General features: G+C 63.3%; 58 protein-coding genes (1 of these 58 running past the window's edge). 29 read left to right on the top strand and 29 right to left on the bottom strand.

Annotation, left to right across the window (positions count from 1 at the left end):
* Positions 1–175 precede the first annotated feature (175 nt).
* The 3 genes from carB to FJ988_RS26050 all read left to right on the top strand — a co-directional run bounded on the left by carB (position 176) and on the right by FJ988_RS26050 (position 5689).
* Positions 176–3667, top strand: a complete 3492-nt coding sequence (gene carB, locus FJ988_RS26040) for a carbamoyl-phosphate synthase large subunit (RefSeq protein ID WP_140821379.1) — start codon at positions 176–178, stop codon at positions 3665–3667.
* 184 nt (positions 3668–3851) lie between these two features.
* Complete coding sequence (locus tag FJ988_RS26045) at positions 3852–5210, top strand: DUF3696 domain-containing protein (RefSeq protein WP_140821380.1); 1359 nt, start codon at positions 3852–3854, stop codon at positions 5208–5210.
* Positions 5207–5689 carry a hypothetical protein gene (locus FJ988_RS26050; RefSeq protein WP_140824960.1) on the top strand — a complete coding sequence of 161 codons (483 nt, stop codon included), beginning with the start codon at positions 5207–5209 and terminating at the stop codon, positions 5687–5689. Before FJ988_RS26045 ends, FJ988_RS26050 begins: the two co-directional genes overlap by 4 nt.
* A 45-nt stretch (positions 5690–5734) precedes the next feature.
* Here FJ988_RS26050 and FJ988_RS26055 read toward each other — a convergent pair whose 3' ends face one another.
* Both FJ988_RS26055 and FJ988_RS26060 read right to left on the bottom strand, forming a co-directional pair.
* Positions 5735–6127 carry a Rid family hydrolase gene (locus FJ988_RS26055; protein ID WP_140821382.1) on the bottom strand — a complete coding sequence of 131 codons (393 nt, stop codon included), beginning with the start codon at positions 6125–6127 and terminating at the stop codon, positions 5735–5737.
* A gap of 335 nt (positions 6128–6462) precedes the next feature.
* On the bottom strand, positions 6463–6927 hold the full coding sequence (locus FJ988_RS26060; protein ID WP_140821383.1) for a cupin domain-containing protein: 465 nt from the start codon (positions 6925–6927) through the stop codon (positions 6463–6465).
* Positions 6928–7295: 368 nt separating this feature from the next.
* Between FJ988_RS26060 and FJ988_RS26065 the strand changes: the two genes are divergently transcribed.
* Positions 7296–7628, top strand: coding sequence for a hypothetical protein (locus FJ988_RS26065; RefSeq protein ID WP_140821384.1), 333 nt, complete (start codon positions 7296–7298; stop codon positions 7626–7628).
* Positions 7629–7661: 33 nt separating this feature from the next.
* On the opposite strand, the gene FJ988_RS26070 is transcribed toward FJ988_RS26065, so the two are convergent.
* The 3 genes from FJ988_RS26070 to FJ988_RS26080 form a co-directional block, all read right to left on the bottom strand.
* Positions 7662–8189: a phage tail protein gene (locus FJ988_RS26070; protein ID WP_140821385.1), complete on the bottom strand. Its 528-nt coding sequence runs from the start codon at positions 8187–8189 to the stop codon at positions 7662–7664.
* A gap of 231 nt (positions 8190–8420) precedes the next feature.
* On the bottom strand, positions 8421–8918 hold the full coding sequence (locus FJ988_RS26075; protein ID WP_140821387.1) for an N-acetyltransferase: 498 nt from the start codon (positions 8916–8918) through the stop codon (positions 8421–8423).
* A 35-nt stretch (positions 8919–8953) separates the two neighbouring features.
* Positions 8954–9961: a lytic transglycosylase domain-containing protein gene (locus FJ988_RS26080; protein ID WP_140821389.1), complete on the bottom strand. Its 1008-nt coding sequence runs from the start codon at positions 9959–9961 to the stop codon at positions 8954–8956.
* A 166-nt stretch (positions 9962–10127) separates the two neighbouring features.
* On the opposite strand from FJ988_RS26080, the gene FJ988_RS26085 reads away from it, so the two are divergent.
* Positions 10128–10697 (top strand): methylated-DNA--[protein]-cysteine S-methyltransferase, encoded by a 570-nt coding sequence (locus tag FJ988_RS26085; protein WP_140821391.1) that lies wholly within the window; start codon positions 10128–10130, stop codon positions 10695–10697.
* A gap of 178 nt (positions 10698–10875) precedes the next feature.
* On the opposite strand, the gene FJ988_RS26090 is transcribed toward FJ988_RS26085, so the two are convergent.
* Positions 10876–11202, bottom strand: a complete 327-nt coding sequence (locus FJ988_RS26090) for a hypothetical protein (RefSeq protein WP_140821393.1) — start codon at positions 11200–11202, stop codon at positions 10876–10878.
* Positions 11203–11479: 277 nt separating this feature from the next.
* Between FJ988_RS26090 and FJ988_RS26095 the strand changes: the two genes are divergently transcribed.
* The 3 genes from FJ988_RS26095 (at position 11480) to FJ988_RS26105 (ending at position 12418) form a co-directional block, all read left to right on the top strand.
* Entirely contained in the window at positions 11480–11692 is a 213-nt protein-coding gene (locus tag FJ988_RS26095) for a cold-shock protein (protein WP_140821395.1), read from the top strand.
* 274 nt (positions 11693–11966) lie between these two features.
* Positions 11967–12167, top strand: a complete 201-nt coding sequence (locus tag FJ988_RS26100) for a hypothetical protein (protein ID WP_140821397.1) — start codon at positions 11967–11969, stop codon at positions 12165–12167.
* Entirely contained in the window at positions 12164–12418 is a 255-nt protein-coding gene (locus FJ988_RS26105; RefSeq protein ID WP_140821399.1) for a hypothetical protein, read from the top strand. The genes FJ988_RS26100 and FJ988_RS26105 overlap by 4 nt, the downstream gene beginning before the upstream one ends.
* Before the next feature lie 31 nt (positions 12419–12449).
* Here FJ988_RS26105 and FJ988_RS26110 read toward each other — a convergent pair whose 3' ends face one another.
* The 3 genes from FJ988_RS26110 to FJ988_RS26120 form a co-directional block, all read right to left on the bottom strand.
* The gene (locus tag FJ988_RS26110; RefSeq protein WP_140821401.1) at positions 12450–13058 is read right to left on the bottom strand and encodes a glutathione S-transferase family protein; all 609 of its coding nucleotides are present in this window, start codon (positions 13056–13058) and stop codon (positions 12450–12452) included.
* 121 nt (positions 13059–13179) lie between these two features.
* Positions 13180–14040, bottom strand: coding sequence for an EAL domain-containing protein (locus tag FJ988_RS26115; RefSeq protein ID WP_140821403.1), 861 nt, complete (start codon positions 14038–14040; stop codon positions 13180–13182).
* Positions 14037–14933: an EAL domain-containing protein gene (locus FJ988_RS26120; protein ID WP_140821405.1), complete on the bottom strand. Its 897-nt coding sequence runs from the start codon at positions 14931–14933 to the stop codon at positions 14037–14039. Before FJ988_RS26120 ends, FJ988_RS26115 begins: the two co-directional genes overlap by 4 nt.
* A gap of 243 nt (positions 14934–15176) precedes the next feature.
* On the opposite strand from FJ988_RS26120, the gene FJ988_RS26125 reads away from it, so the two are divergent.
* Positions 15177–16379, top strand: a complete 1203-nt coding sequence (locus FJ988_RS26125) for a pyridoxal phosphate-dependent aminotransferase (RefSeq protein ID WP_140821407.1) — start codon at positions 15177–15179, stop codon at positions 16377–16379.
* Positions 16380–16442: 63 nt separating this feature from the next.
* Here FJ988_RS26125 and FJ988_RS26130 read toward each other — a convergent pair whose 3' ends face one another.
* Entirely contained in the window at positions 16443–16838 is a 396-nt protein-coding gene (locus FJ988_RS26130) for a cupin domain-containing protein (protein ID WP_140821409.1), read from the bottom strand.
* Positions 16839–17124: 286 nt separating this feature from the next.
* Here FJ988_RS26130 and FJ988_RS26135 point away from each other — a divergent pair, with 286 nt between their 5' ends.
* The 3 genes from FJ988_RS26135 (at position 17125) to FJ988_RS26145 (ending at position 22058) form a co-directional block, all read left to right on the top strand.
* The gene (locus FJ988_RS26135) at positions 17125–18654 is read left to right on the top strand and encodes a bifunctional diguanylate cyclase/phosphodiesterase (RefSeq protein ID WP_140821411.1); all 1530 of its coding nucleotides are present in this window, start codon (positions 17125–17127) and stop codon (positions 18652–18654) included.
* Between the two features lie 187 nt (positions 18655–18841).
* Positions 18842–20893, top strand: a complete 2052-nt coding sequence (locus tag FJ988_RS26140) for an elongation factor G (protein WP_140821413.1) — start codon at positions 18842–18844, stop codon at positions 20891–20893.
* A 667-nt stretch (positions 20894–21560) separates the two neighbouring features.
* Positions 21561–22058: an isoprenylcysteine carboxylmethyltransferase family protein gene (locus FJ988_RS26145; protein WP_140821415.1), complete on the top strand. Its 498-nt coding sequence runs from the start codon at positions 21561–21563 to the stop codon at positions 22056–22058.
* A gap of 13 nt (positions 22059–22071) precedes the next feature.
* Here the strand turns inward: FJ988_RS26145 and FJ988_RS26150 are convergent, their stop codons facing one another.
* Together FJ988_RS26150 and trxB are read right to left on the bottom strand one after the other, a co-directional pair.
* A complete protein-coding gene (locus FJ988_RS26150) occupies positions 22072–22968 on the bottom strand; it encodes a LysR family transcriptional regulator (protein ID WP_140821417.1) in 897 nt (298 codons plus the stop codon).
* A 72-nt stretch (positions 22969–23040) separates the two neighbouring features.
* A complete protein-coding gene (trxB, locus tag FJ988_RS26155; RefSeq protein WP_140821419.1) occupies positions 23041–24015 on the bottom strand; it encodes a thioredoxin-disulfide reductase in 975 nt (324 codons plus the stop codon).
* Between the two features lie 237 nt (positions 24016–24252).
* Here trxB and FJ988_RS26160 point away from each other — a divergent pair, with 237 nt between their 5' ends.
* Complete coding sequence (locus FJ988_RS26160; RefSeq protein ID WP_140821421.1) at positions 24253–24729, top strand: Lrp/AsnC family transcriptional regulator; 477 nt, start codon at positions 24253–24255, stop codon at positions 24727–24729.
* Between the two features lie 68 nt (positions 24730–24797).
* Here the strand turns inward: FJ988_RS26160 and FJ988_RS26165 are convergent, their stop codons facing one another.
* The 6 genes from FJ988_RS26165 to FJ988_RS26190 form a co-directional block, all read right to left on the bottom strand.
* Positions 24798–25430 (bottom strand): HAD-IIIA family hydrolase, encoded by a 633-nt coding sequence (locus FJ988_RS26165; protein ID WP_140821423.1) that lies wholly within the window; start codon positions 25428–25430, stop codon positions 24798–24800.
* A complete protein-coding gene (locus FJ988_RS26170; RefSeq protein ID WP_140821425.1) occupies positions 25423–25995 on the bottom strand; it encodes an SIS domain-containing protein in 573 nt (190 codons plus the stop codon). Before FJ988_RS26170 ends, FJ988_RS26165 begins: the two co-directional genes overlap by 8 nt.
* Before the next feature lie 8 nt (positions 25996–26003).
* Complete coding sequence (gene rfaE1 / locus FJ988_RS26175; RefSeq protein ID WP_140821427.1) at positions 26004–27488, bottom strand: D-glycero-beta-D-manno-heptose-7-phosphate kinase; 1485 nt, start codon at positions 27486–27488, stop codon at positions 26004–26006.
* Positions 27489–27614: 126 nt separating this feature from the next.
* The gene (locus tag FJ988_RS26180) at positions 27615–28247 is read right to left on the bottom strand and encodes a LysE family translocator (RefSeq protein WP_140821429.1); all 633 of its coding nucleotides are present in this window, start codon (positions 28245–28247) and stop codon (positions 27615–27617) included.
* 78 nt (positions 28248–28325) lie between these two features.
* Positions 28326–28751, bottom strand: coding sequence for a hypothetical protein (locus FJ988_RS26185; RefSeq protein ID WP_140821431.1), 426 nt, complete (start codon positions 28749–28751; stop codon positions 28326–28328).
* A 53-nt stretch (positions 28752–28804) separates the two neighbouring features.
* Entirely contained in the window at positions 28805–29041 is a 237-nt protein-coding gene (locus FJ988_RS26190; protein ID WP_140821433.1) for a type II toxin-antitoxin system Phd/YefM family antitoxin, read from the bottom strand.
* A gap of 143 nt (positions 29042–29184) precedes the next feature.
* On the opposite strand from FJ988_RS26190, the gene rfaD reads away from it, so the two are divergent.
* The 3 genes from rfaD to waaC are packed head-to-tail and all read left to right on the top strand — an operon-like array spanning position 29185 to position 32098.
* A complete protein-coding gene (rfaD, locus tag FJ988_RS26195; RefSeq protein WP_140821435.1) occupies positions 29185–30135 on the top strand; it encodes an ADP-glyceromanno-heptose 6-epimerase in 951 nt (316 codons plus the stop codon).
* Positions 30108–31115, top strand: a complete 1008-nt coding sequence (gene waaF, locus FJ988_RS26200; RefSeq protein WP_140821437.1) for a lipopolysaccharide heptosyltransferase II — start codon at positions 30108–30110, stop codon at positions 31113–31115. The genes rfaD and waaF overlap by 28 nt, the downstream gene beginning before the upstream one ends.
* The gene (waaC, locus tag FJ988_RS26205; RefSeq protein ID WP_140821439.1) at positions 31112–32098 is read left to right on the top strand and encodes a lipopolysaccharide heptosyltransferase I; all 987 of its coding nucleotides are present in this window, start codon (positions 31112–31114) and stop codon (positions 32096–32098) included. The genes waaF and waaC overlap by 4 nt, the downstream gene beginning before the upstream one ends.
* On the opposite strand, the gene greA is transcribed toward waaC, so the two are convergent.
* A complete protein-coding gene (gene greA / locus FJ988_RS26210; protein WP_027168132.1) occupies positions 32091–32564 on the bottom strand; it encodes a transcription elongation factor GreA in 474 nt (157 codons plus the stop codon). The two genes, waaC and greA, sit on opposite strands and share 8 nt — an antisense overlap.
* 272 nt (positions 32565–32836) lie before the next feature.
* The gene (locus tag FJ988_RS26215; RefSeq protein WP_140821441.1) at positions 32837–33382 is read right to left on the bottom strand and encodes a tetratricopeptide repeat protein; all 546 of its coding nucleotides are present in this window, start codon (positions 33380–33382) and stop codon (positions 32837–32839) included.
* Positions 33383–33564: 182 nt separating this feature from the next.
* Between FJ988_RS26215 and FJ988_RS26220 the strand changes: the two genes are divergently transcribed.
* The 3 genes from FJ988_RS26220 to FJ988_RS26230 all read left to right on the top strand — a co-directional run bounded on the left by FJ988_RS26220 (position 33565) and on the right by FJ988_RS26230 (position 36073).
* Complete coding sequence (locus FJ988_RS26220) at positions 33565–33990, top strand: DUF3775 domain-containing protein (protein ID WP_140821443.1); 426 nt, start codon at positions 33565–33567, stop codon at positions 33988–33990.
* 556 nt (positions 33991–34546) lie between these two features.
* Entirely contained in the window at positions 34547–35134 is a 588-nt protein-coding gene (locus FJ988_RS31575; RefSeq protein ID WP_407067850.1) for an extensin family protein, read from the top strand.
* A gap of 129 nt (positions 35135–35263) precedes the next feature.
* The gene (locus FJ988_RS26230) at positions 35264–36073 is read left to right on the top strand and encodes an extensin family protein (protein WP_140821638.1); all 810 of its coding nucleotides are present in this window, start codon (positions 35264–35266) and stop codon (positions 36071–36073) included.
* Between the two features lie 6 nt (positions 36074–36079).
* Here FJ988_RS26230 and FJ988_RS26235 read toward each other — a convergent pair whose 3' ends face one another.
* Positions 36080–36769 carry a gamma-glutamylcyclotransferase gene (locus FJ988_RS26235; protein WP_181183673.1) on the bottom strand — a complete coding sequence of 230 codons (690 nt, stop codon included), beginning with the start codon at positions 36767–36769 and terminating at the stop codon, positions 36080–36082.
* 142 nt (positions 36770–36911) lie between these two features.
* Here FJ988_RS26235 and FJ988_RS26240 point away from each other — a divergent pair, with 142 nt between their 5' ends.
* The 3 genes from FJ988_RS26240 to FJ988_RS26250 all read left to right on the top strand — a co-directional run bounded on the left by FJ988_RS26240 (position 36912) and on the right by FJ988_RS26250 (position 40504).
* A complete protein-coding gene (locus FJ988_RS26240; protein ID WP_140821448.1) occupies positions 36912–37619 on the top strand; it encodes an LssY C-terminal domain-containing protein in 708 nt (235 codons plus the stop codon).
* A 157-nt stretch (positions 37620–37776) separates the two neighbouring features.
* A complete protein-coding gene (locus tag FJ988_RS26245) occupies positions 37777–39087 on the top strand; it encodes a hemolysin family protein (protein ID WP_140821450.1) in 1311 nt (436 codons plus the stop codon).
* A 121-nt stretch (positions 39088–39208) separates the two neighbouring features.
* On the top strand, positions 39209–40504 hold the full coding sequence (locus FJ988_RS26250; protein WP_140821452.1) for a glucoamylase family protein: 1296 nt from the start codon (positions 39209–39211) through the stop codon (positions 40502–40504).
* 60 nt (positions 40505–40564) lie between these two features.
* Here FJ988_RS26250 and FJ988_RS26255 read toward each other — a convergent pair whose 3' ends face one another.
* The 4 genes from FJ988_RS26255 to FJ988_RS26270 all read right to left on the bottom strand — a co-directional run bounded on the left by FJ988_RS26255 (position 40565) and on the right by FJ988_RS26270 (position 44554).
* Entirely contained in the window at positions 40565–42127 is a 1563-nt protein-coding gene (locus tag FJ988_RS26255) for a DHA2 family efflux MFS transporter permease subunit (protein WP_140821454.1), read from the bottom strand.
* 10 nt (positions 42128–42137) lie between these two features.
* Positions 42138–43238, bottom strand: a complete 1101-nt coding sequence (locus FJ988_RS26260; protein ID WP_140821457.1) for an HlyD family secretion protein — start codon at positions 43236–43238, stop codon at positions 42138–42140.
* On the bottom strand, positions 43235–43789 hold the full coding sequence (locus FJ988_RS26265; protein ID WP_140821459.1) for a helix-turn-helix domain-containing protein: 555 nt from the start codon (positions 43787–43789) through the stop codon (positions 43235–43237). The genes FJ988_RS26260 and FJ988_RS26265 overlap by 4 nt, the downstream gene beginning before the upstream one ends.
* A 159-nt stretch (positions 43790–43948) precedes the next feature.
* Complete coding sequence (locus FJ988_RS26270; RefSeq protein WP_140821461.1) at positions 43949–44554, bottom strand: NADPH-dependent FMN reductase; 606 nt, start codon at positions 44552–44554, stop codon at positions 43949–43951.
* A gap of 91 nt (positions 44555–44645) precedes the next feature.
* Between FJ988_RS26270 and FJ988_RS26275 the strand changes: the two genes are divergently transcribed.
* The gene (locus FJ988_RS26275; RefSeq protein ID WP_140821463.1) at positions 44646–45014 is read left to right on the top strand and encodes a helix-turn-helix domain-containing protein; all 369 of its coding nucleotides are present in this window, start codon (positions 44646–44648) and stop codon (positions 45012–45014) included.
* Between the two features lie 479 nt (positions 45015–45493).
* On the opposite strand, the gene FJ988_RS26285 is transcribed toward FJ988_RS26275, so the two are convergent.
* Positions 45494–45889 carry an acyl-CoA thioesterase gene (locus tag FJ988_RS26285; protein ID WP_140821467.1) on the bottom strand — a complete coding sequence of 132 codons (396 nt, stop codon included), beginning with the start codon at positions 45887–45889 and terminating at the stop codon, positions 45494–45496.
* A gap of 191 nt (positions 45890–46080) precedes the next feature.
* Between FJ988_RS26285 and FJ988_RS26290 the strand changes: the two genes are divergently transcribed.
* Genes FJ988_RS26290 through FJ988_RS26300 form a run of 3 tightly spaced genes read left to right on the top strand, consistent with a single transcriptional unit; the run spans position 46081 to position 49822 of the window.
* A complete protein-coding gene (locus tag FJ988_RS26290; protein WP_140821469.1) occupies positions 46081–47697 on the top strand; it encodes a GMC family oxidoreductase in 1617 nt (538 codons plus the stop codon).
* Positions 47694–48908, top strand: a complete 1215-nt coding sequence (locus FJ988_RS26295; protein WP_140821471.1) for a mandelate racemase/muconate lactonizing enzyme family protein — start codon at positions 47694–47696, stop codon at positions 48906–48908. The genes FJ988_RS26290 and FJ988_RS26295 overlap by 4 nt, the downstream gene beginning before the upstream one ends.
* Complete coding sequence (locus FJ988_RS26300; RefSeq protein WP_140821473.1) at positions 48905–49822, top strand: NAD(P)-dependent oxidoreductase; 918 nt, start codon at positions 48905–48907, stop codon at positions 49820–49822. The genes FJ988_RS26295 and FJ988_RS26300 overlap by 4 nt, the downstream gene beginning before the upstream one ends.
* 73 nt (positions 49823–49895) lie before the next feature.
* Here FJ988_RS26300 and FJ988_RS26305 read toward each other — a convergent pair whose 3' ends face one another.
* Positions 49896–50834 carry a diacylglycerol kinase family protein gene (locus tag FJ988_RS26305; protein WP_140821475.1) on the bottom strand — a complete coding sequence of 313 codons (939 nt, stop codon included), beginning with the start codon at positions 50832–50834 and terminating at the stop codon, positions 49896–49898.
* An 832-nt stretch (positions 50835–51666) separates the two neighbouring features.
* Between FJ988_RS26305 and FJ988_RS26310 the strand changes: the two genes are divergently transcribed.
* Positions 51667–52791, top strand: a complete 1125-nt coding sequence (locus FJ988_RS26310) for a hypothetical protein (protein WP_140821477.1) — start codon at positions 51667–51669, stop codon at positions 52789–52791.
* Positions 52792–52926: 135 nt separating this feature from the next.
* Positions 52927–53436, top strand: coding sequence for a hypothetical protein (locus FJ988_RS26315; RefSeq protein WP_140821479.1), 510 nt, complete (start codon positions 52927–52929; stop codon positions 53434–53436).
* A gap of 6 nt (positions 53437–53442) precedes the next feature.
* On the opposite strand, the gene FJ988_RS26320 is transcribed toward FJ988_RS26315, so the two are convergent.
* On the bottom strand, positions 53443–54069 hold the full coding sequence (locus tag FJ988_RS26320) for a hypothetical protein (protein ID WP_140821481.1): 627 nt from the start codon (positions 54067–54069) through the stop codon (positions 53443–53445).
* A 149-nt stretch (positions 54070–54218) separates the two neighbouring features.
* Here FJ988_RS26320 and FJ988_RS26325 point away from each other — a divergent pair, with 149 nt between their 5' ends.
* Positions 54219–54713 carry a YegJ family protein gene (locus FJ988_RS26325; protein WP_140821483.1) on the top strand — a complete coding sequence of 165 codons (495 nt, stop codon included), beginning with the start codon at positions 54219–54221 and terminating at the stop codon, positions 54711–54713.
* Between the two features lie 109 nt (positions 54714–54822).
* Here FJ988_RS26325 and FJ988_RS26330 read toward each other — a convergent pair whose 3' ends face one another.
* Positions 54823–55001, bottom strand: partial view of a DUF3137 domain-containing protein gene (locus tag FJ988_RS26330; protein ID WP_140821485.1) — the 3' end only. The gene runs 796 nt beyond the window's last position; only the last 179 of its 975 coding nucleotides appear in the window; its start codon lies off the right edge, out of view; its stop codon occupies positions 54823–54825.

The raw sequence follows: 55001 nt of genomic DNA on the forward strand, positions 1-55001 counted from the left end.
CCCTACTCCCCTACTCCCCTACTCCCCTACTCCCTCATTTTCGGGGTTACATCCCGCAAAACTCTTCCCTATAAGGCCCTCCTAGCCTGATACCAGAATCGCGAGCACAACCGGCCGGGTCCTCCCCCGTCCCGGTTTTTCGTGCAAGCCGCTTTGCCGAACGGATTTTTCGAATATGCCAAGACGCACCGACATCAAGTCGATCCTGATCATCGGGGCCGGCCCTATCGTCATCGGCCAGGCTTGCGAGTTCGACTATTCCGGCACCCAGGCCTGCAAGGCGCTGAAGGAAGAGGGTTTCCGCGTCATCCTGGTCAACTCCAACCCGGCCACCATCATGACCGACCCGGAGCTGGCCGACGCCACCTATATCGAGCCGATCACGCCGGAAGTGGTGGCCAAGATCATCGCCAAGGAGCGCCCCGATGCGCTGCTGCCCACCATGGGCGGCCAGACGGCGCTCAACACGGCTCTCTCGTTGCGCCGCATGGGCGTGCTTGAGCGTTACAATGTCGAGATGATCGGCGCCGACGCGCATGCCATCGACAAGGCCGAGGACCGCGCGCTGTTTCGCCAGGCGATGAGCAAGATCGGCCTGGAGACGCCGCGCTCGATGCTGGCCAACGCCACCGATGTCAAGAACGCCGACCGCAAGACGCATGAGGCCGAGCGCGCCGCGCTGAAGGCAGAGAACCCGGAAAACCTCGATGCCGCGCTCGACGCGCTGGAAACCCGCTGGAACCTCGGCGAAGGCGACCGCAAGCAGCGCTATATCAGCCACGGCATGGCGATCGCCGCCCAGGCGCTCGACCATGTCGGTCTGCCGGCAATCATCCGCCCCTCCTTCACCATGGGCGGCACCGGCGGCGGCATCGCCTATAACCGCGCCGAATTCTACGACATCGTCCAGTCCGGCCTCGACGCCTCGCCGACCACCGAGGTGCTGATCGAGGAAAGCGTGCTCGGCTGGAAGGAGTATGAGATGGAGGTCGTCCGCGACAAGGCGGACAACTGCATCATCGTCTGCTCGATCGAGAACCTCGATCCGATGGGCGTTCACACGGGCGACAGCATCACCGTCGCGCCGGCGCTGACGCTGACCGACAAAGAGTATCAGATGATGCGCAACGCCTCGATCGCGGTGCTGCGCGAGATCGGCGTTGAGACCGGCGGCTCCAACGTTCAGTTCGCCGTCAACCCGGCTGATGGCCGCCTCGTCGTCATCGAGATGAACCCGCGCGTCTCGCGCTCCTCGGCGCTGGCTTCGAAGGCCACCGGGTTCCCGATCGCCAAGGTCGCGGCCAAGCTCGCCGTCGGCTACACGCTGGACGAGCTCGAGAACGACATCACCGGCGGCGCGACGCCGGCCTCCTTCGAGCCGACCATCGATTACGTCGTGACGAAGATCCCGCGTTTTGCCTTCGAGAAATTCCCCGGCGCCGAGCCGGTGCTGACCACCGCGATGAAGTCGGTCGGCGAAGTCATGGCGATCGGCCGCACGTTCCAGGAATCGCTGCAGAAGGCTTTGCGTGGACTGGAAACCGGCCTGACGGGATTGGACGAGATCGAGATCCCAGGCCTCGGTTCCGCGAACCACGCCGACGACCGCAACGCGATCCGCGCCGCCCTCGGCACGCCGACGCCGGACCGGCTGCGCATGGTGGCGCAGGCGATCCGCATGGGCACGTCGCTGGAAGACGTGCACGCCATGTGCAAGATCGACCCGTGGTTCCTCGAGCAGATCGCCGGGATCATCGCCATGGAAGCGCGCATCCGCGAGCACGGCCTGCCGCAGGATGCCGAAAACCTGCGCATGCTGAAGGCGATGGGTTTCTCCGACGCCCGGCTTGCGTCCTTGACGAAGACCGACGCGGAAGTGATTCAGAAGACTCGCGAAAAGCTCGACGTTCATCCGGTTTATAAGCGCATCGACACTTGCGCCGCCGAATTCGCCTCGCCCACCGCCTACATGTACTCGACCTATGAAGTGCCCTTCGTCGGCCAGCTCGCCAACGAGGCGCGGGTGTCAGCGCGCAAGAAGGTCGTCATCCTCGGCGGCGGCCCGAACCGCATCGGCCAGGGCATCGAGTTCGACTATTGCTGCTGCCACGCCGCCTTCGCGCTGCGCGACGCCGGCTATGAAGCGATCATGATCAACTGCAACCCGGAAACGGTCTCGACCGACTACGACACCTCCGACCGGCTCTATTTCGACCCGCTGACGGCCGAGGACGTGCTGGAGATCCTGCGCGCCGAGCAGGCCTCGGGCGAGCTCGTCGGCGTCATCGTCCAGTTCGGCGGCCAGACGCCGCTCAAGCTGGCGGACGCGCTGGAAAAGGCCGGCATCCCGATCCTCGGCACCTCGCCCGACATGATCGATCTCGCGGAGGACCGCGACCGCTTCCAGAAGCTGTTGCACAAGCTCAACCTGAGCCAGCCGAAGAACGGCATCGCCTATTCCGTCGAGCAGGCCCGCCTCGTCGCCGGCGAACTCGGCTTCCCGCTGGTGGTGCGCCCCTCCTACGTGCTCGGCGGCCGCGCCATGCAGATCATCCATGACGAGGGCATGCTGCAGACCTACCTCCTCGACACCGTGCCCGGCCTGGTGCCGGAAGACATCAAGCAGAAATACCCCAACGACAAGACCGGCCAGATCAACACGCTGCTGGGAAAAAACCCGCTTCTGTTCGACACCTATCTGTCAGGGGCCATCGAGGTCGATGTCGATTGCCTGTGCGACGGCAAGGAGACCTTCGTCTCCGGCATTCTGGAGCACATCGAGGAGGCCGGTATCCATTCGGGCGACTCGGCCTGCTCGCTGCCGGTGCATTCGCTGCCGTCGGACCTGGTGGACGAGCTGGAACGCCAGACTGCGGCCTTGGCCCGCGCGCTCAACGTCGGCGGCCTGATGAACGTGCAATACGCCATCAAGGACGGCACGGTCTATGTGCTGGAAGTGAACCCCCGCGCCTCGCGCACCGTGCCCTTCGTCGCCAAGACCATCGGGCGTCCGATCGCCAAGATCGCGGCCCGCATCATGGCCGGCGAGACGCTTGAAAACGCCTTCGCGCACTACGGCCCAATGCCCGATCCGCGCAATCCCGGCCACATCGCGGTCAAGGAAGCCGTCTTCCCCTTCGCCCGCTTCCCCGGCGTCGACATATTGCTCGGACCGGAGATGCGCTCGACCGGCGAGGTCATGGGCCTCGACCGCGATTTTGCTTTGGCCTTCGCCAAGAGCCAGTTAGGGGCCAATGTCGACCTGCCGCGCTCCGGCACGCTGTTCGTCTCGGTCCGCGACGAGGACAAGAAGGGCATCCTGCCGGCGGTCAAACGCCTCGCCGGCCAAGGCTTCAAGGTGCTCGCCACCTCCGGCACCGCCCGCTTCCTCGCCGAGAACGGCGTCGACGCTCAGAAGATCAACAAGGTGCTGGAAGGCCGCCCCCACATCGAAGACGCCATCCGCAACCGCCAGGTCCAGATCGTCTTCAACACCACCGACGGCCAGAAGGCGGTGTCGGACTCGAAGTCGCTGCGCCGGGCAACGCTGATGCAGAAGGTGCCGTATTACACCACGCTGTCTGGGGCGGCTGCGGTGGCCGAGGCGATCGCGGCGTTAAGGGCGGGGAACCTCGAGGTGCGGCCGCTGCAGGAGTATTTCGCGTGATTTCCGGTCGCCTAACGGGAACGGAGATTCAAGGGACGCCTGTCAGGTTGACAATTTCCCTATTTTACTTCTCCTTCATGTAAGGCTCCAGGAACGAATCCGCAGGTAAGCAAGACTATTGGAAAGGCCAAAGCACGATATAAGAAGGCATTCGGCTGCAATTTTGCGATGACGGACCACAAAGATGCTTGAATCTATTGTTTTTGAAAACTTCAAGACATGGCCAAAAGCAGACCTTAAATTCGGAAGAATTACGGGATTATTCGGTACCAATTCGTCTGGAAAATCCAGCATATTACAATTTCTTTTAACATTAAAACAAACAAAAGAAGCCACAGACAGAACAATATCACTTGAACTTAATGGTACATATGTCAGCCTCGGCGGATATTACGACGCAGTATACTCTCATGACGAAGCGCTCGATATAAAGTGGAACGTCTCTTTTTCGACTCCCGAACCAATTTCATTGGTTGATCCTTCGGCAAAGCGCACACAAATCTTCGTCAAATCCGACCAAATCAAAATCCGAGGCGAGGTTGGGGTTGGTACGGCGGGGCTAGTTGGGCGTCGCCTGACCTATCAGGTTGGCGATAGCCAAACTTTTTCGCTCTCATCCAAGCGGTCTGATTCAACAGCATTTGAGCTCAAGGCATCTGGCAGCAGTTTCCGCTTCATACGCACTCCAGGCCGAGCATGGCAAATTCCCGGCCCGGTGAAAGGATATGCATTTCCCGACCAAGCGAGAACATACTTTCAAAACGCCTCGTTTTTGTCGGACCTAGAGGCGGTCTACGAAAGGCAAATTGACGGCATTTACTATCTCGGCCCGCTTCGTGAATACCCAAAGCGCGAGTATGTTTGGTCAAGATCCAGACCAAGAGATGTTGGCATTAGAGGTGAAAAAACAATAGAGGCAATACTTGCCGCGACGATCAGTAACGAGACCAGAAATCTTAAAACCAAGGCTCGCCTGAAAACGTTTCAGGAGATGGTTGCCTACTGGTTATCAGAACTTGGATTAATAAAGAGTTTCGACGTTATTGAATTGGCCAAGGGATCAAACTATTGGCAGGCCAGAGTTCAAGTCAGGGAAGGCGGACCGACCGCGTTATTAACCGATGTTGGGTTCGGTGTTTCGCAAGTTCTCCCAATTATAACACTTCTCTATTTTGTCCCCGAGGGGTCTACGGTAATACTTGAGCAGCCAGAAATTCACCTTCATCCTTTAGCTCAGGCAAATTTGGCAGATTTGATAATAAACGTTGCCACTCACAGGAATATTCAAGTCATATTTGAAAGCCACTCCGAGCATCTAATTTTAAGATTACAAAGACGGATAGCGGAAGGAGAAGTAAGCAATAAGGACATATCTCTTTATTTCTGTGAAGCACCAGAAGGAGAATCTATACTTCATCCTCTAAAGGTCGACCTTTATGGACAAATCGAAAATTGGCCTGAAAATTTTATGGGTGACGCGTTCGGAGAGACGGTTGCCGCCGAAAAAGCACGACTGAAGCGAATGCGGACAGAGTCCAAATGAGATATGTCGTAGATACTAATGTTCCGATCGTGGCCAATGGAAGAGATACGAATGCGACGGCTGAGTGCAGATTGAACTCCATAGACTTCTTGGAGAACATGATAATCAAGGGCCGTTTGATATTGGACGTAGGAGGAGAAATTGAACAGGAATACACAAGACACTTGAATATGGGGCAGCCAGGGGTGGGCAATAGATTTATACAAGCGTTCCTGACGGCGGCGGCGAAGCGAATTGAAAGGCTGGAGATAACCAAAGAAAAAGACGGAAGTTATAGAGATTTCCCGTCTGTAGGTTCGCTTAAAAAGTTCGATCTTAGCGATCGAAAGTTCGCAGCTCTCAGCATAGTGAGTGGCGCTCCGGTGGCGAACGCCGTTGATTCTGATTGGCTTGAACATAGGCAGGCATTAGAGGATTCCGGTGTAAAGATTCATTTTGTCTGCGGCGCCGACAAAGGGCGTTGGTTTGCCCGTACATAGCCTTCAGGCTCACGCGCTGATCTGCGTGTGGCCCCGAGTTCATCCTCACGCCACCGCCACACACTCGATCTCGATATCGAACTCCATCGGCCATGACGCCACCGGCACGAAACTGCGCGCTGGCGGGTTCACGGCAAAATACCTGGCATAAACCCGGTTGATGGCGTTGTAGAAGCCGGAATTGACGGCGTAGATGCGCACCATCACCACCTTGTCGAGCGAGGTGCCGGCCGCTTCCAGGCAGTGTTTCAGCGCCTTCAGCGACGCCTCGGTCTGGACCTCAATGTCGCCGCGCACCATCTCGCCGGTCACCATGTCGACCGGCGGCGTCGCCGAGATGAACACGAAGCCGTTGGCCCGCACCGCCGTCGAGCACGGCAGGCCGAGCGCGCGCACCTTCGCCGACATCACGGGCACTTCGATGACTTCCTTGTCCATGGTGGTCCTTCCTTGGTTGGCGGGGGAGCTTATCGCGGCGGCGGGGGAACGCCAGCCTTCCCCTTCTCCCCTTGTGGGGTGAGAGGCGGTCCGCGTTAGCGGACGAAAAGCCAATTGCTTGGCTTTTCGAGCTTCGAACGCCCTGAGCCTGCGAAGGGCCGGGTGGTGGATCGGCGCGTCAGCGCCGAGACGGATGAGGGGTGTTCCAGCTTGACGCTACGCTTATTCAGCCGCGGTCGTTTGGTTGATTGCCAACGCCTCACTCCGCTGGAACACCCCTCATCCGACCGCTGCGCGGCCACCTTCTCCCACAAGAGGAGAAGGGGGAGCCTGGCTCACCCCTGCCCCTCATACGGCGTCCCGTCCTTGTGCAGAAACCGCCCGTCCGAGCTTGGGCTCATCATGTCGATGTCGGAGCAAGTGATGACATCCTCCGGGTTGCGCGAGCCGACTTCCAGGTAGCGCGCCGTGACCGACGAGCGGTTGATCATGTGGTGGCCGTTGCCGCTGTTTTTGGCGAAGGTGGCGCAGTCGCCCGCCCTGAGCAGCGTCTCGCCGCCGTCCTCGACCAGCGTCAGCTCGCCCTCCAGCACATAGACGAGCTCGTCCTCATGGCTGTGCCAGTGCCGCTGGCTCGACCAGCCGCCGGGCGGCAGCGTCATCAGGTTGACGCCGAAATCCTTCAGCCCGCCGGCATCGCCGAGGCGTTGCCGGGTGCGCTCGGCGCAAGGCTGGTCGAAGGGTGCGGGGTAGCCGGAGCCTTTGCGGATAGGGACGGCGGAGAGGTCGATCTTGGGCATGGAAGCCTCGCGGGTTGATGCGGGGAGTTTAACGCGAGGCGCCCGAAGCCGAAGGGCCAGGTCGGGATTTGATGTTTGCCAAGGCTCAGGGTGGAAAGCGCATAACGTCGCGATCCTTCGCGCCCCCTCTGTCCTGCCGGACATCTCCCCCACTTGGGGGGAGATCAGCAGCTTAGGCGCCCCGCTCATCCTGCAACGTCGAAGGTTGGCGAAAGCCGGCGCGACGGCCAATCTCCCCCCTTGTGGGGGAGATGTCCGGCAGGACAGAGGGGGGCGCCGTAGAGTGCAACATCAACCGACTGCACCCCCACTGGAAGCCCTCCCACTTCGCCCGCCCATACGCTAGAACCCCGGCGATGGATGAACACATGCCCGAAGAAATCGACCTGCGCTGCCCGCAGATCGTTGCCGACAACGCAGCCAAGGGTCTCAGGCTGCGCGAGGAATTCGGCCGCGGCGGCACCGAGATCGGCGTCGCGCGGGCAACCGAGTTGAAGAGCCGCAGGAGCCTGCCGCCGTCGACCATCCGGCGCATGGTCAGCTATTTCGCCCGCCACGAGGTCGACAAAAAGGGCAGGAACTACGGCAACGAAAACAATCCCTCGGCCGGCTACATCGCCTGGCTGTTGTGGGGCGGCGACGAGGGCCGCGCCTGGGCGCTGGAGATGAAGCAGAAGGTCGGCAACGCACCGGATATCTGAGCGACTTTCTGCCCAGCGATTCCGCCTGCGAAATCAGGCCGGCGGATCGGTGAAGCTTGACTCGTGCGGCTCGGGCACATCGGCATCGCGCTCCCAGCCCTCATTCTCCAGCTTCATGGTCTGGATCGCCACGGCGCTGGCGTTGGCGTCGAGGTCGGGCAGCATCTCAACTTCCGACGGCCAGCAGCGGAAGATCCTGTAGACGATCGCCACCTGGCCGGCCTCGTTGAGGAATTCGAGGATGATGTCCTTGCGGAAATCCTTGAGCGACACTTCCGAGCCGAGCCCGTTCTGCAGGTCCCACACCTTGTTCGCCCAGCGCTCGAATTCGAGGTCATGCGTCACGCCGCGTTCGATGGTGATCGGCTCGAAGCGGGTGATGCCGGGCGATTTGCGCGTGTTGCCGGCGGCACCCCCATCGCGGTGCTCGACCACCTCGGTGGTGCGCTTCAGTCCGCTGATCCTGGAAATGCCGGCGACATATTTGCCGTCCCATTTCAGCCGGAAGCGATAGGTCTTGTAGGGATCGAAACGCGTCGGGTTGACGGTGAACGGAGCCACGGCGACACCTCCTCGCGCGCTTCAAAACAAAGCGGGCGGGCTCCGAAACCCGCCGCCCCGGAGCCCACCTAGGAGTGGCTGACGCATGCCGGCACAGCCTCCTCCGACGCCTTGCCCGCGTCGATCCGCCGATCGGCCGCCCGGCACGAACAGCAATTAGCATCCCCTAACGTCAGCCTATGTGAAGCGGTTCACAAACTTGCCGCCACGCCGACGGAAGTTTGCAGAATGTTAACCTTCCCAGGCGACCGGGATCATGCCCAGCCGCTCGTACAGCCGGAAGGCAGCGCTGTTCTCGACCATATTGGTCTTGAGATCGACATGCACGGCGCCACGGTCGCGGAAGGCGAGGAACACATGCCGCATCAGCGCCTCGCCGATGCCGCGTCGCCTTGAGTCCGGGTGAACGGCGAGGTCCTTGACGAAGCCGGATGTCCAGCAGAGCGCGGCCCCCGCCAGCAGGCCCTTGCCGTCGATGACCAGGAAACAGAGATCGGGATCGAACTCCGCATCGCCGGAAATACGCGGCCACCAGGCATCGAATGGTCCGTCGGCACCGTCGTCGAACGCCTCTGCGAGCAGCGCATGCAGGGCTTGCGCGTCCCTGTGCTCGAAGCAGCGCATGGCGAAGCCTTGCGGCCAATGCGGCGCGCTCAGCGCGTCGTCGAGGATCTTGCGCAGCCGGATATCGTCGGGCGCCGGCGGACGGTGCGTGTTGTTCTCATGCATGGCGCTGTCCCGCAACGCAGCGCATGACGGGCCGCTCAGGCGTCGGGCGGCAGGCGGTGGCGCTTACGGTCGACGCCGAGGCCGGTCGCCTCGAGCAGGCCCTTGCGCTTGGCGTCGAAATAATAGCCGGTCTGGTAGAGCCAGTCGGCCTTCTTGGCGTTGCCCTCGGCCACAAGCCATGCGCCGCGCAGGTATTTGACCGCGTATTTGAGGTTGGTCTCTGCATCGAACAGGCCCTTGGCCGGACCGTCATAGCCCATGCCTCGCGCGGTCGCATGCTTGATCTGCATCAGCCCCCAATGGCCGTTGTTGTAGGCCTTGGGATTGTAGGTGCTTTCGCGGTTGACGACATGGCGCACCAGATCCACAGGCACCTGGTAGAGGGCAGCGTATTTGACGATCAGGCGGTCGACGTCGCCGCGCACGCCGGTCGCGTGCTGCTCCGGCTGGCCGGGGTCGGCAAGCAGCGCCGGATTGTCCGGGGAAACATACGCGACCTGCTGAACGCCGGGCATCGGCGCGATCTTCGCCGTCTGGCCGGTGACCGGCATGGCGACACCGGCGGTCGTATAGACGGCCGCCTGCTTGATTGCGCCCGGACCGGTCGGCGACGCGCCGGCCATCAACACCGGCGGCGGCGGGAACCGGCCGGCGATAGGCGTCGAACCGGCAAAGGCCACGGGCTGCGCCGGCGGCGGCAAGGCAGCGCCCGGCTGGACTGGCGGCGGCAAAAGCGCGCTTTGCGTCGCCATCGCGCTTTGCGTCGCGGGGGTGCTTTGCGTCTTGGGCGCGCCAGGCGTCGTCGCCAGCGCCACGGCATCGCCGGCAAGCGCCGCAGTCTGCACCTGCGCGAGACCGGAAGGCTCCGGCAACACGGCCACGGTATCCGGCAGCGCGACGGTCGGCGTATCGTCGGCGACAACAGGCGTCGACGCCGCCGCAAGCGCGGGCGCGGCCTTCGTCTGCGAGGTCGTATTACAGCCGCTAAGGCCGGCTGCTGCGACGAGCACGCCGACGGCGGTGAGGATGATCTTAACTGGCAAGCCGTGCGGGTCCGGTTTGTCGGGTTGTTAAGGAGTCCTTACACCAGCGATTTACCCCCGGCAATCGGGGCCTGTTGGCGGTTTTCGGGTGGCGGGAACAGGGCCGGGATGCCATATTGTTCCGTATATGTACTCGTTTTTTGCCGTTTTGCCGGAGGAATATGCCATGAAACCCGCATCCGAGATCACGGCCGGCCACGCAGTGTTAGAAACAGTGATCGGCTTCATGGGTATAGCCTGGAGCGAAAGGGGCCTAATCCGCCTCTGCCTGCCCGAGCGCAGCCGCGAGGCGATCGAGCGCCGTCTGTTGCGCCACCCGGGCGTCTCAACCTCTACCGACCAGCCGCAATGGGTGGTCGAGCTCATCGCCTCGATCAAGGCCTATGCCGCCGGCGAGGATGTCGATTTCTCCGACGTGCCGGTCGACCTCGACGGCATCGACGATTTCCGTCTCGCCATCTACGGCGCGGCGCGCAAGCTCGGCTTCGGCGAGACCACCACCTACGGCGAACTGGCGAAGCGAGCCGGCCATAGCGGCCTTGCCCGCGAGACCGGCGCCGCCCTCGGCGCCAACCCGGTGCCGCTGGTCATCCCGTGCCACCGCATCCTTGCCGCCGGCGGCAAGATCGGCGGCTTCTCGGCGCCCGGCGGCTCGAACACCAAGGAAAAGATGCTGGCCATGGAAGGCGTGCGCGTCGGCCCGCCGCCCGCCGCGCAGGCTTCGTTCGGGTTCTGAGGGGTGGCCCGCCCCAATAGAGGCGTAAAACGCTCCTGCGTGCGTTGAGATTCAGGTCAGGCCGAGTCGAGAGCGGTGATGTCCGAGAACCGGAGCGGAGCGTACTTGAAGTACGTGAGCACCGGAAGCGCAGGACACCGCCGCTCGCAGGCCGGCATCACCTGAATATCAGCGCACGCTAGTGGTGGCGCAGGAACCGGCGCCTGAAATGATCGAAATCCGGCCGCTTGCAGACATAGACGGCGCAGGATTTGGTGTCGGCGCTCGGCACATAGGCGCGTGACCTCACCTCGCCCGGGCTGCAGAAGCGGGCGTCGCTGACATAGCGGTTATAAAGCGGCAGTCCCGGCACGCGGCTCGACTGGTAGCGCAGGATGACGGCGCCTTGCCTGGCGATCGTCGCCTGCACCCGGTCGCAGCTCATGCGGGTCGGGTCGTAGCGCGAGACCGCCTGCGCCTCGGCGGTCGCCAGCAAGAAACAGGCGGCGAGCAGAATGGTTTTCATGCCTCTTCTCCCAAAACGGCGAGCACGTCATCCCTCCACAACGCATGCCCCGTGTCAAAACTTCCATTCGATGTTTGCGCGCAATTTCAAGGCACGCGAACGACGCTCAGCACCCATCTTGTTTTCTTGCGCAAACTATCTTATATCCGCCGCATTGAATTTGGCCGATCGATCGGGCCGCGATCTTCGCGTTTGCTGACGTCTATCTCCAAAATTTCGATGCCAACGGCCGGACATTGGTCCGGTCAAACGTAAGCAAATGTGGAAGGGCATTTACATGGCAACTGGTACGGTCAAGTGGTTCAACGCCACCAAGGGCTACGGCTTCATCCAGCCTGACAATGGCGGCGCGGACGTTTTCGTCCACATCTCCGCTGTCGAGCGCGCTGGCATGACCAGCCTCGTTGAAGGCCAGAAGATCAACTTCGAGATCGAGCAGGACCGCCGCACCGGCAAGTCCGCTGCTGGGTCTCTGAGCAAGGCAGCCTGATTTGGCGACAGCGCGCGCCGGACGAAGGTTCGGGGCGCGCGGCAAGTCACGGATGTACTGACGGTCGCGCGAGAAGCGCGCCGGAGCGGCAGGACCGACAAGCTGGAACAGCAGATAGCTGCCAGCCCGGACCGGAAGCTCCCGATCAGGCTACCGGCATAGGAAGGCGGGCATTGCCCGCCTTTTTTGTTGTCTGGATTCCAACGAACTGGTGTCTAGGTCTCATAGGCCCACCGGTTGGTACTTTTGGCCCAGTGTGTGCTACTATTGAACAATGACAAAGCTTGAGCAGATCGAAAAATCCGTCACCGAACTCAGCCCCGACGAGCTGAAAGCGTTTGCTGCGTGGTTTGAGACGCTGCAGGCCGATTTGTGGGACAAGCAGATCGAGGCCGACGCCAAGGCGGGCCGGCTGGACAAGCTGGCCGAGCAAGCCCTCGCCGACCATCGCGCAGGCCGGACCCGGCCCCTGTGAATCATTTTGCCGCTCCCTCTTTCTGGGAGGCCTACGGCAGATTACCCTCTTTAATTCGTGCGAAGGCGGACGCCAGCTTCGCCAAATTACGCGCCGACCCGTTTCATCCATCGCTGCATTTCAAGCAAGTTGGACGGTATTGGTCGGCACGGGTTGACCTCAACTATCGCGCCGTAGCGATCCGCGATCATGATGATCTGATCTGGTTCTGGGTCGGCACCCATTCCGAATATGATCGCCTGTTGAAGTAGCCGCAGTAGTCCACCCAGGAGGTTATCGAGCTTAGGGTCGCCAATCGATCGGCACATGCCCCTCATCCGCCTCGACCCGCTTCAGCCAGTCGACTACGGCCGGATAGGCGTCGAGCTGGAAGCCGCCCTTTTCGGCGCTGTGGGTGTAGGCGTAGAGCGCGATGTCGGCGACGCTGTAGGCATTGCCGGCGAAGAAGGCGTTCTGTTCCAGGTGCCTGTTCATCACGCCGAGGGCCTTGTTGCCGCGCTCCAGCGTCTGCGCCAACCGTTCGGGCGTCGCGTCCTTCGCCCGCTCCGGAAAGGTGAGCAGCGCCTTGCGCACCGCGATATAGGGCTCATGGCTGTATTGCTCGAAGAACAGCCACTGATAGGCCAGCGCCCGCTCATATCTGTCGGCCGGCAGGAAGCGCGTGCCTTCGGCGAGATAGAGCAGGATGGCGTTCGACTCGGCGATGCGCCGGCCGTCGTCGAGCTCGAGCAGCGGCACCATGGCGTTCGGATTCTTGGCGACGTAATCGGGCTTGCGCGTCGCGCCGCTATGCGAGCTTACCTCGATGCGGGTGAAGGCAATGCCGAGCTTGGCCATCAACAGCCGCGGCTTGTAGCAATTGCCGCTGTCGCTCATGTCGTAAAGGATCATGCCGTTTGCCCTCGCCAGAATCCAGATGCAGGAGGGGCTCTAACGCGGCTGAGCCGCGCCATCCAGTGATTTGTTCTTGGGCAAAACCATCAGCGTTGCTGATGTATTCCTCGGGTCCGCATCAGCGGCGCTGGTGCAGGGGCACGACCTTGTTGTCCATGCCCAGCAGCGCATCGATCGACAGCGGCTCCTGGTTGAAGATCGTGCCGGCTAGCGCCGGGCGGGCAAGATGGAAACCTTGCAGGAGATCGACGCCGCCGTCGAGCGCCACGCGCAGGTGATTGGCCTGCTCGATCCCTTCGACCAGCACCTTGGCGCCGCGGTCATGCAGCATCGACACCAGCGGCCGGAAGAACCGCTCGGCCGCGGCATGGCGGCAGAACTCGGCGAACCAGTTGCCGTCGATCTTCACGATATCCGGTTGAAGCAGGCTGATCCGTTCCTCGGTCGAATGTCCCGTGCCGAAATCGTCGATGGCGATGCGGATGCCGTCGCGCCGCATTTCGCGCACCAGGCTGGTCAGGACATGGTCGTCGGCCGCCTGTTCGGTGATCTCGCAGACCAGCAGCCTCGGTTGCAGGTCGAAATCGCCGAGATGCCGCCTCATCAGCCGGATTTCCGCCAGCGCCCGCCCGAGATGGTCATTGATCGTCGGATTGTAGTTGAAGAACAGGGTCAGCCCGTCGGCGTCGATGTTGCGGTAATTGGCCAGATGCAGCCTTCGGCACATCGTCTCGACAAACAGCCGGTCGGATTGCGGCACGCTGTCGAAGAAGACCGACGGCGCGACCGGCCGCGCGGCGCGGCGCGGCTCGATCAGGGCTTCGACGGCGACCGCTCTCAGCGCCCTTCCCTCGGGCGCGAAGATCGGCTGATAGGCGCTCCACAGCCGGAACTCGCCATAGATGCCGAACCGGATGCCGATCTCGTCGGCGAAGATCGCCTCGGCGACGTTGCGCCGCCGCTCCGCTCGGTCGCTCATAGCGCCGCCTTGCGCCCGAACACCCTGGCCGGGCGTGTCGGCGACGGCGTTGGGTTGGCGGCGGCTGAAGTCTTGCCGCCCTGGACCGGAGGTTGCTCCGTACCCTTGCTGAAGACGCGAAAGCTGGTCGGGGCCAGTTCCGGTCGGGCAAGCACATAGCCCTGCACCATCGAGGCGCCGGACTTCTCCGCGAGTTCCAGCTGCCAGCCTTCCTCGATGCCTTCGAAGACGGTGCGTATCCCCTGGTTCTCGAAGCTGTGCACCATCGCCGTCAGCAACGCGAAGCCTGGCCCGGACTCCATCAGATGCGTGATCCAGTGGGCGTCGAATTTGACGATGTCGGGCTTGAGCTCCTTGACCCGATTGATGTCGGATTCATCGGCCCCATAGTCGTCTACCGCGATGCGGAACCCGTTGGCCCTGAGCGCCTCGACGAAACCATAGAGCGTCTCCTGCGAAGCCGACTTCTGCTCGGTGACCTCGCAAACGATGCGGCGCGGATCGATGCCCGCTTCGTGGAGCACCAGCCGCATGTCGCGCAGCGCCTTGTCGGCAATGCCGCGGTTGGTGAAGACAGACGGGTCGAAATTGACGAAGATCGACGCATGCTCCGGCAGGCAGGCGCCCGCATTCAAGAGATGCAGCGTCCTGGTCAGGGCCTCGATATGCAGCCGGTCGGCAGCGGGACACGTGCCGAAGAAGGCTGCCGGCGGCTGCGCCTCGCCGTCGCGGAACGGCCGGATCAGACCCTCGAAAGCGGCGACCTCGAGCTTGCCCTCCTTGAAGGCGAAGATCGGCTGGAACGCGCTCTGCAGCGTATAGATGCCCCAGACACCGGTCGAGGTGCCGTCATCATGGCGAATGATGTGGGCAAGCCCGATGCTGCGCGACAAAGATCCCCCTCGCTCCGCGAACTGGCGGAATTCAATCCGGCATCCTGCCAGCGAAGGGTTTACCGGTCGTTGATGAGTTTATTAACCGCAGCTCACGCAGGCTTGACCTTTGTCACGCAGGCTTGACCCTTGTCACGCCTCATTGACCTCTGGCTCATCGCACAATGCTTGCGCTTGGCGAGACGATGCGACATGAGAGGCGCCGCGGCCGCTCCTGGCCGCCTTCCTAGGAGACATCAGGTCATGGCCTTTCTTGCCGACGCCCTTTCCCGCGTTAAGCCTTCCGCGACCATCGCGGTGACGCAGAAAGCGCGCGAGCTGAAAAATGCCGGCCGTGATATCATCGGTCTCGGCGCCGGCGAGCCGGATTTCGATACGCCCGACAACATCAAGAATGCGGCGATCGAGGCGATCCGCCGCGGCGAGACCAAATATCCGCCAGTGTCGGGTATCGTGCCGCTGCGCGAGGCGATCGCCAAGAAGTTCAAGCGCGAGAACAATCTCGACTACCGGCCTGAGCAGACCATCGTTGGCACCGGCGGCAAGCAGATCCTGTTCAACGCCTTCATGGCGACGCTGAACCCCGGCGACGAGGTCATCATCCCGCGCCCCTATTGGGTGAGCTATCCCGAAATGGTGGCGATCTGCGGCGGTACCTCGGTGTTTGCCGACACCTCCATCGACAACGGCTTCAAGCTGACGGCCGAAGTGCTGGAAAAGACGATCACACCGAAGACCAAGTGGCTCTTGATGAACTCGCCGTCGAACCCGTCGGGCGCCGCCTACACCGAGGCGGAACTGCACGCGCTGGCCGACGTGCTCTTGAAACACCCGCATGTCTGGACGCTGACCGACGACATGTACGAGCACCTGACCTATGGCGACTTCGTCTTCAAGACCATCGCCGAGGTCGAGCCGAGCCTCTATGAGCGAACGCTGACCATGAACGGCGTGTCGAAAGCCTACGCCATGACTGGCTGGCGTATCGGCTACGCGGCCGGTCCCGTCCATCTGATCAAGGCGATGGACATGATCCAGGGCCAGCAGACATCCGGCGCCTGCACCATCGCGCAATGGGCGTCCGTCGAGGCGCTGAACGGCCCGCAGGATTTCATCGCCAAGAACAAGGCGATCTTCCAGGGCAGGCGCGATCTCGTCGTCTCGATGCTCAACCAGGCGCGCGGCATCTCCTGCCCCTCGCCGGAAGGCGCTTTCTATGTCTATCCGTCCTGCGCTCAGCTGATCGGCAAGAAGACGAAGGCTGGCAAGGTGATCGACACCGACGAGGCCTTCTGCTCGGCGCTGCTCGAGGCCGAAGGCGTGGCGGTGGTGTTCGGCTCGGCCTTTGGGCTCGGCCCGAACTTCCGCATCTCCTACGCCACCTCGGACGCGCTGCTCGAAGAAGCCTGCACGCGCATCCAGCGTTTTACCGCATCGCTGACCTGACCGGGGGCGGAAGCTCCCAGATCGGAAAAACCCGGCACCGGCCGGGTTTTTTGTTGGGCGGCCTCAACCGCCATACTGCTCCGGTGTCACCGCTTCCAGCCAGTCGGCATGGACCCCGTCCAGCGCCTCCTGCATAGCGATATGCGTCATAGCGGTTTTCGCCCCGGCGCCGTGCCAGTGCTTTTCCCCCGGCGCGAAGGCGACGACGTCCCCCGCCCTGATCTGTTCGATCGGCCCGCCCCAGGTCTGGGCAAGCCCGGCGCCGGAAGTGACATAGAGCGTCTGCCCAAGTGGGTGCGTGTGCCAATGCGTGCGCGCGCCGGGCTCGAAGCTGACCAGCGTCGCCCTGAGCCGCGCTGGCGCTTCCTTCTCGACGATCGGCGTCTGCAGCACCCGGCCGGTAAAATAGGTCTCCGGCGCGACGATCGTCGGCACGCTGCCGCACGCAATGATCTTCATCTTTCGGTCCTTCCTAGGTAGCGCTTCGCCGGCGGCGTTTTGCGATGCAGTTTCATCCCGATGAGCGGCTGACGCAACCGGCCTTTTTCAGCCGCTGGAGAACCGCGTTGAAGTCCGCGACGAGGGCTCGTTGGCCAGTCAAAAAACTGTCATAAATCGTTGCTTTTTAACCATAAAACTCTGCCGCCCGATCAAGCGCCGATTAATGCCGCGCGACGGCCCGGGAACTCAGTGTTTGTTAACGGCTGAAGCCCTAGCCATGGCCCCGTGCTGTGGGGGCGCGGACATGAGTATCTTGGCGACCATCAAGGATCATAGCGGCCGCATCTATCGCGGCATCCAGGCCTTGCTTATGCTGAGCATCGCCGCCACCGGGCTCGCCGCTTTCGGGCTGACTGAGAACACCTCGCGCGCCGGCGCGCTCGCCATGTCGGTGGCGTCCACCCTGATGGCACTGCTCGTCTTGATGTATATGCGCTCCAACATCGTTCAGCGCCTTCAATCGGCGGCGGACGCGGAAGCCGAGAAGCATCGCTTCCTGACCGTCGACGCCATGACCGGCGCCATGACGCGCCGCTATTTCATCGAGGCGCTGCGCGACCGTCTGGCCGGCCTGCGCAACCGCCGCGAGACCAGCCTGCTTCTGATCGACCTCGATCATTTCAAGCAGCTCAACGACACGTTCGGGCATCAATTCGGAGATCTCGCGTTGGCGCATCTGGTCAAGGAGGCGGAGCGAATCTTCGAAGAAAGTGTCATCGGCCGGCTCGGCGGCGACGAGTTCGGCGTCCTGGTTCCGTACGGCGACATCGCCCTCATCAACAAGGATTTACGCCGCCTGCTGGAGGCGATGCGAGCGGGCAAGCGCCACGAAGGCAAGATCGTCCCGTTGTCCATCTCGGTGGGCGTCGCGCTGGCGCCGCTGCATGCGTCGAACGCCACTGAGCTGATGCTCTTGGCCGACCTCGCGCTCTATGAAAGCAAGGCCGGCGGCCGCGGCCGCGTCACTATCTTCGACGAGGAGATGCTGTCGGACAAGCGCTACCGCCGGCTGGTCGAGCGCGAGTTGCGTGCCGCCATCTATCTTGGCGAGCTGGAGCTGCACTACCAGCCGATCGTCGATCCGAGCGGCACGGTGGACGCGCTGGAAGGATTGATCCGCTGGCGCCACCCGGTACGCAGCCTGATCTCGCCGGCCGAGTTCATCCCGATCGCCGAGCGCTCGACGCTGATCGATATGATCGGCGAATGGGTGTTCAAGCGCGCCTGCGCCGACATCGGCCATTTTCCCGGACGACGCATCTCGATCAACGTCTCCGGCGAGCAGTTGAAGCGCGACGAGATCGTGAACATGTGCGATCGCGTCCTGCGAGAGACCGGCCAGTCGGCATCGCAATTCATCATCGAGATCACAGAGACGGTGGCGATGGCCGCCACGCCCGAGGTTCTGCGACGCCTGGAGGCTCTGCGCGACCTTGGCTTCCACATCGCGCTCGACGATTTCGGCACCGGACATTGCGGCTTCAACTATCTGAAGTCGTTGCCCATCGACAGCGTCAAGATCGACCGCTCCTATATCAGCAGCCTGGCGCATGACCAGGTGGCACAGATTTTCGTTTCCGCGCTCGCCCAGATCGCGCGCATCCAGGACATCGTGATCGTCGCCGAGGGCGTCGAAACGGCGGAGGAATTCACCCTGGCCAGGACTGCCGGCTGCAGCCGCTTCCAGGGCTATTTCTTCGGCAAGCCGGCGCCGCGCGACAAGGCGAGCGCCTGGTGTGCGGCGGCGTCCGAGCCGCTTGCCCTTACAGCCTGACGAACAAAGCCGGCGAACATCCTATTTTTCTTGCCCTCCCGGCAAACCCGTGTGACGATGGCTTCGGGCAGGGGCGCATAAGCCTCGCTTGCGACGGCCGAACAGGCCGGCCGCCGCTCTGCTTAAGGGTGCGATCGGACGCACTTTTGCTGATCGCTCTCGGGAAACGCCTGAGTGGAGGTCAGCCATGGGTACTCGCGCCGGAGGACGACGCACGGGACCGAAATGCATCGCCATAATCGGTCCCTTTGCAAGCGGTAAGACGACACTTCTCGAAGCAATCCTCGCCCGAACGGGCGCCATTCCCCGCCAGAACCCCGTTTCATCGGGCAGCACCGTTTCCGATCACTCACCCGAGGCCCGCGCCCACGCCATGAGCGTCGAGGCGACCTTCGCCAGCACCGAATTCATGGGCGAGCAGTTGACCTTCGTCGACTGCCCCGGATCGATCGAGTTCGCCTTCGAGGCCGAGCCGGTGCTTGCCGCTTGCGATCTTGCGGTGGTCGTTGCCGAGGCGGACGAGAAGAAGATCCCCGCGCTGCAGCTCATCATGCGCAAGCTCGACGATCTCGCCATCCCGCGCATCCTGTTCCTCAACAAGGTCGACAGGGCGGTCGCCGGCGTGCGCGAGACGCTGAAGATGCTGCAGCCGGCGAGCTCGATGCCGCTGCTGCTGCGCCAGATTCCGCTGCGCAAGGACGGCGTCGTCATCGGCTCGATCGATCTGGCGCTGGAGCGCGCCTACATCTACCGCGAATATGCCGAGAGCGAAGTGGCTGAAATCCCGGGCGACGACAAGGCGCGCGAACTGGAAGCCCGTTTCTCCATGCTGGAGACGCTGGCCGACCATGACGACCATCTGATGGAGCAGCTTCTGGAGGAGATCGAGCCGCCTAAGGACGCGATCTTCGACGACCTCTCAGCCGATCTGCGCGCCGGCGCCGTGACACCGGTGCTGATCGGCACGGCCGAGAAAGGCAATGGCGTGCTGCGCCTCTTGAAGGCGATCCGCCATGATGCGCCCGATGTCGAAGCGACCAGAAAGCGCCTTGGCGCGCCGGAAGGCCAGACCGTCGTCCAAGTTATGAAGACCATCCATACCGCGCATGGCGGCAAGCTCTCGGTCTCACGCGTGCTTTCCGGCCAGTTGGCCGACGCTGCCGAGCTTTGCCTCTCCAACGGCGACACGACAAAGGTCTCCGGCATCTACAGGATGCTCGGCAAGGACCAGCTCAAGCAGACATCCGCAAAGGCCGGCGAAACCGTCGCGCTCGGCAAGCTTGACAACGTCAAGACCGGCCAGACGCTGAGCTCGGCCAAGGGCGGCACCCGACCGCTGACCGCGCTCGAGCCGCCGCAACCGGTCTTCGCCTTTGCGCTGCGCCCCAAGGAGCGCAAGGACGAGGTCAAGATGTCGGCCGCCATCCAGAGGCTTGCCGAGGAAGACCCCTCGCTCAGCCTGCGCCACAATCAGGACTCTGCCGAAACCGTTCTGTCCGGACATGGCGAGATGCATTTGCGCGTCGTGCGCGAGCGGCTGGAGGGCAAGAACCAGATCCCGATCGAAGGCCACGCCCCGGCGGTGCCTTATCGGGAAACCATCCGCAAGGGGGCGCAGCAGCGCGGCCGTCACAAGAAACAGTCGGGCGGTCACGGCCAGTTCGGCGATGTGGTGATCGAGATCAAGCCGCTGCCGCGCGGCACAGGCTTCCAGTTCTCCGACACGATCACCGGCGGCGTGGTGCCCAAGACCTATATACAGTCGGTCGAGACGGGCATTCGCGACTATCTGAAGACCGGCCCGCTCGGCTTCCCGGTCGTCGACGTCGCAGTCAATTTGTCGGACGGCTCCTACCATGCGGTCGATTCTTCCGACATGGCCTTCCAGATGGCTGCCAAGCTCGCCATGAAGGAAGGCATGGCGGCCTGCTCGCCGGTCCTGCTGGAACCGGTCATGAAGGTCGAGATCGTCACGCCCTCCGACGCGACCTCGAAGATCATCGCGCTGATCCCGCAGCGCCGCGGCCAGATCCTCGGCTATGACGCGCGGCCCGACTGGCCGGGCTGGGACGTGGTCGAGGCGACCATGCCGCAGGCGGAGATCGGAGACCTGATCATCGAGTTGCGCTCGGCAACCGCTGGCGTCGCCAGCTACAAGGCCGCTTTCGACCACATGGCCGAGCTGACCGGACGCCTGGCGGACGAGGCGATGAACGCCAACGGCAACAAGGCGGCCTGATCGATTTGGCTGGAAGCAAAAACGGCGTCCGGATGATCCGGACGCCGTTTTATTGCGGGCCGTTTTCCTGGGAGGCAACAGCAGGTCCGCCGCATCCGGAAAAATAGTTCGGACGCGGTAGCTGCCTGAGCCCGGTCATTTCGGGTGATGCCCCCATCTCCCGAACCGACCAACCGCGTCCTATCCTCCACTTAATCGATAGAGTGCGTCCGCGACATGTTACCCGATGTTACATGTCACTGTTACGTGGTGGATCGCGTCGTTTTTTCGATGATGGTGAGGCGCGCGGGCAACAAAAAAGCCGGATCAATAAAGATCCGGCTGAGTTTGATTGGAAGTGCCGATTAGGGCTAACCTCCAGAGGGGAACACTCGAGGGCGCTAATGGGAGGAGAACGCGCCCTGGAGATGTGGCTATATATGTGCTCTTCATGCCCAAGAAACAAGCATCTATTTTGCAACACACGCATGCAAAAAGAGGCAGGCTGTGGTCCAACCTTTGCCGGGAACTCATAGGACCAGGAAAATAAGGCGATTCCGCCGCGTTTTCGGATCAAAAGCAACTGCTGAAATGCAAAACGGGGCCGACTTTGCTCGAAAAATACGGAGTCGGCAAAATGATGCTGGCTTCGGCAGCCAAAGTTTATTTTTGCGGCAGGAGACTTGGGGTGCGTAGTTTTTCAGCAATTGCCGGCAGCGCGCTGTTCCTTATGGTGGCGCCCGGAGTCGTTGCCGGATTGGTGCCTTGGTTGCTGACCGACCGCTACCGCACGCCGCTGTCCGCCGTACCGGGCTTCATGCCTGCCGGCTCTATCCTGGTCGTGGTGGCCACCGCGATCCTGCTTCACGCCTTCGCCCGCTTCGCGCTTGAGGGTCTCGGCACGCCGGCGCCGGTGGCGCCCACCGAGAAGCTGGTGGTTGGCGGCGTCTACCGCCATGTCCGCAACCCGATGTATGTGGCGGTGCTGTCAATCATCCTCGGACAGGCGCTGATCTTCTCGAGCTGGCCGGTGGTGATCTATGGCCTGATCGCCGCGGCGGCGATGGTCTCCTTCGTCAAAGCTTATGAGGAGCCGACACTTGCCCGACGCTACGGCGCCGAATACGAGGCCTATCGCCGCTCGGTACCCGGCTGGCTGCCGCGTATCACGCCCTGGCGCGGTTGATCCGCGCCGTCGACTAATATGACCAGCTGCGCGCCTTCGCTATGATGAAGTCCCGGAAGACATGCAGCTTCGCCTGGTTCTTCATCGCATCCGGATAGGCGAAATAGGTGTCGAAGGACGGCACCTCGGTCTCGGGCAGCAACTGGATAAGGTTGGTGTCCTTGCTGATCACATAATCGGGCAGCATGGCGATGCCGGCACCGCCCTGCACCGCGCGCTTGATCGACAGGATGTCGTTGATCTGCAGTGTCGGCACGCGCTGTCCGCCCTCGAAATCGCCGACCGTCTCCAGCCAGTTCAGCTCCGACAGATGCGAAGGCACCGGTACGCCGAAGGTGACGATGCGGTGGTTCCTGAGCTCGGCGATCGAGGCCGGCTTGCCGAACTTGGCGATATAGGAAGGCGCCGCGTAGAGGTGGAAATGCACGGTGAACAGCCGGCGCTGGATAAGGTCCGGCTGCTGCGGTTGGCGCAGCCGGATGGCGCAATCGGCCTGGCGCATGGTGAGGTCGAGCTCCTCATTGGCGAGGATCAATTGCAGGCTGATCTCGGGATAGAGCTCGATGAATTCCTGCACGCGTTCGGTCAGCCAGCCAGCGCCCAGGCCCACGGTGGTGGTCACGCGCAGCACGCCCGACGGCCGGTCCTTGGTCTCGGTCAGCCTGGTCTTGATGGTCTCCAGCTTCATCAGCACGTCATGCGCCGTGCGGAACAGCATTTCGCCCTGCTCGGTCAGCACCAGGCCGCGCGCATGGCGATGGAAGAGCGCTACGCCGACATCATGCTCCAGCGCGCTGACCTGCCGCGAAATCGCCGATTGCGACAGGTGCAGCGTCTCGGCGGCATGGGTGAACGACCCAGCCTCCGCCGCTGCGTGAAATACGCGTAGCTTGTCCCAGTCCAGCGCCATGATTCCCCTCGTGTTGCCTTTGGCGTCTGAATGAAAAATCAGGCTTTTAAACGGCTTTTCTCAGCCGGTTTGTTATTCCGCCGCTTCGCGGTGAACCTCGATCCCAGCCAGGTATTTTTCCGCCTCGAGCGCCGCCATGCAGCCGAGCCCTGCCGCCGTCACCGCCTGGCGGTAGACGTCGTCCGTCACGTCGCCCGCGGCGAACACGCCGGGCACGTCGGTGCGGGTGGAATCCGGCGCCGTCCACAGATAGCCGTTCGGCTTCTGCTTCAGCTTGCCGACGAAAAGCTCCACCGCCGGCGCATGGCCGATGGCGACGAATACGCCGTCGACCACCAGCTTCGTTTCCTGGCCGGTCACCACGTTGCGCAGCGTCAGGCCTTCGACCGATGGGGGCAGCGGCGCCTTGCCCGGACGTCCGGTGATCTCGTCGACGACCGTGTCCCAGATGACTTTGACATTGTCCTTCTTGAGCAGCCGCTCGCGCAGGATGCGCTCGGCGCGGAAATCGCCGCGGCGATGGATGACGGTGACGCTCTTGGCGAGGTTCGACAGATAGAGCGCCTCCTCGACCGCCGAATTGCCGCCGCCGATGACCGCAACATCCTTGCCGCGATAGAAGAAGCCGTCGCAGGTGGCGCAGGCCGACACGCCGAAGCCCATGAAGGTCTGCTCCGACGGAATGCCCAGCCACTTGGCCTGCGCGCCGGTGGCGATGATCAGAGCGTCCGCCGTGTAGACGGTGCCGGAATCGCCAATGGCGCGGAACGGCCGCACATTGATGTCGACCTCGGTGATGATGTCGTTGACGATGTCGGTGCCGACATGCTCGGCCTGCGCCAGCATCTGGCTCATCAGCCAGGGTCCCTGGATCGGATCGGCGAAGCCTGGATAGTTTTCGACATCGGTGGTGATCATCAGCTGGCCGCCCTGCTGCAGGCCGGCGACCAGCATCGGCTTCAGCATGGCGCGGGCGGCATAGATCGCCGCCGTATAGCCGGCCGGGCCGGAGCCGATGATGAGAACGGGCGCATGTTTGGTGTTCATCAGAAAAAGTCCCCTGCGGCGCAAAGCCGTTGGCTAGTTGCAGTTAATGTAAGGGTTGCCAACCATGGCAGCAAGGCGGACGGACCGTCGTCCCCGGAAAGCTGCTGTTGGTTGTGTATTCGCGAAATCGCTCGGTTTTGTTACGCAGGAAAAATCGCGTCCAGGAGGGCTGGCGCGGACACAAAAGTCGTTTAATGACAAAATCGCGAAAGATTCTTGCGCAAAGCCGAGACAGCCATGCCGCTCAAAGCCGACCTCGACGCCATCGACTGGAAGATCCTGCGCGAGCTGCAGGGCGACGGGCGCATGACCAATGTGGAATTATCGAGCCGCGTCGGCATTTCGGCGCCGCCTTGCCTGCGCCGCGTCCGGCGGCTCGAAGAGGCCGGCATCATTCGAGGCTACCGCGCCCTGCTCAACGCGCCGGCGCTCGGCATGGATGTCGTCGCCTTCTGCCTGATCGGCCTGCACCACCAGGCCGATGCCGAATTGAAAACCTTCGCCGAGCGCACGCGTGGCTGGCCGATCGTGCGCGACGCCTGGATGGTGTCGGGCGAATCCGATTTCCTGCTGCATTGCGTAGCGAGCGATCTCGGCACTTTCCAGACCTTCGTCATCGAGGAACTCGCCTCGGCGCCGAATGTCGACACGGTGCGGACCGCGCTGACCATCCGCCGCGTCAAGGATGAGGGATTGGTCGCCTTTTCCTCTTAATGTGCCGGCTTCAGATAAATTCGCCTGAAAACCAGCGATTTAGCGCCCGGTTTTGAATCAATCTGCGATCAGAGCGAGCGTATCGTCGCGAGCAGCCCGTCAATATCCTCGGCATCGCGCAGCGGCAAAACCGCAAGGCCATGCATAACCGAGGAATCGCCATCGACCAGCCAGCCTCTCGTCAAGCCGGCGCGCTGGCCGGCCTGCATATCGGCGGGTTTGTCGCCGACGATCAGCGATCGCTTCAGGTTCAGGCCAAGCTCGTCGCCGGCCTTCAGCAGCATGCCGGGATTGGGCTTGCGCATCGGATGGTCGGCAACGCCCAGCGGGCCGCTGCCCGCCTCGTGGTAGCCGCAGGCAAGCACCATGTCGACGAAGGCGTTCTGTTCGGCCAGGAGGTCGAGCACGCGCCGGTTTACCCGGGCAAAAGCATCCCAGCCGAAATAGCCGCGCGCAATGCCGGACTGATTGGTCACCACCACGACCGGCAGGCCTGCCAGATTGGCGGCCTTGATGACCGGCAGCATCTGCGGCCTGAGCACAATGTCGGCTGGATCGCTGGGATAGTCGGTATCGACGTTTATGGTGCCGTCGCGGTCGAGGAACAGCGCCGGCAAGCCGGTCGGGAAGTTCGTGGTCCCGATCCGCTCGATCCAAAGCCCAGGCTCGACAAGCGGGGCAACCGCGGCACTGTCAGCCATTGCTGAGACGCGCTTCGACCGCCTCGCACAGATAGTGGTAGAGGCACAGATGCCCCTGCTGGATGATCGGCGTCGAGGTCGACGGCACGTTGAGCAGGATGTCGCTGAGCGGCGCGAGCTTGCCGCCGGTGTCGCCGGTCAGGCTGATCACCGTCATGCCCATCATCCGCGCCTGTTCGGCCGCCGCCAGGATGCTCGGCGAATTGCCGCTGGTCGAGATGGCAAGCAGCACCGCTCCTTCCGATCCATGCGCCTCGACCTGGCGCGAGAAGACGGTATCGAAGCCGTAGTCGTTGCCCCAGGCCGTCAGCACGGCCGCGTTGGCCGGCAGCGCGATCACATTGTAGGCCTTGCGCTCCTTCAGGAAGCGGCCGACCAGTTCGCCGGCAATGTGGATGGCGTCGCTGGCCGAGCCGCCATTGCCGCAGATCAGCAGCGCCTTGCCGGACGACAGCGCGGTCACCGTCTTGTCCACGGCGCGTTGCATTTCGCCGGTCAGGTCGCGCTCGACGGTCGCCGTGATCGCGGCCGCGGAGCGGACCAGATAGTCGTTCAGTTCGGACATGAAATCCCTCAGTTTGCGGCGCGCATCTTGCCGATCGTGTTGGTCGTGCTTTTGCCGGCGACGAGGTCGACCAGCACCACGCGCCCGCCCGCCTTCTGCACCACATCGGCGCCGACCACCGTCTCGACCGTATAATCCGCGCCCTTGACCAGGATGTCGGGCAACAACGCCTCGATGAGCTTGAGCGGCGTGTCCTCCTCGAAGACGACGACGGCGTCGACCGAGGCGAGTGCGGCGAGCACGCAGGCGCGGTCATGCTGGTCGTTGACCGGGCGCCCCGGACCTTTCAGCCGCCGCACCGAGGCATCGCTGTTGAGGCCGAGCACCAGCCGGTCGCACTGGCTGCGCGCCGCATGCAGCAGGCTGACATGGCCGGCATGCAGGATGTCGAAACAGCCATTGGTGAAGCCGACCGTCAGACCTTCATTCTTCCAGGCCGCGACCATCCTGGCCGCCGCATTGGCATCGAGAATGGCATCGGTATGCGCGACCGGGCCATGCGAGCGGAACAGCGCGCCGGAAAGCTCTTCCACCGTCAGCGTTGCCGTGCCGCGCTTGCCGACGACGACGCCACCGGCGGCATTGGCGATGACCGCCGCATGCACCCGGTCGGCGCCCGCGGCGAGTGAAAGCGCGAAACTTGCAATGACTGTGTCCCCGGCGCCCGAGACGTCGAACACCTCGCGCGCCTGCGTGGAGATATGGCGGGCGTCCTCGGCGGAAACGACGCTCATGCCCTTCTCGCTGCGCGTGGCAACGATGAAGTCGAAATCATGCTCGGCAATCAGGTCGCGCGCCGCTGCCACGATCTCGTCGTCGCCGAACACCTTGCGCCCGACCGCCTCGCCCAGTTCCTTGCGGTTGGGCGTCACTGCGGTGGCGCCGGCATAGCGCGCATAGTCGCGGCCCTTCGGGTCGACCAGCACCGGCTTGCCGGCGTCGCGGCAGATCGCGATCAGCTCGGCCGCCACGCCGTCGAGCAGGATGCCCTTGCCGTAGTCGGAAAGGATGACGATGTCGGCGCGCCCGAGTGCTGCCTGGAAGTGGTCGACGAGCTTTGCCCTCTCGGTCGACGTGAGCGGCTTGATCTCTTCCTCATCGAAACGCAGCACCTGCTGGTTGAGCGCGCTGAAGCGGCTCTTCGACGAGGTCATGCGTTCAGTCCGTTGCAGGAGGCCGTCGGTGTCGACGCCGATCTCGCCCAGCATGCGCACCAGATTGTCGCCCGCCTGGTCGGCGCCGATCACCGAGACTGGAATGGCGGCGGCGCCCAGCGAAACGATGTTGGAGACGACATTGCCGGCGCCGCCCATGTTCAACGTCTCGCCGCGTCCGTGCAGCACCGGGATCGGCGCTTCCGGCGAGATCCGTTCGATGACGCCGCTGACGAAACGGTCGAGGATGAGGTCGCCGACGACCAGCACGGTCGCCTCGCCGAAGCGGGCGATGGTGCGATGCAGGGGTTCCGGAGAAGGCGGATGGTGTTTGATCATCTCAATCGCGGTATGCCTGAAGGAGGCCGGACTTGATTAGGTTTCAGCGCCGGAATTGTGGCGCGGGTGGCTCAAAACGATGCCGATATACCGCAATCGAGACCAGCGCAACGCCGGCTGCCTGCCTCAGGCCTTCTGCAGGGCGACATGAACGCCGAGCCCGACCAGCACCGCGCCGCCCGCGCGCTGCATCAGGCGCTGCGCGCGTCCCGAACGCCGCAGCCGCGCAATCATCGCCCCGGCAAGGAAGACGCAAACAATGTCAGCCGAGGAGAACATCAGATTGACGATGGTTCCCAGCAGCACGAATTGCAGCCACACCGGCAGCGCCGCCGTGGCATCGATGAATTGCGGCAGGAACGCCATGAAGAAGATCGCCGTCTTGGGATTGAGCACCTCGACGGTGATGCTCTCGAAAAAGGCACGGCGCGCCGATTTGCGCTCGATGACAGGCAACTCCGCCTCGCCCTCGGCGCGCTTGCGGAACAGACAAATGCCGAGCCAGATCAGATAGAGCGCGCCGATCAGCTTGACCGCCATGTAGAGCGGCGGCACGGCATGGAACAGCACCGACAGGCCGGCAGCCGCGGCAAAGACATGGACATAGCCGCCGAGATGGATGCCCAGCGCCGCCGTCAGCCCCGACCAGCGCCCGCGCGCCATCGTCTGCGCCGCCGCATAAAGCATGGCGGGACCGGGGATATAGGCGAAGATCGCCGTGGTGGCGAAGAAGGCGATGAGTAGTTCGGTCGACGGCATTTTTTGTCCTCTTGTCGGCAAAGCGTAGAGATCACGCCGAACCGACGTCTGGTTCAGTTCTTTGCGCTGGCTTGCGTCTCAGGAATCCCCAAAATTGGAAAATCCGAACGCTGCCACGAGCCGTTCGAAAGTTGGCGTATCCTGCCTTTCGCCGAATGGCCGGATAAGTTGCCAGATGTCCTCGCTATAGAGGAGCAGCATTTCTTCCGTAGCTGCAACGACCTCTATATCGCCCGGAGCCACATAGAAAGAAATACCCTGGATACCGTCGGGAGAAAGCGGCGCGTAATGGACTCGAAATTCGCCGGTGCTGATTTGAATGCCATTCGTGGACGTCCCTTCGTAGGGCTCAACAATTCGGCAAATGCGTCCGATAGATGACTGGCGCAACTCTTCGATCGGCTTTCCGAGGTTTTCGTTTGGCAGAGACGAAACCGTTACGTAGGAGCCGACAAACACCGCAGTGCCTTGCCTATCGGTTGGCGTCTCGGAAGCTCCTGTCATTCATCTGTTCCTGGCGGCTGCCGGTCTATCGCCAAGCGTCGCCGGCGACGGGCCTAATCACGATCCAACTCGGTAGCGTACTCCTCAAGCATCTCGACATGGTCTGACGGAGCATCCTTGGCAGCGTAAGCGCGACGGCTGTCATTGGCGAAGCGCGCCTCGTAGGCCTCGATGCTCATCAGGACATATCTCGGCTTGTTGTGACGAGTAATAGACACAGGCTGCTGGCTCGCAGCCGCAAGCACGTCACCGAGATTCTGTTTCAAGTCGGTGGACGGGTACCGTTTCATAAGGCGCTCCGTTTTGTACATAATAGACAAAACAGACGAATTAGACAAGCTCGAAGAGCTCGATGCGGGTCAGCGCCAGCTTTATCGACAGCCCGGCTGGCCTCCCCTATAAGGGCCGGAATCGCTAGCAGACAGAGGCCTTCATGATCATCGTCACGGGCGGCGCCGGCATGATCGGCTCCAACATCGTCGCGGCTCTCAATGCCGAGGGCCATGACGACATCGTCGTCGTCGACGATCTGACCGACGGCCACAAGATCGCCAACCTGGCCGATCTCCGTATCGCCGACTATCTCGACAAGGATGATTTTCTCGCCCGGCTCGAAAATGGCGGGCTCGGCCGCATCGAGGCCGTCTTCCATCAGGGCGCCTGCTCGACCACCACGGAGTGGAACGGCAAGTTCATGATGGAGGTGAACTACGCCTATTCGAAGCGACTCCTGCATGCCTGCCTCGAATTGCGCGTGCCCTTCCTCTATGCCTCGTCGGCGTCAGTCTATGGCGGCGGCAGCGAATTTCGCGAGGAGCCCGACTTCGAGCGGCCGCTCAACGTCTATGCCTATTCGAAAAAGCTGTTCGACGATTACGTTCGGCGCAATGTGTTCAATACCGACCACTCGCAGGTGGTGGGCCTGCGCTATTTCAACGTCTACGGGCCGCGCGAGGCGCATAAGGGCGCCATGGCCTCGGTCGCCTTCCACCTGTTCAACCAGGTCGAGCGCGGCGAGAACCCGAAACTGTTCGGCGCCTATGGCGATTTCGGGCCCGGCGAGCAAAGCCGCGACTTCATCCATGTCGGCGATGTGGCAGACGTCAATCTGTGGCTCTGGAAGCGCGGCTCGAGCGGCATCTTCAACTGCGGCACCGGCCGCGCCCAGCCGTTCCGCGCCATCGCCGAGACGGTGATCGATACGCTCGGCAAGGGCGAGATCGAATTCATCCCCTTCCCCGACCACCTCAAGGGCAGCTATCAGAGTTTTACTGAAGCCGATATGTCCCGCTTGCGCGCGGCCGGCTACAATGGGCAATTCCGCACCGTCGAAACCGGCGTCAGGGACTATGTCGAATGGCTGAAAGCCCAACGATCCTCGTGATCGGCCCACGCTGGGTGGGCGACATGGTCATGGCGCAGTGCCTGTTTGCGGCGCTGAAGGAAAGATATCCGAACGCCGCGATCGACGTGTTGGCGCCGGCCTGGGCAGCACCCCTCGTCGAGCGCATGCCGGAAATCCGCTGTCAGATCGACTTCCCGCTGATGCCCGGCGCGCTCGAATTCCGCAGCCGCCGCCGCTTCGGCCGCCTGCTGCGCGGCCGCTACGACATGGCTTATGTGCTGCCCGGCAGTTGGAAATCGGCGCTGATCCCGTTCTTTGCCCGCATCCCGCGCCGTGTCGGCAATTTGCGTGAGATGCGCTACGGCCTTCTGACCGATGTCGTGCCGCTGCCCGAGGCGCTGAAGCGGCGCACGGCGCGCGCCTATTTCGGCCTCGCCCAGGGCGGCACGTTTCGCGCGCCGAAGCTTACCGTCGATGCCACCAACCAGGCGGCTCTGCTGGCGCGCTTCGGGCTGTCCGGACAGGATTTCGTGGCGCTGATGCCCGGCGCCGAATTCGGCCCGGCCAAACGCTGGCCGAGCGACCATTATGCCGAGCTTGCCCGGGAGATGATGGCGAAAGGCCTGCGCGTCGCTTTGCTCGGTTCGAAGAACGATGCCGAGGTGACCGGCGAGATCGCAGCGCTTGCGCCCGGCGCCATCGACCTTGCCGGCAAGACGAAGCTGGAGGACGCCATCGACCTGATCGCCGCGGCCAGGCTTGCGGTCTCGAACGACAGCGGGCTGATGCATGTCGCGGCCGCCGTCGGCACGCCGATCGTAGCCGTCTACGGCTCGACCTCGCCGCAAAACACGCCGCCGCTCAGCGATCGTTCGGAACTGATCTGGCTGCATCTGTCCTGCTCGCCCTGCCACAGCAAGGTCTGTCCGCTTGGCCATCTCAACTGCCTGAAGACGCTTGACGTTGCCCGCGTCGCCGCCGCCGCCGACCGGCTGCTCAAGGTGCCAGCGGCCGCATGAAGGTGCTGATCGTCAAGACCTCGTCGATGGGCGATGTCATCCACACCTTTCCGGCCGTCGAGGACGCGCTGCGCAATCGCCCCGACATCACCTTCGACTGGTGCGTGGAGGAGGCCTTCGCCGGCATCGTCGCGCTGCATCCTGCGATCAAAACCATCCACAAAGTGGCGATCCGGCGCTGGCGCAAGCAGCTTTTCAGCCGCGGCGCCTGGCGCGAGATGGCCGGACTGCGCAAGACGCTGCGCGCCGAACGCTACGATCTCGTCATCGATGCGCAAGGCTTGCTGAAGTCGGCCCTGGTCGCCTTCCAGGCCGGTGCGCCGATCGCCGGTTTCGACCGCGCCAGCGCCCGCGAACCCTCGGCGACGCTGTTCTACCAGCGCAGATATGCCGTGCCGCGCGACCTGCACGCCATCGAGCGGACGCGGCGGCTGTTCGGCCTGGCCTTGGGCTATCAGCCGGATCTGTCGGTGCTCCAATCCGGCATCGTGCCGCCAGCGGGCAGTCTTGCCGGCATTGACGGCAAGACTGCCTTTCTGCTGCATGGCACCAGCCGCGAGGACAAGAAATGGCCAGTCGAGAACTGGATCGAAACCGCGCGACTGCTGGTTGCCAGGCATTTCACGCCCGTGGTCACCTGGTCGAATGAAGCGGAAAGGACCGTCGCGGAAGCGATCGTCGGCGCGGTGCCACAAACGGTATTGGTGGCGAAATCGCCGCTGTCCGAAATCGCGGCGATCCTCGGCCGCTCGGCGCTCGTCATCGGCGCCGACACCGGCCTCACCCACCTCGCCAGCGCCTTCGGCCTGCCGACCGTCGCCATCTTCCTGGCGACGGAGCCCGGCCTCACCGGCCCGCGCGGACAATACGCGTCCACCTTGCTCGCGCCGGCGGGCGGCAGAGTCGCACCGGCAGCGGTTATTACTGAGGCTGAAAGATTGCTGGCGCTCCGATCAGAAGCGCCAGCGGTAATCGTTAGATGAACTGCACCTGCACGATCTCGTAACCGCGTGCACCGCCAGGCGCATTGACCTCGATGGCGTCGCCGACCTCCTTGCCGATCAGCGCACGCGCGATCGGCGACGAGATCGAGATGCGGCCGGACTTCACGTCCGCCTCCTGGTCGCCGACGATCTGATAGGTCTTCTTTTCCTCGGTGTCCTCGTCGACGAGCACGACGGTTGCGCCGAATTTCACCTTGTCGCCGGAAAGCTTCGAAACATCGATAACTTCGGCCCGCGCGATCAGGTCCTCGAGTTCGTTGATGCGGCCCTCATTGTGGCTCTGCGACTCCTTGGCGGCATGATATTCGGCATTTTCGGACAGGTCGCCATGCGAGCGCGCTTCGGAAATCGCCTCAATGATGCGCGGACGCTCTTCCTGCTGGCGCCAGCGCAATTCTTCCTTCAATGACGCGAACCCCTCGCCTGTCATCGGGACCTTGATCATATGCCTGACCTTTCCTGCCGCCACCCCCGTTTTCGGGAGAGGCCTTGTCAATGGGTACAAAAAGAAAACGGTCCGGCAGCCTCGGGCTAACGGAACCGTTTCACCGCAATTTCCCCGAATATAGCAATCTTTGCGCGATTTTCACGCCCAAAAATGCAGTCCGGCAAAATGATCCCCGCTTTCGCGGGCCAGCAGCCGGCGGACCATGCCGAAAGCCGACAAAAAACCGGCCGCGATCGCTCGCGGCCGGTTTCGGAGGCCTTCAGCTCCAATCAGCTCCGCAGGAAGTGGTCGATCTGCTCCGACAGCATCCCGTATTCGCGCGAGCCCTTGCCGGTCCGCTTCTCGATTTCCTTGAGCTGCTCCTGCGCGCCCGCGAGGTCGCCGATCTGCAGATGCGCCTCGCCGAGATATTCGCGCACCAGCGTGTAGTTCGGGTCGATGCGCAGCGCTTCCTCATAGTAGCCGAGGCCGACGGTGACGCGGCCGGAATGGCGGTGCGAATAGCCGAGATAGTTGAGGATGCGCGGATCCTGCTTGTTGGCGGCGAGCGTCAGCACCGAGATCGCCTCGTCATAGCGCCCGGCCATCGCAAGGTCGTGCCCGGCTGCATAGATGCTGTCGTCGTCAAGCATGCCGTATTGGGGCTTTACGCATTTGTTTTTCTTCTTGTCCCACACTTCGCCCTTCTTGCACTTCGTAGTGGTCGAAGTGTCACTGCCGCCACCGCCACCTTCGCCGGCGGTATAGGCCGGGGCCGCGAATAGCGGCAGGGCAACGGCGGCCGCCATGACCTGAAAAAGCAAACGTCTGCGCATCGAAGCCTCCATGTTGAAGATCGCAATGGCAGATTAACGCCGTCTCGAAGCGCTTTCATCCCGAAATACCGGCCGATGCCGAACTATTTTGGATGGCACGAAAGAAGCCGTTACCTCCGGACGTGACGTGCGCTGCAAATCCGCTATCATCCCGAACCAAGCGCATCACGTGGAGAAGGGCCGTGCAGCAGCGCCTCGAGAAGGAATGGGATCTTTCGATCGACCCGGACACGGTGCGCCTGTTCATCCTCAAGGCCAAGGCGCTGAGCGCCGGCGTCAATGAGGACTATGACGACGGTGCCGAGCATGAGGTCGAGTTCGACGGCGACACCCATGCCAGCCATCACCATGACGGCCTTGTCGAAGAGGCTTCGGAAAACCTCACCGAGGAAGAATTCCGCGAACTGATCAATGATCTCAATATCGACGAGGCCGCCGAACTCATCGCGCTCGTCTGGATCGGGCGCGGCGACTATGACGCGTCCGAATGGGCCGACGCCGTGGCCGCCGCCAAGGAGCGTTCCAACCGGCGCACGGCCAAATACTTGCTCGGCATGCCGCTGCTGGCAGACTGGCTGGAAGAGGGCCTCGAAGCCATCGGTGCGTAACGCACCGGTAACCGATTGTGATCGGCAGGCCGCGCCCACCAAGGCAACCTCGCTGCCTGAACGCCGTTTCCGGGCGATGGCAGCGCTCAGCTTTTCGAGATTGTGCAAATTGGCGCTGCCTCTGGCGGCGGCGGCCTTGCTGGCGATGCCGGCCATGGCCGCAAAACATCACCATCGGCATAAAAGACACCTGCCGCCCGCCAGCCAAAGCGCGGCGCCAGCATCCGAGAAACCTGCCCCGACGCCCCCACCTCAGGATTTGGAGAACGGCGCCGAAAAATCCGCGCAAGGCAAACGCCGCGCTGACAGAAACGACGATTTTCTCAACGAGGATAAGGCTCACCCGAAGCGGGATGCCCACCCGCCCCGTTCGAAGGGTGCTCAATCCGAACCGCAACCGGAGCCCGAGGCGCAGGCAAAATCCGAGCCGCAGACCCCCGATGTTGTCCCAACGCCGCCCGAAAAGCCCACGGAACTCGAACCGGAGTCGCCCGGCACCGCACCAACGCCGCCGGAGAAGCCGGCGGAAGGAGGCCAAGAGGGCGGCGGTGAGAAAATGCTGCCCGATCCACGCTCGGCCGATGTCCCGGCCACTACCATGCCGCAGGAGGAAACCGCCTGCCGCGAGCGGTTGAAGGCGCTTGGCGTCGAATTCGAGGAGCACAAGGCCGAGCAGGATCCCGAGATCGGCTGTTCGATCCCCTACCCCATCGTCATCAAGACGCTGAGCAATTCGATCGGCATAGCGCCCGGCGCCGAACTCAACTGCAGGATGGCTGAAGCCGTGGCGGGCTTTGCCGCGAACGTCATCCAGCCGGCGGCAAAGGCCGAATTCGGCGCCGACGTGAAGTCGATCGGCCAGGCGTCGGGCTTCGTCTGCCGCCCGCGTCACGGCACCAGGAAACTGTCCGAGCATGCCTTCGGCAACGCGCTCGATATCGCCTCCTTCACGCTAGCGGACGGCAAGAAGGTCGAAATCGGTCCAACCCCGCCCGAGAAAGATGCGGAATTCTTGGACAAGGTGCGCAAGGCCGCCTGCGGCCCGTTCAAGACGGTGCTTGGCCCGGGCGCCGATCCCGACCATGCGCTGCATTTCCACCTTGATCTCGAGCCGCGCCGCCACGGCGGCACTTTTTGCCAATAGTCGAATAGAACAGCGCCGCAATTCCGCCCCATGCGTGAATGCCGGCGCTGATCTTTCCTTTACAATTGACGGTTAACCTTACTGCATCCGGGGATAGGATGCCTTTCGATGGCTCGAAGACTTGCCGCCATGCTTGGCCTGGCGCGACACAACAGGCGTGCGCGTGCAGCGGTCGTCGGGCTGGCGCTCGGCCTTGCCATCGTCACGGTGTCGGCCTGCACGACGGGCGACGTCTTCGCGCTGCAGCCGGCCGTCGATGTCGGCAGCCAGACCGCCGCCGTGCCGCAGCCCGACGCGCCGCAATATTCCGGCATGCAGAGGCTTGTCCCGTCGAACCCCTATATGACGCAGGCCGCCTATCCGCGCATGGACACGCCGATGTCGCCGCTCGAACAGATGCCGGCCAGCGAAATCGACTGCCGCAATGAGTTGAAGCGGATGGGCGTCGTCTACCAGGACATCCAGCCGATCCATGAGGGGCAATGCGGCATCGATTTCCCGGTGAAGGTTTCCGCCATCGGCAGCGTCGCCATGAAGCCGGCCGCGACGCTGACCTGCAACATGGCCGCCACCTTTGCCGCCTGGACGAAGAACGAACTGCAGCCGGCGGCCCGCTGGCGCTATTTCTCCGGCGTCAAGGCGATCCACCAGGGCTCCAGCTATTCCTGCCGCAACATTGCCGGCGAAGGTGTCCTGTCCGAACACGGCAAAGGCAACGCGCTCGACGTCATGAGCATCGAGCTCAACAATGGCGACGACATCGACGTGCGCAAGCCCGGACTGTTCGCCTTCCGCACCCGCGGCTTCCTCAACAATGTGCGCGCCGACGGCTGCGAGTACTTCACCACGGTGCTTGGCCCGGGCTACAATTACGACCACCGCAACCACTTCCATTTCGACATCAAGAACCGCAAGAGCGGCTATCGCGCCTGCCGCTGATCCAGATCAGTCGTTCAGGTCGGAACCGGTGGCAGCCAGGATCTGCCGCGCGACCAGATCCTGGATGCGCCACAAATTCCTGTCGCGTATGCCGCTTTCCTCCAGCTTGCTGACGGTCCGAAACAGATATTGCGCCGATGAGCCCCAGTGCCCCGCGGCCCGCGCCAGCGTATCCGCGACCTGCTCCAGGGGCAGCCGCCCGGCATAGGCCCGGCCGTCGGGGGCTGCGACAAAGGCCAGGGCGCGGAGTGGCCCTTCCCTGGTGCGGACATTTATCCAGCGGGGCACGTTGGTCGGCGGGTTCGCATCGATTTCCCGCCGCATCAGCTGACCGAGCTGTCCGAAATGGTCATGCCCCGGCAGCCGGTAAACGATGCCGTTGCAGCTGCCTCCCCGGTCGAGGGCAAGCATAAGCGCCGGCAATTCGCGCGTGCCGCGCCAGCGCGTCAACTTCAGGCAAAACGACCGGTGCCAACCTACCGCCGTTGCCGGGCGCTGTTCGACATGGTCGAATTCCGGGTTCCAGATCAGCGAGCCATAGGCAAAGACCCAAAGCGTTTCGGGTCGATGTTGCGCCAGCAGCTTTTCGACCACGTCGTCATATTCCGCGTCGCTGTGTTCGGTGGTCCCGGGCTCCGGCCCGGGATCGGGCTCGGTGCGCTCGACCCTGGCAACAAGGTCGCCGGTCAGCGCCATTTTCCCTTGGCCTGCTTTTGTCCGTTTCATTCGCCGCCCCCCGCTCGAACGATAGCCGGATGATAAATGCTCTGCTTATCACTGGCCATTGATTTCCCATGATCGTAGCGCAACAGATGCCATACGGGATCGGGCGGGACTTATGAGCCAACGCAGCTTGAAACGACGTGCAGCGACCTGGTTGCTGGCGTTATGCGCCTTCTACCTGGCGCTCGCTTACTTTGCCGCGCCGGAATTCTGGACCTGGCGCGAGCGCGGCTTCCGTACGTTGCCGTTCGAGATGGTGACGCACACGCCGCAGGGCATTCCGGGCGACCCGATCAATGTCGGCCTAGTCGGCTCAGAGAAGGAAGTCGTGCACGCCTTCGCGGCTGCCGGTTGGGACACGGCCGACGCCGTCACGCTGCGCACGGCGATCGACATCGGCGAAAGCGTGCTCTTCTCGCGCCCCTATCCCGACGCGCCGATGAGCCGCCTTCTGTTCGACGGCCGCGCCCAGGACCTCGCCTTCGAAAAGCCGGTCGGCGACAGCGCCGACCGTCGACACCATGTCCGATTCTGGCTGACCGACAAGGTCGGCGACGACGGCCGCCCGCTCTGGCTCGGCGCCGCCAGCTTCGACCGCGGCGTCGGGCTCAGCCACGACACCGGCGCCGTCACCCATCACATCGGCCCCGACATCGATGCCGAACGCGACTTTCTGATCGGCGACCTGAACGCCGCCGGCCTGCTGACATCGACCAGCAAGATACCGGGGATCGGCGCCACCAAGACCGGCCGCAACGGCGGCGGCGATCCTTATTTTACCGACGGCATGGCCGTGATCGGCGTGCTGAAGACGCTGCCGTGAGGGCCGCGCTGACGCCCAAGGTTCGCGTTGTCATCGATGCGCTGATCGAGCATTTCTCGGCGTCATCCTGGGACACCGCCTGAATATCCGGCCGTCATGTTCTAAAAATACCGGCAGGCTATTTTCTAATGCACTGCAGCAATGCTATTGACCGCCCATGCTTTACGTTGAAATCGCTGTCGTCGCCGTCCTCATTCTGGTGAACGGCCTTCTGGCAATGTCCGAACTCGCCATCGTTTCGTCGCGGCCCGCCCGCCTCAAGGCGATGATCGACCGCAATATCAAGGGCGCCGGCCGGGCGCTGGCGCTCGGCTCCAATCCCGGCAAGTTTCTGTCCTCGGTGCAGATCGGCATCACGCTGGTCGGCGTTCTCTCCGGCGCCTTTTCGGGCGCCACGCTCGGCGAACGCCTGGCTTCGTTCCTGGCTTCCACCGGTATCCGCGAAGGCATCGCCGACCCGGTTGGCGTCGGCATCGTCGTCGCCATCATCACTTACGCGTCGCTGATCGTCGGCGAACTGGTGCCGAAGCAGATCGCACTCAGGGACCCCGAGCGCGTGGCCGTCCGCGCGGCGCCCGCGATGACCGTCCTTGCCACCATCTCGGCGCCGCTTGTCTTCCTGCTCGACATCTCGGGCCGCGCGGTGCTGTGGCTGCTCGGCCAGAGCGGCGAGGCGGAGGAAAAGGTCACAGACGAGGAGATCAAGATGCTGGTCGCCGAGGCCGAGCATCACGGCACCATCGAATCCGACGAGCGCCGCATGATCGCCGGCGTGATGCGGCTCGGCGACCGCGCCGTGCGCGCCGTGATGACGCCGCGCACCGAGGTCGACTGGCTGAACCTGCAATCCGACGAGACTGCGGTGCGCAGGCTTTTGATGGAGACGCAGCACTCGCGCCTGCCCGCCGCCGACGGCAATGTCGACGCCATGATCGGCGTCATCCAGACGCGCGACGTGCTCGCCGCGCTTCTTGCCGGCCGGGTTCTGGATCCGCGCCAGCATGTGCGCGCCGCGCCCATCGTGCATGACCAGGCCGACGCGCTCGACGTGCTGCAGAGGCTGAGGGAATCGGACGTGCCGATGGCGCTCGTCCATGACGAATACGGCCATTTCGAAGGCATCGTCACGCCGGCCGACATTCTGGAAGCCATCACCGGTGTCTTCCGCTCCGATCTCGAGGCCGGCGAAGAGGAAAACGCGGTCAAGCGCGAGGACGGCTCCTGGCTGCTCGCCGGCTACATGCAGGCCGACGAGATGGCCGAGGTGCTGGGCATCGACCTGCCGGAGAACCGCGATTACGAGACAGTCGCCGGCTATGTTCTGTCGCATCTCCACCATCTGCCGGCGACCGGCGAATGCGTCGACGCGCAGGGCTGGCGCTTCGAAGTGGTCGACCTCGACGGCCGCCGCATCGACAAGCTGATCGCCACCCGCCTGCCCGACGGGCATCGCCCAGTGGCTCGGTGAGCGGCCGGCAACTCCCGACCGGGCGTCTGGGTTGACGAGCCCGTCAAGCTTCGCTTTCCTCACTTATGATTGACCGGCCGGAAAGCTTTGAGGCGGTGCAACGGCACCTATATCGGCAACCATGGATGCATCGGGCGAACACGCGCTGAACGACGGACTGCTCTCGGACATCCAGCGTCTGTCTTTCGACTATTTCCTGAAGGAGGCCAACCCGGTCAACGGCCTTGTTCCCGACCGCAACACCGCGGCATCGCCGGCCAGTATAGCTGCCGTCGGCTTCGCCCTGTCGTCCTATCCCGTCGGCGTCGAGCGCGGTTTCATGTCGCGCGCCGCCGCAGTCGAACGGACGCTCGCCACGCTTCGCTTCTTCTGGAATGCGCCGCAGGGAACAGAGCCCGACGCCACCGGCTACAAGGGCTTCTACTATCATTTCCTCGACATGCGGAGCGGACGCCGCGTCTGGAACTGCGAGTTGTCCACGATCGATACCGCGCTTCTACTGGCCGGCGTGCTTGCGGCCGGCGCCTATTTCGACGCCGACGACGAACTGGAGCTGGAGATCCGCCGGCTTGCCGATGCGCTCTACCGCCGCGCCGACTGGCGCTGGGCGCAAAATGGCGGCGCCACCGTCACCCATGGCTGGCGGCCCGAAAAAGGTTTCCTGCGCTATCGCTGGGAAGGTTATGACGAGGCGCTGATCCTCTACATGCTGGGCCTCGGCTCGCCGAGCTTCCCGCTGCCGCCCGAGAGCTATGCCGCCTGGCTGTCAAGCTACAAATGGAAGAGGATCTATGGCCGCGAACTGGTCTATGCCGGTCCGCTCTTCATCCATCAATTCTCGCATATCTGGATCGATTTTCGCGGGATTCGCGATGCCTTCATGCAAAAGGTCGGCAGCGACTATTTCGAGAACAGCCGCCAGGCGACTTTTCTCCAGCGCGACTATGCCATGCGCAATCCCAGGGGGTTCGTCGGCTACGGCGAGAATTGCTGGGGCATCACCGCCAGCGACGGCCCCGGCCCGCAGCAGAACCGGGCCGGCGGCCGCCGCTTCTTCACCTACCTGGCGCGCGGCGCGCCCTTCGGTCCCGATGACGGCACGCTGTCGCCTTGGGCGGCGGTCGCATCCCTGCCGTTTGCGCCGGAGATCGTCCTGCCCACACTGCGCTACTTCCATGAGATCGACCTGCACGACGGCAATCCCTACGGCTTCACCGCAAGCTTCAATCCGACAGTCGCCGACGCCGGCGGCCGGCCTTGCGGCTGGATGTCGCCGGACCATGTCGGCATCAACCAGGGGCCGATCGCCTTGATGATCGAGAATTACAGGTCGGATTTCCTGTGGCGGCTGATGCGCGGCGTGCCGGCAATCTTGACGGGCCTGCGACGAGCCGGATTTTCGGGCGGCTGGCTGTAAGCGCAGCCTGCCCTTCCTATCGCCGCGGCGCGCGTCCCAGCCCGCCTCTGGCGGCTCCTATCAATGCGCGTCCGGCGGCGGCGCCTTCGGCGCGACGTTGCGCAGGAACGGCACCAGCGCGGTCGCGATGACGAAGGCGATCATGATGACCAGGAACGCATCGGCATAGGCCATCGTCGAGGCCTCGCGATAGGCGAGCTGCCAGAGCTGTTTCAGCGCGGCGGTATGGCCGTCGTCGACGGCACCGGGCAACTGGCCATAGCGCTGCGCGACAGTGTCGGTCAGCCGCATCGCGGCCTCGTTCTGCGGCGTCAGATGCGAGGCGATGGTCAGGAAGTGGAAGTTGGTGCGGTCGTTGAGGATCGCGCCGCAAATGGCGATGCCGACCGCACCGCCGAGATTGCGCATCGTGTTGAACAGCCCGCTGGCATATTTCAGCCGCTCCGGCGGCAGGCTGCCAAGCCCGAGATTGACGCTGGGCGCCACCGCGAAGACCTGCGGGAAGCCGCGAAAGATCTGCGGCAGAAGAAGCTCGGCCGAGCCCCACTGGCTGGTGATGGCGGAAAAACTCCACATCGAGGCGCCGAAGGAGGCCAGGCCGAACATCATCAGCCAGCGCGTGTCGAAGCGCTTGGCGAGGAAGATGTAGACCGGGACGCCGATCATCGAGGCGACGCCGGTGGAAAACACCGCGAGCCCGGTCTCCAGCGCGTTGTAGCCGCGCACATAGCCGAGGAACAGCGGCGTCAGATAGATCGTGGCGAAGATGCCGATGCCGGTGATGAAGGACAGGAAACAGCCGATGGCGAAATTACGGTTGCCGAAGGCGCGAAAGTCGACCACCGGCTGGGCATAGGTCAGGCTTCGCACGACGAACAAGACGAGCGTGACCGCGGCGACGACGGCGCCGTTGCGGATCGTCGCATCGTCGAACCAGTTCCAGCGCGAGCCTTCCTCCAGCACATATTCCGCGGTGCCGAGGCTTACCGCCATCAGCGCCATGCCGATATAGTCCGCGCCCTTCAGCAAGGATGGATCGGCCTTGTCGATCTTGACAAGGGTCGCGACGAGCACGGTGATGATCGCCCCGGGCACGACGTTGACATAGAACAGCCAGTGCCAGCTCAGCGTGTCAGTGATCCAGCCGCCGATGACCGGACCGAGCGTCGGCGCGATCGAGGCGATGCTGCCGACCACGGCGGCGGCGTAGACCCGCCGCGGACCCTGGAAATAATGGAAGGACGAGGTGAACACCGTCGGGATCATCGAGGCGCCGAGCAGGCCCTGCAGCGCGCGGAACACGATCATGCTTTCGATGTTCCAGGCGAAGCCGCAAAGCATGCTGGCAAGAGTGAACCCCGCCGCCGAGATGGTGAACAGCCAGCGTGTCGAGAACACTCTTGTCAGCCAACCCGACAACGGGATGACAATGATCTCCGCCACTAGATACGAGGTCTGCACCCAGCCGATCTGGTCCTGCGCCGCCGACAGTCCGCCGCCGATATCCTGCAGCGAGGACGCCACGATCTGGATGTCGAGTAGCGCAATGAACATGCCGACGCACATCACCATGAAGGGCAGGATGCTCTTCAGGAAGGGCTCCTGCGCGGCTGTCTCGGGCATGGCGGCAGCCTCAATGCGAACGCGTGTCGACTGTGACCGTCGTCGACAGTCCGGGCCGCAGGGCGACCATCTGCGCCTGGTTGGCGTCGATGGTGATGCGCACCGGCACGCGCTGCACGATCTTGGTGAAATTGCCGGTCGCGTTCTGCGGCGGGATGACGCTGAAGATCGCCCCGGTCGCCGGCCCCAGGCTGGTGACGTGGCCCTTCAGCGGCTTGTCGGGCGCGACATCGGCATAGACGGTCGCCGCCTGGCCGTCGCTCATGTCGCGCAGCTGGTCTTCCTTGAAATTGGCGTCGACCCACAGTCCCGACGACGGCACGATGGTAAGAAGATAGCTGCCCGGCGAAACATAGGTGCCGACCTGCGCCAGCCGGTTGCCGACGACGCCGTCTATCGGCGAGCGGACTTCGGTGAAGCCGAGATCGAGTTGCGCCGTATCGAGATCGGCCCTGGCGGCGGAGACTTCGGCCGTCGCCTCCTCGATCTGCGTGTTGAGGACGTCGAGTTGCTGCCGCGATGCCGCGAGCGCCGCCCGTGCCGCCACCACGGATGCCTGCGCCTGGCCGTCGGCGGCGGCGCTCTTTTGCGCGTCCTGCTGCGAGCCGGTCCTGGCGCTGGCCAGCACCTCGTAGCGCTTGGCGTCCTGCGCGGTGAAAACCGCGGCGGCGGTCTTCGCCGTAAGATCGGCCTCGGCCTGCGTGATCAGCGAATTCTGCAGCGAGATCTGCGCGCGCAGATTGCCCAGCGCCGACTGCTTCTGCTCAACCGCAGCCTGCGAGCGCTCCAGCGCCGCCTGGAACGGCCGGGCGTCGATACGCATGACAAGCTGGCCTGCGGCGACATGCTGGTTGTCCTCGACCAGGATCTGGTCGATATGCCCGGCGACCCTCGGCGCCAGTGGCGTGACATTGCCGCCGACATAGGCATCGTCGGTCGAGACCAGAAAACGCCCGACCTGCCACCACTGGACGCCATACCAGCCGGCAGCGCCGATCGCGATCAACGCCGCCAGCGCGAGCAGCGGCTTGCGGCGCAACCTGGGCTTGGGCGGCGGGACCGGAATGGCCGACGGCTGCTGCAGCTCGGCCTGGGAAAGCGCCTTGTTCATTGGCCCCGCGCCTCATCTTGACGGTTGGCAATCGGGCCGTTTTCTATGAGCGGAAGTCCCGAACCTTGCGTACTGAAGCGGTAGCGCTGCCGCATCCGGTCGGTGGCCATCGGCGCCGTCGCCATGGCGAAGCCGCCGCTGTCGAGTTCCCTGCCGCTTTCGCGGTCGACCAGCACCGGCTCGGCCCAGCGCCCGTCGGCCTTGTCCACCACGACCAAGCTCGGCCCCTCGGGCGCCAGGTGCTTGTTGCCCCAGGCGAGCAGCGAAATGAGCACCGGGCGGAAATCGCGCGCCTTGGCAGTCAGCACATATTCGTAGCGCAGCGGCCGCTCGCAATAGACGCGCTTCTCGAACAGCCCACGCTCGACCAGGCTGTTCAGCCGCCGCGTCAGGATGTTCGGCGCGATCTCCAGGCTCTTCTGGAACTGGTCGAAGCGGGTCAGGCCTTGGAAGGCATCGCGCAGCAAAAGGATACTCCACCACTCGCCGACAGCGTCGAGGCTGCGCGCGATGGGGCACGGGCGGGTTTCGAAGCTTGTTTTTGCAACCATGACCGGGAGTCTCTTTCAAAATGAAAGTGACACATAGCCATGTAAGTTGCATTATGCAAGTCACACATTGGCGATGAGATGGAATCCGGGTTGGCCAGGCGCAAAACAAAAGGGCGGCGCAAGCGCCGCCCTTCCGGGAGGATGATCCGCTACAGCGGCTCAGGCAGCCTGGGCTTCACCGGCAATGGCGTCGGCAACACGCGCTGCCTTCAGCACCTTGGCCCACCAGGCCACGTCGTTGACCAGTGCCGCGGCCGACTGGTTCAAATGCTCAAGGTCCTCGAGCTTCTTCTCGCCCTGGCGGACCGCCAAATAATCGCCCCAGGCGATATGTACGGCCGACTTGACCGGCGCCATCTGCAGCTCGACCGCGATCAGGCGCAGGTGCTCGATAGCGCGCGAACCGCCGACCGAGCCATAGCCGACGAAACCGGCCGGCTTCTTGTTCCATTCATTGGCGGCGTAGTCGATGGCGTTCTTCAAGACGCCGGTCGGGGCGTGATTGTATTCGGCGGCGGTGAAGATGAAGCCGTCGAACTCAGCCACCTTCTTCTGCCAGCGCTGCGCCACTTCGTTCTGCGACGGCGCCCAGGCGGAGGATGCGACCTCGTCGAAGAAGGGCAGCGGCCAGTCGCGCAGGTCGACGATCTCGACGTCGATATCGGCGTGCGACTTGGCGATCTTGGCGATCCACTGCGTCGGGACGTCGGCGAAGCGGGCGGCGCGCGTCGAACCGACGACAATGGCGATTTTGGGCTTGGACATAAGGGGACTCTCCTTGGGGGGATTTCCAGTATCGTTTGGATACCGGCGCTGTATGTGATACTGACAAATCATCGCGCAAGGAGGCACGTTTTTGTTACTGAGGCACCCGCACAACACCGAGGACTGCCGGGCGGTATCGGAAATCCTGCAACGGGTCGGCGACAAGTGGACCGTGCTGGTCGTCGGCAAGCTCGGCGACGGACCGATGCGCTTCAACGAATTGCGCGCCGCCGTCGGCGGCATTTCGCAAAAGATGCTGACCACGACTTTGCGTGGCCTGGAGCGCGACGGTTTCGTCACGCGCGAGGTGTTTCCGACTATTCCGCCGCGTGTCGATTATGAGCTCACCGAGCTCGGCCATGAGCTTCTGGTGCCGGTCGGCGCGCTCGGCGAATGGGCGCGCAAGAACACCTCTCGGGTGCAGGAAGCGCGCGCAAAATTCGACGGTAAACAGGGCTGAACACGTTGCATTGCAACGGGTTGCGGATTCTTGAATGACGGCAGTCGGTGGCCGCCAGCGGTATCCCCGCGTTCGATTTTCGACTGGGTTGGCCGCCGCCCGTCGCTTGGGCTTTGACCACCACCGCGTGATCGCCGCGGCGCCGGTAGCGGTCTTGCGCCGGCAAATCGTCAGACGCTTGGACTGGCGCTGCCGCAGCACACCGCCGTACAGCCTCCAGCCGGCGCCGCCATCTTGCCAGGGGCCTCCGGGTTGTGCCTGCAGGCGACCCGCGGAAGGTCCTTTTTGACTTCGATATAGGCCGTTATGCCGAGCAGGCAGACCAGAGCAATGAGGGCTGCCAAAAGCCAGCCGTTCAGCATGTGTTGACGCATTGTCTTTCCCCCGCCACCCGCAAGGTGGGCGGCGAAGGCAACCAATGGATGTCGCGGAGCGCCTCTGCCGCGCGGGGGCTGTTACAAAAGCGCAAGTTTCGGGAATCAGCTCTCGCCCGGAATTGGCTTCGGCTTGCCTTCGCCGTCGAGGGCCACCATGACGAAATCGGCATGGGTGACCTTTTCCATCAGGTCGGACAGGTAGCGCTGCGCCCAGGCCTCGACCTTGAGCACCATCGAGGTGCGGCCGACGCGGTCGACATGAGTGTAAATGCACAGCGTATCGCCGATCTTCATCGGCTTGGCGAAGGACATCTCTTTCACCGCCGCCGTCACCACCCGGCCCTTGGCGCGCTCGGCGGCGCGGATGCCGCAGGCAAGATCCATCTGCGCCATCACCCAGCCGCCAAAAATGTCGCCGGCCGCATTGGCGTCGGAGGGCATGGCGAGCGTGCGCAGCGTGAGATCGCCGAGCGGTCTTCCGTCCGCGTAATGCACCATAGGGATGTCCTTCAGCCGCTGTCTTCCTGAACCCGTAGCAACGCGGTCGCGATGTCGCAAGCTCTGCTGAAAGCGAAAACCGCGTCGCCGCAGCGGTCGCTTTTTTCACAAGCCATGCCGGAAGGTCCGGCGACGACGTGAGCCGGCAATGTCTAGGCTAGACCGCGAATTTCGGAGCGCGCCGGCCCATCATGCAGACTTACGATTTCATCATTGTCGGCTCCGGCTCGGCCGGCTCTGTCGTTGCCGAAAAACTTTCGGCCTCGGGCCGCTTCTCGGTGCTGGTGCTGGAGGCCGGGGGGACCGACCGGCGCTTCTATGTCCAGATGCCGCTCGGCTACGGGAAGACCTTCTTCGATCCGGCCGTCAACTGGAACTACAAGGCGGAGCCGGATCCGGGCCTCAGCAACAACGCCGACCATTGGCCCCGCGGCAAGCTGCTCGGCGGCTCGAGCTCGATCAATGCCATGGTCTTCATCCGCGGCGCGCGCGAGGATTTCGACGCCTGGGCGGCCGCCGGGAATCCGGGCTGGAGCTATGACGAGCTGCTGCCTTCCTTCAAAGCGATGGAAGACAACGAAGCCGGCGCCGACAAATGGCGGGGCACCGGCGGGCCGTTGCATGTCACCGACTGCTCGAGCGCGGTGCATCCGCTGACCAAGCGCTATCTGACAGCCGCCGGACAGGCCGGCCTGCCGTTCAACCCGGACTTCAACGGCGCCTCCCAGGAAGGCGTCGGCGTCTACCAGATCACGACGAAGAGCGGCCGCCGCATGTCGGCCGCCCGCGCCTTCCTGCGGCCGGCGATGAAACGCGGCAACGTCCGCGTCGAGACCAACGCGCTGGCGACGAAAATCCTGTTCGAGGGCAAGCGCGCCGTCGGCATCGAATATGAGCAGAACGGCGAGAAGAAAACCGCCCGCGCCGGCCGCGAGGTGATCCTGTCGAGCGGCTCGATCAACTCGCCGCAGCTGCTGCAGCTTTCCGGCGTCGGCCCATCGGCGTTGCTCGGCAGCCTCGGCATCCCCGTCGTCCACGCCAACGACAATGTCGGCGCCAATTTGCAGGACCATGTCGGCATCAACTACACGTTCAAGGGCAAGCTGCCGACGCTCAACCAGATCCTGCGGCCCTGGTGGGGCAAGCTTCTGGTCGGCATGCAGTACATCCTGCTGCGCTCGGGCCCGCTGTCGCTGTCGATGAACAATGCCGGCGGCTTCTTCCGCACCGACCCGTCGATGACGCGGCCGAACATGCAGCTCTATTTCCAGGCTTTCTCGACCGTCATCCCGAAGAGCGGCGAACGTCCGATCCTGACGCCCGACCCCTGGCCGGGTTTCTCCATCGGCCTGTCCAACTGCCGGCCTTCTAGCCGCGGCGAGATCATGATCCGCTCGAACAACCCACGCGACTATCCCAGGATCACCGCCAACGCCTATTCGACCAACGCCGATGTCGACGAGATGCTGGCTGCAGTGAAGTTCGTCAGGAAAATCGCCGCGATGCCGGCCATGGCCGAGATCATCGAGGAAGAGGTGCTGCCGGGACCGTCGATCCAGTCGGACGCCGACCTGATCCAGGATTTCAGGAAACGCTCGGGCACCGTCTATCACCCTGTGTCGACCTGCCGCATGGGGCCGGACGCTTCGCGCGCCGTCGTCGATCCGCGGCTGAAGGTGCACGGGCTGGAGTCGCTGCGCGTCATCGACGCCTCGATTTTCCCCGACAACATCACGGGCAACACCAACGCCGCCTCGATCCTCACCGGATGGAAAGGCGCCGAGCTGGTTCTGGAGGATCACAAATGAAAATCACCGACGTCAAAACCTGGGTTGTCGGCAATCCGCCGCCCGGCATCGGCGGCAAGTATTTCATCTTCGTCAAGCTCACCACCGACGGCGGCGTGGTCGGCTATGGCGAGGCCTATAACGCGACCTTCTCGGCGCATGTCACCGCGAGGATGATCGAGGACATGGCCGAGCGTTATCTGGTCGGCCGCGATCCGCACGACATCGAGAACTTCTTTCGCCGCGCCTATTCCTCCGGCTTCACACAGCGCCCCGACGTCTCCGGCATGGGCTGCTTCTCGGCGCTGGAAATGGCCTGCTGGGACATTATCGGCAAGGAAGCGAACAAGCCGGTCTATAAGCTGCTCGGCGGCCAGGTGCATGAGACCCTGCGCTCCTACACCTATCTCTATCCGCACACCGGCAGCGTCCATTCCGAGGACGCGCCGAGCGGCAAAAACGTCTACAACGATCCCGATCTCGCCGCCGCCTGCGCGCTCGAATATGTCGAGCAGGGTTTCAATGCCGTCAAGCTCGACCCGGCCGGGCCCTACACCGCCTTTGACGGCCACCAGCCGCGGCTGCTCGACATCGACGTTTCGGCCAGCATGATCAAGGCGATCCGCGAGGCGGTCGGCAGCCGCGCCGACATCCTGTTCGGCACGCATGGCCAGTTCACCGCTTCTGGCGCCCTGCGCCTCGCGCGCGCCATCGAGCCTTACGATCCGCTCTGGTTCGAGGAGCCGGTGCCGCCGGATATGCCCGAGGTGATGGCGCAGGTCGCGCGCGGCACGTCGATCCCAATCGCCACCGGCGAGCGGCTGACGACGAAGTTCGAGTTCGCCCGAGTCATCGAAAACCGCGCCGCGACCATCCTGCAGCCGGATCTCGGCCGCTCCGGCGGCATCCTGGAAACCAAGAAGATCGCCGCCATGGCCGAGGCCTATCACATTCAGGTGGCGCCGCACTGCTACTGCGGCCCGATCGTGGGTGCGGCCAACATCCAGCTCGCGGTGACGCTGCCCAACTTCCTCATCCTGGAATCGCTGAAGCAGTGGGACGGCTTTCACGAAAAACTGCTCAAGAAGAAGATCGAATGGCAGGACGGCAACGTCATCCCCTCGAAGGAGCCCGGCCTCGGCGTCGAGCTCGACGAGGCTGTCTGCGATGCGTATCCCTATAGCGGCAAGGACCTGCATCTGCAGATGATGCAGACGCCGCTGATGCCGTGACCCAAGCTTACGCCTTCATCGGCCTCGGCCATCTCGGCGGCAACCTTGCCGCCAGCCTGCTGCGCAAGGACTTCGCCGTCACCGTCGTCGACCGCGATCCTAAAGCTGTAGAGCGCCTCGTCGCGCTTGGCGCCATTGCGGCGACCAACCCGGCCGAGGCTGCCGCCCGCGCCGGCAACGCGATAACCTGCCTGCCCTCGCCCAAGGTCAGCGAGGCGGTGCTGGCCGGTCCCGACGGATTGCTTCAAGGCCTGCCGGCGGGCGGCACCTGGATCGAGATGTCGACCAACGGCCGCGACGAGATATTGCGGCTTGCCGCCCTCGCGTCGAAGAAAGGCATCGAGACGCTCGAATGTCCGGTGACCGGCGGCGTGCATCTGGCGGCGGCGGGCAAGATCACCGCTTTGGTAGGCGGCGATGGAGCGCTCTACGAAAAGCACCGGCCGGCGATCGAGGCGATGTGCGCGAAATCCTTCCTGATGGGGCCGGTCGGCTCGGCGGCGGTGATCAAGGTCATCACCAACATGCTGGCCTTCATCCATCTGGTCGCCGCAGGCGAGGCGCTGATGCTGGCCAAGCAAGGCGGGCTCGACCTTGCCCAGGCCTATCACGCCATCGTCGCCTCCTCCGGCAACAGCTTCGTCCACGAGACCGAAAGCCAGCTTATCCTGAACGGCTCCTACGACATCGGCTTCACCATGGACTTGGCGCTGAAGGACCTCGGCTTCGCGCTCGCGATGGGCCGGGATTTCGGCGCACCGCTCGATCTGGCCTCACGCGTAAACGCCATCTTCGAGCAAGGTAAGCGCGCCTATGGCGGCGATGCCTGGTCGACGCAGATCGTCAAGCTGCTCGAGGATGAGGTCGGCACCGAGCTGCGCGCGCCCGGTTTCCCGGCCAAGCTCGAACTGTAATCCGGGCAAAAATTTAGCCAGCTATTTCAATCGCCTGACCGCATCGGTTGAATCAGCCTCTGAGCCAGTTGACTCAACCTCTCAGCGTCAGCGCGCCCGGCAGCATCTCGAACGTCGCCGGAATCCGTCCCGGCGACTCCCCGTCGATATCGACCAGCGCCCAGTTCTTCTCGGCATCGCCGAGCGGTTCGACCAGCACCTTGCGGCCGCGCAAGATGGTGATGGCCGGGTGGTTGCGGTGCCGGCCGCCATAGAGCAGGCGGATGTCCCTTATCAGGCCGAGCTTGCCGGCGGCGCGCAGTATGACGATGTCGAATTGCCCGTCGGAAAGCTCGGCATCCGGCGCGATCATCATGCCGCCGCCGAAGAATTTTCCGTTGGCCACCGCCACCAGCGCCATGCGCGCCTCGACCGGTTCGCCGTCGTCGATGGTGATCCTCACATCCTGAAAGCGGTAGCGGATGAACTCCACCACCGTGCGCCAGAAGAACAGCGCCTTGGCCGACACCCTGCCCTTGCGCTTGTCGGCATTGACGGCGCGGTCCGTCGCGCCGGAGAGCCCGAGGCTAGCGATGTTGATGAAATGGCGGCTGGCCAGCGCGCCGTGATCGTCGATGTAGCAGATGCGTCCGGCATCGATTTTCCGTGCCGTGGCATCGGCGATCCGCTTCAGCGTCGCGTCGACGCCGCGCGGCAAATCCAGCCCGCGCGCAAAGTCGATGCCCGTGCCACAGGGCAACAGCCCGAGCGCGATCGTCCGGCCGGTTTCTTCCTGCGCCTGCAGCAAGCCGTCGGCCACTTCGCTTGCCGTGCCGTCACCGCCGGCTGCGATGACCAGTTCGCATCCGCCGGCCGCAAGGTCGATCGCCAGCCGTTCGGCATCGCCGCTCGCCTGCGTTTCGCGCAGGTCGAATTCGCCGAAATGCGTCCGCAACGAAGCCGCGGCCTCCGGCCAGTGCCGTTTGAGCCTGCCGCCGCCCGCAATCGGATTGAGAACCACCCCAAGCTTCAATCCAACCCCTCCCGGATGGACGAAAATCCTTTGCCGGCATTGAACCCCGGGCCGAACGCCAGGGCAAGGCGGTGGCGTGCGAATCCCGCCGAAATTCGGGGCAGGCTGTCTAAAGGGTCCGGCCGCCAGATTCCGAGGCTTCTTGCATTGGTCCCCGATAATCCCGCTATCCACAGGTCCGGGGGCATTCCGCAAACCGCTTATCCGGCGTAGGTTCAACTCATCTCAGGCGGCTACCGAACGCCCCAGCCGAAAGGCAAAAGCGCAAGGCGGATTTCCTGAGGCCCGTACGGCCCAGAACGAGAGCGGGTTCGCCTGCTGGAGGGACGGATGCCGAGACCTACGGGTACCGCGGAAAGCGTTCCAACGCCGACGGCGGACCGATGCTGCCATGAAGGCCGGTCAAAACCTTCGATGGCACGCTGGGCGAAGCTCGCAAGGGTGGAGATCGGCGTGGTCCGGAACGGACGCTGCCCTCGGGTAGCGACTGGCAGGACCGTCAAAATCAAGGCCGACCTGGCGCGACATCTTTCGGGAGTTGCTGCCGAGATCGTGTCCTGATCTGACAGGGAGGCGCTGGGAGAGATCCCGGCGCCGACTGTCTTTTGGAAACGCGTTCCGGCCCATTTGGCCCCCTCTCCGCTAACCAGCTTCGCGCGTTGTTTGATCGCGCGGGCTTTCTCTCACGCCAAAATCGGCTAATTTTCAGCGTGACGTGAAGGGGGAAACTTCATGCCGTTGACCCGAGAGCTCGCCGTTGCCGGCACCTTTGCCGGGCATGGCAACCTTTACCGGCCATCATGCCGCCCCTTCAATCCGGGCGCGGCGTGACATGTTCCTGCTGCGCTGGCTGAGACGGCTCCTCAAGACAATCCTCTGGTTGATCGTTCTTGTGGTGCTGATCCCGGTCGTCGGACTGACCTATGGTTTTCTCACCACGTCTTCCCTCGACAAGAGCCCGCTGCCCGGCATCGCCGAAGGCGCGCCGCCGCCGGCAATTGCTCAGAAGGTCAGGCAAGCCACACCGGGCTATCAGTTGCCGCAGCTTTCGACGTGGCTCGCTTACCCGAAATCGGCCGCCGTCCATGCCGCGCGCGACTACGCCGCCTTTGTCAGCAAGGACCAGCCGAGTGGCTTTCCTTACTGGACCTATGTCGGCCGCTACTGGCAGGACTATGCGGTGGTCATCCGTGCAACCTCCGCCCGCGGCGTCGACATCCTCGACTACGCCATGCCGACGGTCATCGGCACCGGCCTCACGATCGATGGCGCCGTCCAGTGGGCATACGAGAACACCGTCGGCCGCGTCACCGAGGTGATCGCAGGCAAGCGCATCGCCGCCGACACCTATCAGGCGAAGGTTGCGGCCGACTTTGCAGCCTCTCTCGATAGCGAGCCGTGGTCGGACTTTGCCTATGCACAAAAGCGCGCCGAGCTGTTCGCCGTCGAGCCGGCCACCGGCGACGACTCCGTCCGCACCAGCGAACGCAAGCTCGCTTTCGGCTTTGCCGACACCGTCAAGCAATGGTGCGCCGATCTAAGCAAATCGGTGTTCGCCGACGACCCCGGCCCGGCCGACATCCATGTCTGGGCCAAGGGACCGGTCGGCGAGGCGGCGCGCAACGAGCCGGACACGCTTCTGGAACGCGACCTCGGCGCCGACGGCACCATCTTCATCACCAGACGCTCGCAAGCCTTCACCGATATGACCCCGCGGCTGATCGACAAGGGCGTGTCCTTCGTCGAGATCGGCGGCAATGACGAGATCCTGGTGACGGTGCTGTCGAGCGCCGAAGTCGCCGCTCCCGAAGGCTCGCGCATCCTGTTCAGCCACCAGGTGCCGATCGATCCGGACACGCGCCGGACCGCGCTCACCGTCGCCGTGCGCAAATTGCACAACGTGCTGCCGGCGCTGGCCAAGGCCGGCGCCAGGCTGGAGCGCGTTTACGTCGACTGATGCCTTTCGGCCACGATCATGGCCTCAGCAACACTCGGCAATGCGCCGTCATCGACATTTCACAATGGCGGCCAAATCCCGCCTTTTTCGCACGCGATGGGTGCTGCCGGAGATGAATTTCGAAGGGACAAGACCGTGATCAAGACCGCCCTTGTCGCCATGACCATTGTCGGTTGCGACTGCGACGCCAAACTGTGCGAATATATCGGCGAGACGCCCGCCAAATGGGCGACGATCGCCGATTGCGAAGCGGCGATGAAGAGCCAGATGCTGCACCAACGCAATTTCAACTATCCGCTGGTGTCGGGCATCTGCCGCGAGAAAGGCTCGGCTTCGTCCGCCAGACTTGCCGCGGAAGCTTCCAAGCCCGATTTGCAGCCGGCGAACCGCACCGTCGAGGCGCCGTTGCCGCCCGAAATCAGCCATCGCCCCAGCGTACCGGTCGGCGGAATGGTGACGGCCAGCGAAGCGGCAGCCGCCAGGCCGGTCGCGTTCGAAAGCGTGGTCGATGGCGGCCGCGCGGTCGTCTATCGCACCAAGGCAGGCTATGCCGTGGTCAAGACCGATCTCAGCCGTGCCGCCGGCGCAACCATGGACGCCGCAAAAAGGTCGGCGAACTGGCTGGCAGGCCTGACCGGTCTTTGAGCCTGCCTAAAGTTTAATTTTCAGCGTCTCCCAGAACTTGTCGATCAGCGGCTGCTCGGTGGCATTGTCCTGGTCGCCGATGCGCGTGATGAACAGCAGCCCCTGATCGGTAGTGCCGAAGCCGACGATCTCGAAATCCGCCCTGTCGGTGCGCGTCTTCACCGTGGCCTTGAGGCCGGTCAGTTCCTTGCCGTCGGCAAGCTTGCGGGTCGCCGGCTCCTGCGTCAGCTCTCCGCCCGCCTGCACCGTTTCCTTGGTCATCTCCTGCAGCATCAGCTGGTTGAGCGAGACCGGATTCATCTTGTCGTATTTCTGCACCACGACGAGGGTGCCTAGCGCCGAGGCCATCAGATACTGGGCGATGCCGTCGCCAAGGTCGGTCTTCGTGACCGAATAATTGCTCGGATGGACGAAGGAGAAAGTGCCGCCGGAAAAGGAGGCGAAGTCATTGTGCTCGAGCCGCACCTTGCTGGTCTTGCCGCCGGGCAAGGTCACGTCCACATCTTCGCCCGGATCGATGTCAACGCTGACGCCGTCGATGGTCAGCTTGAAAGCCTTCGGGTCCTCGGCGCGGGCGAACCCGGTGCAAAGCATGATCGCGGCGAACGCCGCGGCCGCAAACTTCCTTGTCATGTCCTGTCCTCCATGCAGTTCCGACGTCGTTCCGAGTAGCCGCTATCATTCTTCGATGACGGTTAGCGTGGCTTACTTTACAAAACCACCCAATTGATCAAGCCCTCGCGATGCGGAAAGATGGTGCTTTGAAGTTGGGGGGCTCTTCGATGACTTTGGCTGTTCGCGCCGCGCTGTGTCTTGTTTCCGTATTAGCGTCGGCGACCGCTGGCGCGCAGGCCACCGACCCGAATGACGACCGCGTCGCCATATTTGCGCCGGGCGATCCGGAAATGGCGGCCGCGACCAAACAGGCGCTTGCCAGCCTCGACGAATTCCTGGCGCTCGCCGAGGCTCCTCCGGTTGGCACTTCCCGCTTCAAACTGAAGGTGAAGATAAAGGACGGCAACGTCACGGAACATTTCTGGGTCGTCCCCTTTCGCCGGACCGAAGGCGGATTTGTCGGAATTCTGTCAAACCAGCCGGCGGAAGTGCACAACGTGATGCTGGGCCAGAACATCGAATTCACCAGGAATGACATTTCCGACTGGGGTTACACCAGAAACGGCCATCAGGTCGGCAGCTTCACCGCCTGCGTGATGTTCAAAAGGATGTCGAAGGAAGAAGCTGACGACATCCGCACCCAATACGGCTTCGACTGCTAGAGCGTTTCACCGTTTCACGGAAACGGCGAACCGCTCTATCTCTCTGTTTTTGCGCGATTCCGGACGGAAAACCGCTCACACTTTTCCTGGAATTGCTCTAGGCCGAGCGCTAATCAGCCGCCGCCTCGTCCCTCGCGCCGATCTTGCGCACCAGCGCTGCAGTCGCCAGCATCGCGCCGAGATCGGTGATCATCGGCGCGACATGCGTGTTGTAGTCGATCGGCTGCGAAATATCCGGCAATTCGAAGAAGTTCCTCGAGCGCGGCATCAGCAGGAACCCGTCGCTGC

Origin of the sequence: Mesorhizobium sp. CU3, from assembly GCF_006442965.1 — a bacterium.
Taxonomy (GTDB): domain Bacteria; phylum Pseudomonadota; class Alphaproteobacteria; order Rhizobiales; family Rhizobiaceae; genus Mesorhizobium.

Excerpts from the sequence above, each read along its gene's own strand:
- FJ988_RS26285 (WP_140821467.1), bottom strand. The coding sequence starts at position 45,889 with ATGGTGCATTACGCGGACGGAAGACCGCTCGGCGATCTCACGCTGCGC.
- FJ988_RS26230 (WP_140821638.1), top strand. The coding sequence starts at position 35,264 with ATGCTTGGCCTGGCGCGACACAACAGGCGTGCGCGTGCAGCGGTCGTC.
- FJ988_RS26110 (WP_140821401.1), bottom strand. The coding sequence starts at position 13,058 with ATGATCCTTTACGACATGAGCGACAGCGGCAATTGCTACAAGCCGCGG.
- FJ988_RS26310 (WP_140821477.1), top strand. The coding sequence starts at position 51,667 with ATGTTCCTGCTGCGCTGGCTGAGACGGCTCCTCAAGACAATCCTCTGG.
- FJ988_RS26185 (WP_140821431.1), bottom strand. The coding sequence starts at position 28,751 with ATGACAGGAGCTTCCGAGACGCCAACCGATAGGCAAGGCACTGCGGTG.
- FJ988_RS26055 (WP_140821382.1), bottom strand. The coding sequence starts at position 6,127 with ATGGACAAGGAAGTCATCGAAGTGCCCGTGATGTCGGCGAAGGTGCGC.
- FJ988_RS26060 (WP_140821383.1), bottom strand. The coding sequence starts at position 6,927 with ATGCCCAAGATCGACCTCTCCGCCGTCCCTATCCGCAAAGGCTCCGGC.
- FJ988_RS26130 (WP_140821409.1), bottom strand. The coding sequence starts at position 16,838 with ATGAAGATCATTGCGTGCGGCAGCGTGCCGACGATCGTCGCGCCGGAG.
- carB (WP_140821379.1), top strand. The coding sequence starts at position 176 with ATGCCAAGACGCACCGACATCAAGTCGATCCTGATCATCGGGGCCGGC.
- FJ988_RS26250 (WP_140821452.1), top strand. The coding sequence starts at position 39,209 with ATGGATGCATCGGGCGAACACGCGCTGAACGACGGACTGCTCTCGGAC.
- FJ988_RS26115 (WP_140821403.1), bottom strand. The coding sequence starts at position 14,040 with ATGAGCGACCGAGCGGAGCGGCGGCGCAACGTCGCCGAGGCGATCTTC.
- FJ988_RS26255 (WP_140821454.1), bottom strand. The coding sequence starts at position 42,127 with ATGCCCGAGACAGCCGCGCAGGAGCCCTTCCTGAAGAGCATCCTGCCC.
- FJ988_RS31575 (WP_407067850.1), top strand. The coding sequence starts at position 34,547 with ATGCTGCCCGATCCACGCTCGGCCGATGTCCCGGCCACTACCATGCCG.
- FJ988_RS26090 (WP_140821393.1), bottom strand. The coding sequence starts at position 11,202 with ATGAAAACCATTCTGCTCGCCGCCTGTTTCTTGCTGGCGACCGCCGAG.
- FJ988_RS26260 (WP_140821457.1), bottom strand. The coding sequence starts at position 43,238 with ATGAACAAGGCGCTTTCCCAGGCCGAGCTGCAGCAGCCGTCGGCCATT.
- FJ988_RS26135 (WP_140821411.1), top strand. The coding sequence starts at position 17,125 with ATGAGTATCTTGGCGACCATCAAGGATCATAGCGGCCGCATCTATCGC.
- FJ988_RS26095 (WP_140821395.1), top strand. The coding sequence starts at position 11,480 with ATGGCAACTGGTACGGTCAAGTGGTTCAACGCCACCAAGGGCTACGGC.
- FJ988_RS26085 (WP_140821391.1), top strand. The coding sequence starts at position 10,128 with ATGAAACCCGCATCCGAGATCACGGCCGGCCACGCAGTGTTAGAAACA.
- FJ988_RS26290 (WP_140821469.1), top strand. The coding sequence starts at position 46,081 with ATGCAGACTTACGATTTCATCATTGTCGGCTCCGGCTCGGCCGGCTCT.
- FJ988_RS26180 (WP_140821429.1), bottom strand. The coding sequence starts at position 28,247 with ATGCCGTCGACCGAACTACTCATCGCCTTCTTCGCCACCACGGCGATC.
- FJ988_RS26100 (WP_140821397.1), top strand. The coding sequence starts at position 11,967 with ATGACAAAGCTTGAGCAGATCGAAAAATCCGTCACCGAACTCAGCCCC.
- FJ988_RS26050 (WP_140824960.1), top strand. The coding sequence starts at position 5,207 with ATGAGATATGTCGTAGATACTAATGTTCCGATCGTGGCCAATGGAAGA.
- FJ988_RS26165 (WP_140821423.1), bottom strand. The coding sequence starts at position 25,430 with ATGGCTGACAGTGCCGCGGTTGCCCCGCTTGTCGAGCCTGGGCTTTGG.
- FJ988_RS26265 (WP_140821459.1), bottom strand. The coding sequence starts at position 43,789 with ATGGTTGCAAAAACAAGCTTCGAAACCCGCCCGTGCCCCATCGCGCGC.
- FJ988_RS26295 (WP_140821471.1), top strand. The coding sequence starts at position 47,694 with ATGAAAATCACCGACGTCAAAACCTGGGTTGTCGGCAATCCGCCGCCC.
- FJ988_RS26215 (WP_140821441.1), bottom strand. The coding sequence starts at position 33,382 with ATGCGCAGACGTTTGCTTTTTCAGGTCATGGCGGCCGCCGTTGCCCTG.
- FJ988_RS26045 (WP_140821380.1), top strand. The coding sequence starts at position 3,852 with ATGCTTGAATCTATTGTTTTTGAAAACTTCAAGACATGGCCAAAAGCA.
- FJ988_RS26190 (WP_140821433.1), bottom strand. The coding sequence starts at position 29,041 with ATGAAACGGTACCCGTCCACCGACTTGAAACAGAATCTCGGTGACGTG.
- greA (WP_027168132.1), bottom strand. The coding sequence starts at position 32,564 with ATGATCAAGGTCCCGATGACAGGCGAGGGGTTCGCGTCATTGAAGGAA.
- FJ988_RS26125 (WP_140821407.1), top strand. The coding sequence starts at position 15,177 with ATGGCCTTTCTTGCCGACGCCCTTTCCCGCGTTAAGCCTTCCGCGACC.
- FJ988_RS26325 (WP_140821483.1), top strand. The coding sequence starts at position 54,219 with ATGACTTTGGCTGTTCGCGCCGCGCTGTGTCTTGTTTCCGTATTAGCG.
- FJ988_RS26245 (WP_140821450.1), top strand. The coding sequence starts at position 37,777 with ATGCTTTACGTTGAAATCGCTGTCGTCGCCGTCCTCATTCTGGTGAAC.
- trxB (WP_140821419.1), bottom strand. The coding sequence starts at position 24,015 with ATGAACACCAAACATGCGCCCGTTCTCATCATCGGCTCCGGCCCGGCC.
- FJ988_RS26065 (WP_140821384.1), top strand. The coding sequence starts at position 7,296 with ATGCCCGAAGAAATCGACCTGCGCTGCCCGCAGATCGTTGCCGACAAC.
- FJ988_RS26270 (WP_140821461.1), bottom strand. The coding sequence starts at position 44,554 with ATGTCCAAGCCCAAAATCGCCATTGTCGTCGGTTCGACGCGCGCCGCC.
- FJ988_RS26240 (WP_140821448.1), top strand. The coding sequence starts at position 36,912 with ATGAGCCAACGCAGCTTGAAACGACGTGCAGCGACCTGGTTGCTGGCG.
- FJ988_RS26235 (WP_181183673.1), bottom strand. The coding sequence starts at position 36,769 with ATGGCGCTGACCGGCGACCTTGTTGCCAGGGTCGAGCGCACCGAGCCC.
- waaC (WP_140821439.1), top strand. The coding sequence starts at position 31,112 with ATGAAGGTGCTGATCGTCAAGACCTCGTCGATGGGCGATGTCATCCAC.
- FJ988_RS26320 (WP_140821481.1), bottom strand. The coding sequence starts at position 54,069 with ATGACAAGGAAGTTTGCGGCCGCGGCGTTCGCCGCGATCATGCTTTGC.
- rfaD (WP_140821435.1), top strand. The coding sequence starts at position 29,185 with ATGATCATCGTCACGGGCGGCGCCGGCATGATCGGCTCCAACATCGTC.
- FJ988_RS26075 (WP_140821387.1), bottom strand. The coding sequence starts at position 8,918 with ATGCATGAGAACAACACGCACCGTCCGCCGGCGCCCGACGATATCCGG.
- FJ988_RS26170 (WP_140821425.1), bottom strand. The coding sequence starts at position 25,995 with ATGTCCGAACTGAACGACTATCTGGTCCGCTCCGCGGCCGCGATCACG.
- rfaE1 (WP_140821427.1), bottom strand. The coding sequence starts at position 27,488 with ATGATCAAACACCATCCGCCTTCTCCGGAACCCCTGCATCGCACCATC.
- waaF (WP_140821437.1), top strand. The coding sequence starts at position 30,108 with ATGGCTGAAAGCCCAACGATCCTCGTGATCGGCCCACGCTGGGTGGGC.
- FJ988_RS26150 (WP_140821417.1), bottom strand. The coding sequence starts at position 22,968 with ATGGCGCTGGACTGGGACAAGCTACGCGTATTTCACGCAGCGGCGGAG.
- FJ988_RS26140 (WP_140821413.1), top strand. The coding sequence starts at position 18,842 with ATGGGTACTCGCGCCGGAGGACGACGCACGGGACCGAAATGCATCGCC.
- FJ988_RS26160 (WP_140821421.1), top strand. The coding sequence starts at position 24,253 with ATGCCGCTCAAAGCCGACCTCGACGCCATCGACTGGAAGATCCTGCGC.